We start from the raw sequence: 48,080 nt of genomic DNA, 5'->3' as shown, positions 1-48,080 counted from the left end.
AAATAACTGGGCTGATTTTTTAAACTTTTTTCGACCAATACACACATCCATGTTACCTTTAATTCGCATATAAAATGGGATGTTTTCTTCCACCAACCAGGCAATAAGCCTCTTATTAGGGAACTCACGGTCCGCCAGAACTCCTTGAATTTGCTGTTTGCCAAAGGTATTAACAAATTTTGATAGCAGAGCAACTTGCTCCTTGGCAGTGGTATTGCCTGCTTTATTTAACAGAGTCCAAAATAAAGGAATAGCAATGCCCTCATAACAGACTGATAGCATAAAAATATTGATTTTTGATTTTCCCCAGTACCAATTCGTTCTATCAATCGCTAGATAAACAGGCTGGGTTTCGGAAAAAAATAGATGATATATCCATCGCGAAATGCACGTAAAATCAAATTCAAAGCCCGAAAAAAACCGCTTCACACGTTTATAACGCGACTCAATCAAAGTCCCACCTTGCATGGCTACTGCAATTTCACTTAAATTAACACTTCGTACAGTGAATAAAGCCAATAACATCTGAGCAAAACAATCTATTCGGGACTTGTGCCAAAGGAGTTCTTCACCTAATATCTCTCGTAACTCGCTGATATATTTCATATTCACACCTTTTCTAGACAAAAAGATTATATGAAATTCTTTTGTTATCAGCGAGTTATTCCAACTCTATTCCTATATCTCAGTTTTTTTGTCCCGTACAAAGCTAAAATACCAGGAGATTGGAACGTTTAAAAATGAAAGCATTCACGATGATAAGCTAATTCGCCAAGATATAATTGATGAGGCAAAGGAAATTAATACCTCTAATACGTGTCGTACGACAGCGCGTTCCATTCTTAATTATACCTTACATTATACTGCAAATGTTCCTGCATTATTTGCTCTTGGATTTGATTACAAAGCAATATTGTTAAATGGAAATACGTTTCCGTCAAATGCATTTTATATTCTGCCTGAGCCACCAAATTGCTTTCAGCTAAATTCTACTCAAATGAAAGTGCTCGAGGAGCTGTATCAAAAGCTTGAAGATCTACCTAAAAAAGAGCCTGAGTCAGACGTCACAAGAAAAAAATTTAAAAAATTAAAAAAACTATATCTTGAGATAGCAGTTGAGCCTCAATTATCCCTGAGCTTGCTTTTAGATAAAATTACGGTGCATCGGGCAAATCATCAAAAATTATTTGATATCCGAAGGGGGCAAAGTTGTATTAGTAGCTTTGCTGAACTGCTTGGGATTCAAATTAAAACAGGGACTCAGCAAGCCTATGACCGAATGGAACACACTATAAGTAAAGAAATCGAAAGAGAGAGAAAAATTAAATCTGAAGCTAAAGAGGTCGATGAGAATGAGCAAGTCAGTAGAGTAAATATGATTCAATCAGTCTCTTATTGATTGCTTGGCAATATAGTTTAATATCTGGCCCATTTGCCAAATCGAACGCTGTGGCGCCCGGCGCAGCCGACCATCGGACCGCCTGCATACGCACGGCCGTGCCATGCGTATTAATGCAAAATCTAAAGAGATTCAACTCAATGTAATCATATCGTGACAGCGACAACTTATCCCCATTTTCTGTGGATAAGTCTGTGTATACACACTGGAATTCATTAGCAACTACCCTCGCTTGAGGACGTCGCTTTTTTATACGAGGGACTATGCAACAAATTTCATCTAAATTTAAATAATTAGAACCTTAGTCCCTGGATTGGCTTTTACCCAATTAGCCACATATTCAATGTGATTATTTTTGCCAACAGCAATGCATCCACGCGTTGAGCTTGGTAAGTTGTTTAACCAACCAAACAAATTTGATGACTGAGTTGGTCCATGGATCCCTACATCTCTGCCTGTATATCCTGCAGCTAACTGTTTTGTAGTCGGATAGAGAATTGGAATAAAAACTTTAAATTGATTCGATTTTCTTGGATGAGCTAAACCATATAAACCAATTGGAGTTTTATTATCACCAGCGTGTTTTTTACCGACGCCTTTGTATCCGAGAGCTACTTTAAAGGTCTTAATTACTGTACCGTTTTTACAAATATTTAAGATTCGCTTTTTGGTATGTACATTGATTCCGTTTGATAAAGGACAAGATACAGTACTCGCGAATAAAGCGACAGGAAAAAAAATAGAAATCATTAAAAAAACTGCTTTTATTTTCATACAATTAGACTAAATTTAATTAAATTGGCAAATAATTATCCCATAATATTGCCTTTATTCATAGGGGTTATCAGGTTAAATCGTAGACTTACTGTCATAGCGAGAATGCCTAATTGGAGCTAACTCTTTGATTTTAAATATGCTCCATAAGAAATCGCTTCCCTTAACTCCTCAGCTCAACATTTTTGCAACAACTTATTAGATTCGCTAGTTCATCTTGCTCGGTTTTTGTGCATAAAAATTGGCATGTGCTATGATTACATAATGAACCAAGTGAAATTTAATTGGTCATATTAATGGTCATGAGAAGAGCAAGATCCTTTGCATTGACATGTAACCTTGGTTTTCGAGCATCTGTAGCAAATCATCACTCTCGAACCGGTACGCTTTTTTCTAGCAAAAGATTTCGGTCTTGGTTTCAGACACAACCTAGAGAAATACTTATGTGAGGAGACCACTATGAGAAGAGGTTTCTTTGAAGTGGGCAAATTATCTGGACGAGGGGTTCCTTTTAGACGAGCAGTTTTAAGCCATGCAGCCCAATCCGGAGTATTACATTCAGCCAGAAACTATCCTATTAGATCCTCTGTGGAGCAGGATATTGGGCATGCTGAGTTATTGCACAGTTTACCAGTCGGAATGGATATTATTTATCGTGGTACAGCAGGCACAAGTGAAATAATGGAGATAATGCGGTCTGGTGAAATGGGCACAGGGAAATATGCTAAAAGAACAGAGACGTTACAAATTCCCGAGTTTATTGAGGTGAATGATAGTCGCTACCTTCTCTCTGCTTCGCCTTGCCGTCAAACAGTACAAGACTATGCTGAGGGCTTATCTGTGATACCTGCTAAAGGATATATTATTGTGATGGGTCTACCCAAAGTATTTATTCGTCCCCAATCAGTACTCCATCTCGATAGGGAGCTTTATGAAGAATACGCTCGGTCGAAAATTGCAAATGAGGAAGAGGGTATTCGGGGTGCATATAAGCCAATTGTTGCTACAGCTCAAGGAAATAATGAGGTGACCATCATTTTGGGGGCTGGCAAACGAGATAATTGGAGACCAGAAATTGGTACTGATGTTATGAAAATTGTTGAGATTACCGCTCCTGGTAAGATTCTAGGAAAGTATATGGCTGCTAAAAGGGTTCACAGCCAAACCTTCGATAATGAGGAGTTTGTACGACGTCCCTGGGCTATAGAAGTTGCAACTACTAGGCATTCGGTACTCCCTGAGTTTAAATCAGCTTATGAGCGAATGAATCATCGCGCCGATGAACTAGGTCTGATGACCCGCTCCGCATCTGAGAGAAGATTGCTGACTATTGATGATGCTGAGGCAATCATGAGATCAGGAATACTTGACGAGTTCGCACAAAATTATACTTCGGGGAAAACAATCGTATTTAAAGAGGTCCCAAAGGAAATTCCTATAGGTCACGCTGAGGCATTAGCTGAGTTCATAGTTTCTGAACTAAAATCTGAACCTACCCTGCGGGAAATGATGCGAACAGAAAACCCCTCACATTTTTAATAGGATGTACTATTTCTCCAGCCGTAGGCCTGCCCAAGGCTCGGCCTAGCCTGGATGAATGATTTACAGTCAGGAATTAAAAAATAAAAATAAAATACCCATCTTGATTATTTTAAGGTATTTTTGTTTAATAAAATCTTTATTACCCGGTAATAATCAATGGCTATTTATTTTTTATTTGGTAAAACTGGCTCAGGGAAAAGTTACATAGGAAGGCTACTCGAAAAACTAAACATCGTCCATATCGATGGCGATAAACACATCACCCCAAGGATGCTAGACTGTTTAATCGAAGATGAACAAATGACCCCGGAAATGATCGATGAATATGTCACTGTCTTGATTGATGTTATAAAGACACAAAAAGAAAAAAATCCTGAGCAGAGTTTTGTTATCTCACAAGCCATGTATCTCGACAAATACCGTCTTAAGTTATTAAATGCGATACCCGATCTTAAATTTGTAATGATTGATGTTGCCCCAAGAGTTCGAGAACATTTCATCTCCAGACGATTTCAAAATAAAGAGAGCAAAGTAAGTCCAAGGTATGCCAATGAGATGGATAAATTTTTTGAAAGTCCTACCCATGAAGTAATTCTATTTGAAAATAATAAAGAAGCAGATGACATTCTAATAGAGCAAATCCATGAAAAAATGCCAGCTCTTTTTAACATGGGAGCAAAAGAAAAATTAAGCTCATGCACAACTACACGTTGCCTAAGTCCAGCTCTGTAAGTGGGTTTGAACTAGATCTTTGCCATTGTATACTTCATGTATCAGTTAAACTGATAGTTCCGTTAAACAAAATAACTATATGAAGCACTAGTCTTGATAAAAAGACTCTATCTCTTGCTTATACATCAGTACTACGCACAAGAAGTACTGGTGTAGTGGCAATTCGAACAACATTCTCCGCCACGCTACCCAAAAACAGACGACTAAAGCCACGCCTGCCATGCGTGCCTATAACCAATAAATCAGCAGGCCATTCTTTTGCTGCTTCAACAATTACCTCGGCTATTCTCCCTTGCAATGGCTTTAATTCCAGGATTGATGTTTCAGGTTTAATGGATGATTGGCTAGCTATTTTTTGTGCAGCATTATTTAATAGCTTTTCACCATCTTCCTTACATGCAGCAATAAATGAAAGATAGTCAAAAGACGGCCCACCATAAATGACAAAATTCTCATCAATAACATGAATTATTCGCACATTAGCGTTTTGACCGTTAGTTAATTTTATTACTTCCCCAATTAAGGAGTCAGATATTTTACTCCCATCAAGTGCTAGCATAATATTTTTATACATTATAATGGCTCCTTGCTCGTATAATTAGTGACATCTGTGAGCTAAGTCCTGTAAGTATCGATCTGACCGCCGTAATTCATTAGATACTATTTAATTATGTCCATGCATATTCAAGAGCTGAGATAAATTAATTATCACTGATATTATTAATAATAAAAATGCAAACACTCGTTAAAGAAGATAGTGTTTGCATTTGAAAAAACTTTATTGACGTCATTTATTCAGCCTTTTCAATTTTTATTGATTTCGAGTTGCCTGTACCTAGAGCTTTTTTGGGAATAGTTACCCATAACATGCCTTTTTTGAAAGACGCCGTTGCTTTGTCAACATCAGCAGTTAAAGGCAATGAAACAGTTCGCTCATAGCGACCATAAGTAATTTCTCGACTTACAAAATTTTTCTTTTCATCTTTCTTGGATGTAGACTTTTCACCTTCAATTGTTAACTTATTATCATTGAAAGTCACTGTAATGTCTTTTTCACTCATGCCTGGCATCTCAGCTTCAATTTTAAAAAATTCTTGATCTTCAATTATATCCAGAGCAGGGGAAAGTTTAATATTTTCAAATTTTTTCAAATCGGTGCTCATGGGCTCAAATAAATCGTAAAAATCATTCATTGCATGATTTACTTCTTGCTGAAGTCTCAAGAAAGGACTGATAACATTTTCACTTTGATGATATTTCTTTAAACTAGCCATTGACTTATCTCCTTATCCATAAATTAAATATGAAAGCTTCTCTGGTAGAATAATAATGCCATAGGAGTTATCAATATAATTTTAGACCAAAAAGCAACATAACGCACAAAAATTAGCCATATTGGGACATTCCCTATAGATTACCTCAGTATATGCTGATGCAAAAATTCAGCTAACTCAGGTTCCGTTAAATTAAGTATGTCATTTTTTATATTATGAGTTACTAATTCTTTTACGTGCTTATTGAGGTGCTGAAATAAAAGCCCATTCATATGGGGTGGAGCTACAACAATCAGATTTTTGTAAGCCTCAATATTCCTGTCGTTATTCAGCTCTTTAGCCACTTGTCTTGAAAAATCATCGATTTGTATTTCTTTAGGATCTGAGGGTTGCGCGAATGTTCCGTGAGCTGGGTTATCAGTCTTATAGCGCCCGGGTTTGTCTGAAGTTAATTCGATATCCCTAAGTTTGCTTTCAGGGTGCAGGATTTCTTTAAGTAAAGCTAGTTGATAGGGTTTTGTACTTAATTCATATATTCGGCATTCATTCGAATTTAAGATAAGAACCCATGTTGCATGTTGATTGGATGACATTATAAGTACTCCATTACTTTCATACGATTAATTTATAATTGTAGTATATTTTGCCATATTCGCTGGATTTGGTATGGTTTTCCATGTCATATTGTCAAGATGTCCCAAGTTTTTGGCTCAAATTATGATGATTTGAGTAAGGCTATTTATTGACGGGTTAGGACTTATATTCTTAATTTAATCTATCAAGGATTGATTGATGCGTAATAAGATAATCAAAAAAGAAATAATTAAAAGTGATGAGTTATTACCGAATTTACAAGATTATCCTTTATTTTGTTCTTCATTCAGTTGGGAAAATATGGCAAAAGAACTGGATGGGTTGCCATATGAGAGGGGAATCAATATTGCCTATGAAGCAATCGATAGGCATAGCCTACAAGGCAAAGCAAACAAAATTGCTTTACGATTTATTGGGAAGAACAATAATGTAAAGGATCTTACATTTCAAAATTTAAAAGATTTAAGTAATCAATTCGCGAATGTTTTACACTCTCTTGGTATAAGCAAAAATGACCGGGTCTTTACACTCTGCGGTAGAGTACCGGAATTATATATCACTGCTCTTGGAACCTGGAAAAACAGAAGTGTATTTTGTCCTCTTTTTTCAGTTTTTGGACCAGAACCTATTTATTCAAGGCTCTCGATAGGTTCTGGAATAATTCTAATAACAACTGAAGAATTATACCGAAAAAAAATAAGTGATATCCGAGCGTCACTGCCTGAACTCAAGTACGTTCTTGTAATTGGAGATAACAGTAAATTTAAGAACACATTAAATTTTCACGAATTGTTATCTAAAGCTTCATCACAGTTTACGATTGAACCTACTGATCCTAATGATAATGCCTTACTCCATTTTACCAGCGGCACAACTGGTAAACCCAAAGGTGCTATGCATGTTCACCAAGCGATTCTTGCTCATCTGATGACTGGAAAATTCGCATTGGACTTTCATGAGGATGATATCTTTTGGTGCACTGCCGATCCAGGTTGGGTTACGGGTACTTCCTACGGTATTATTTCGCCCCTTGTTAATGGTATTACTAGCATCATCGATGAGTGTGATTTTGATATTGAGCGATGGTTTAATATTCTTGAAAAAGAAAAAGTAAGCGTATGGTATACAGCTCCAACAGCAATCCGCATGATGATGAAAACAGGAACTGAACAAGTCCGTCAATATCAATTACCCCAACTTCGGTTTATTGCAAGCGTTGGTGAACCTCTTAATCCTGAGGCAGTTTGGTGGGGAATGGATGCATTTAATCTCCCTATTCATGATAATTGGTGGCAAACAGAAACAGGCGGCATCATGATAGCTAACTATGCCAGTATGGATATTAAGCCTGGATCAATGGGGCGTCCTTTGCCTGGAATCGAAGCCGCTATTGTTAAGATTGATTCAACCGGAACCATACATTTCATTAAAGAAAGTGGTGTTAAAGGAGAACTTGCATTAAAAGCGGGATGGCCTTCTATGTTTCGAGGTTACATCCATGAAGAAGAGCGCTACAAAAAATGTTTTGTCGAAGGATATTATTTTAGTGGTGATTTAGTTACCCGTGATGAAGACGGCTATTATTGGTTCGTGGGACGAGCTGATGACATCATCAAATCATCAGGGCATCTCATCGGCCCATTTGAAGTTGAGAGCATTTTGATGGAGCATCCGGCTGTTGCTGAGGCGGCGGTTATTGGTAAACCAGATCCAGTGGCAATGGAACTTGTAAAAGCTTTTGTTTCTTTAAAGCCGGAATTTCAGGAAAGTGAGGAGTTAAAACTTGAAATCATGGGATTTGCTCGTAAGCGCCTCGGAGCTGCTATCGCCCCGAAAGAAATTGAGTTTTTATTGAGCATCCCCAAAACACGAAGTGGTAAGCTCATGCGTAGGCTTCTAAAAGCACGTGAATTAGGACTGCCAGAAGGTGATACATCAACTTTGGAAACTAACTTATGAACGATTTAGATTTGCTTTATCAAATGATCTTGATTCGTAGATTTGAAGAAAAAGCAGCGGAACTCTATACCGAAGGTAAAATCCGTGGTTTTTTGCATTTATATATTGGTGAAGAAGCCATAGCTGTAGGTTCAATGAGTGTTCTTAGTAAGGATGATAATATCATAGCCACCTATCGTGAACATGGCCATGCATTGGTGCGCGGTATCCCTGCAAGTTCAATTATGCTTGAAATGTTTGGAAAACAAGAGGGGTGTAGTCATGGCCGTGGTGGTTCAATGCATTTATTTGATATCACGAATAAATTTTATGGCGGGAATGCTATTGTTGGTGGGGGGATCCCCCTGGGGGTTGGTCTTGCCTTAGCTGATAAAATGCAAAATAAACCTGCATTAAGTGCTTGTTATATCGGTGATGGCTCTATAGCTGAGGGCGTATTTCATGAGTCGGCAAATATAGCTGCTTTATGGAAACTCCCTGTTTTATTCCTATGTGAAAATAATTTTTATGCAATGGGTACAAAACTATCTGAATACGAATCTCAGACCGATCTCGCCAAAAAAGCGAGAAGTTATAATATGCCTGCAGCAACAGTTGATGGAATGGATGTTATTGCCGTAAAAAAAGCAACAGAGAAAGCAGTTAATTACATCCGTAATGGAAAAGGACCTTATTTCATCGAATTTCAAACCTACCGATTTCGTGCACATTCTATGTATGATCCCGAACTTTATCGCGATAAAGCAGAAATTGAGGAATGGAAAAAACGTGATCCTATCGATAACTTTTTTTCAAAACTGATGACACTAGGCAAGGCAACTGCTCATGATTTGGATCAGATAGAAAAGAAAGCCCGGGCTGTTATTTCAGATGCAATTGCCACCGCTGAAAAGGGGACATGGGAACCTATCGAGCATTTAACTAATAATATCTACCATGAGGGTGATGCAATATGACGACCCAACTAATGACTTATCGAGAGGCATTGCAGACCGCACATCGAAGAGCCCTGCAACGTGACCCAAGGGTGTTTCTTATGGGAGAGGATGTTGGTGCCTATGGTGGAACTTATGCTGTGAGTAAGGGACTTTTACAAGAATTCGGCCCCCAAAGAATTCGTAATACTCCTCTGTCAGAAAATGCGTTTGTAGGGATAGGTATTGGAGCAGCACTTGGAGGCATGCGTCCTATTGTCGAGGTGATGACGATTAATTTTAGTTTATTAGCTCTGGATCAAATCGTTAATCATGCCGCTACTTTTTGTCATATGTCGGGAGGACAGCTATTTATGCCCTTGGTTATCCGAATGGCAACTGGCGCTGGTCGCCAGGTTGCTGCGCAACATTCTCATAGTTTTGAGGGATGGTATGCTCATATTCCTGGAATTAAAATTCTCACCCCTGCGACTGTTGAAGATGCGCTTGGTATGCTTCTTCCAGCACTCCAAGATCCCAACCCGGTTTTGATTTGTGAACATACAACTCTATACAATCTTGAAGAACAAGTGAATTCCGAGATTGAAGAGGTTTCTATTGATAAGGCTGTAATTCGAAGATCAGGGACTGATGTTACTATTATTGCTTATAGTGCTATGGTGCATAAAGCATTAAAAGCAGCTCAAGAATTATCAGAAGAGGGGATCAATGCGGAAGTCATTGATTTGCGTATACTTCGTCCACTTGATACAGAGACAATTATTGCATCAATAATTAAAACTCATCGAGTCGTTGTTGTTGATGAAGGATGGAAAAGTGTAAGTCTTTCTGCGGAAATAATAACAAGAGTTATTGAAAATGCATTTTATGATCTGGATGCTCCACCAATAAGGGTCTGTACCAAGGAAGTTCCTATTCCTTATCCTAAACATCTCGAAGATGCCGCAATCCCGCAAGTGCCATCCATTAAGGAAGCCTGTAAAAAAGTGGTAGGTCATCATGTATGAATTTAAAATGCCCTCATTAGGGGCGGAAATGACCTATGGAACGCTTCTTGAGTGGAGCATTGCAGTAGGAGATAAAGTAAAGCCTCATCAAATTATCGCTGTTGTCGATACCGATAAAGCAGCCATTGAAGTAGAATCTTTTGGGGAGGGCATTGTCGAACAATTGATAACAATGCCTGGTGAAAAAGTTCCTGTGGGTACTGTGATGGCATTAATCCGCGAAAGTACAGATAAAGTGGTTTCTCCTCTTGAGCCTAAATCCGTCCAAAAAATTAAAATAACTCCTTTAGCCAGAAAAGAAGCAAAGGAATTAAATATAGATATTTCTCAAATTCAAGGCACTGGTCCTGATGGCGTTATTACTGAAGAGGATATCCGAAAAAAATGCAAGCCAACTTTAGTTAAAGAAGACCATACTGAGTCTATGAAAAAAGTGATTGCAGCAGCTATGGCTAGATCAAAACGGGAAATACCCCATTATTATCTATCCAGTGAAATTGATTTAAAAAAGGCTTTGAATTGGCTTGAACAATACAATAATAATCATCCTGTCACTGAACGCATAGTCTATGCTGCGTTGCTTATCAAATCAGTAGCTCAAGCAATAAAGGAGTTTCCTGAGTTTAATGGGTTTTATATCAATAATGAGTACAAAGCAAGCGAATCAATACATATAGGTATGGCTGTTTCATTGCGTGGCGGAGGACTCATTACACCAGCTCTGTTAAATACGGATAAACTGGGTTTAGCTGAGGTAATGAATAATCTGACTGATCTGGTGAGTAGAGCCAGAGCAGGAAAACTCAAAAGTACTGAGCTTTCAGATTCTACTATCACCATTACCAATCTCGGAGAGCTAGGAGTAGACTCTGTATTTGGCGTGATTTATCCACCACAGGTTGCCCTAATTGGTTTTGGTAGGATAAAGCCGGAACAAACTATGATTATCACTCTTTCTGCAGATCATAGGGTTACAAATGGCCATGTAGGAAGTCGTTTTCTTTCACGTATTGCTAAAATTTTACAGGAACCTGACCAATTATGAGTAATGATTCTAAATCTATTGATGAAATTAGAATGGTATTTTTACAGTCACTGCATCAGATTGCCCCTGAAATTGATTTTCAAAATGTTAGTCCGGATACTATTTTACGCGAAGAATATGAGATTGATTCGATGGATTTTTTGCGCTTTATCGTTTTACTTCATGAAAAACTAAAAATAGATATTCCAGAAAAAGATTATCCGAAACTGGCCACACTAAAAAGCAGTTTGACCTACCTGAACGAAAAAATAAATCAGCATTGAAACTAATTTATTTGATTTTTTAGCTCTTCTAATACAGGAGCTAGTTTCTGCAATGTCTTTCATCTACGCAGCCATGCTTTGCGCAATTCTTCAAGCGCTAATAGGATTAAAGCGAACGGTAAAATAAATACCCATACTGATAATGGCAGAGGGGCTGTGTCCAGTAAATAATTACCTAATGGCGTATAGTTGATGACGATCAACACGATGATTTCCACCAGGACCCCCCAAGTGATCAGGGCATTACCGCCTAAGCCAATGGAAAATAAAGAACGTCTTGTACTGCGGCACAAATAGACATTAACAATTTGCATCACAATAATCGTACTTAAATATGCCGTCGTAGCCTGTAAATACAATGGGTTATTGTGAGCTAATACCTGTCCGTAATGCCAACCACCACGTATGAGTACATAAAAAAAAGCGCCCATAGCCACAATAGCTTCCATTAACCCTAAAAAACAATAGGCACGCATGGCTAGAAATGGATTCATTAAACGCTCGTTAATTGGTCTTGGAGGTTTGCGCATTAGCTCCGGATTAGGCGATTCGACACCTAAGCCCAATGCAGTGAGTGAGTCAGAGCCCATATCAATAGCCAGTATTTGTAAAGGGGTTAATGCGAGTGGAATTTTAAACAATACAAAACCAAGATAAGGCATCAGCTCAGGCACATTATGTGCAAGTACATATGTCAAAAATTTACGAATATTAGCAAATACGGCGCGCCCCTCTTCGATTCCATTGACAATACTGGCAAAGTTATCATCTAACAAGATCATATCAGCGGTTGACCGCGCTACATCAGTACCACTCATTCCCATTGCAATACCAATGTGCGCAGATTTTAATGCTGGCGCATCATTTACACCATCCCCAGTCACTGCCACAATATGGCCTTTCATTTTAAGGGCTTGTACAATAAGCATTTTTTGCTCGGCTTTAACACGTGCAAAAATTATCTGTGGATTATCAAGTGCTAACTGTAATTGTGTCATAGAAAAATGACGCAGTTGATCACCTGTAATCACTAGCGGATTATTGTCATGGAGCAAATTAATTTTTTGAGCAATAGTTACGGCAGTACGAGGATGATCACCCGTAATCATAATAATACGTACACCTGCCTCTAAACATCGCGTGATTGCCGCTGGTACTTCAGGGCGTGGTGGATCATCTAGTCCCACTAAACCACAACACGTTAATTCACTTTCGCTCGCATGATGAACCTTGGCAGCCTCTATATTTTTATAGGCAAAGGCTAGAACCCTTAGCCCTTTCTCCGCCATTTCAAGCTGCAACTGTATCAGCCTGTTTTTATGTTTTTCGTCCAAAGGCATTAATTTACCATTTATCAAAATGGACGTGCACAAAGGGAGGACACTTTCAGGTGCCCCCTTACAGAAAAGTCTAATCCCAGCATCATATTGTTGCACTACTGATAAACGCATACGATCCGAATCAAACGGTATCGTATGCAAACGCACAGCTGATTCAAGTGTTGGAAGACAATACTTGGCCATTTGTAATAACGCAACTTCCATTGGATCACCCAACCAGGTTTCATTCTGGGACCCATGCAAGTCGTGGCAATAAGCTGCACATTCAAAAAATAAATGGTTTGTTACTACTTCAGGTGATGCTTTATTGATATCAGCCCGATCAACGCATGTAATGCCAAAAACGAGTTGCTCAACAGTCATGCAATTTTGAGTCAGTGTACCGGTTTTATCGGTGCATATCACTGTGGTTGAACCAAGCGCCTCAATGGCTGGTAAATGACGAATTAATACATTACGTTTGACCATGCGTTGCGCCGCGAGCACCAGTGACAAAGTGAGTGTCGGCAAAAATCCTTCAGGAACCATAGCGATGAGAATACCAATGGCAAAAATAGCATCCTGCCATAAGGGTATTCCTAGAAAGTGCCCAACAATGAAAAAAGAAATGCCTAGAACAATAGCTATTGCTGCAATCAGATAGCTAACATAAGCCACTTCTTTGCGAAGGGGAGAAACTTCTTCATTACTATGTTGGGTTAAATGGGCAATTTTACCGAATTCCGATTGCATACCGGTTGCAAACACGATGGCCTTTCCTTCTCCGCTAACTACAACGGTACCCGCTAATAAGACATTATTCGCACTGAGGAGACTATCTTGCATACACACCTTGGCATTGCGTGTCTGTACATGTGATTCACCTGTAATTGTGGCATTATTAACCCGAAGTGTATTCGCTTCAATTACCCTTGCGTCCGCCGGCACGTTGTCACCTTGTTCGAGTAAAATCACATCGCCAGGAACTAATTGTTCCGCAGGAATGATGGTAATGAGGTTATTTCGAATTGTTTTAACTCGTGTAGGCAATAATTTTTGCAATGCTGCCAGAGTTTTTTCAATCCGATACTCCTGCCAAAAAGAGAATAACGCTGAAATGATAATCACTATCACTACCGCATATCCTACTTTAGCCATCCCCTTGCCTGGGTCGGCCCATTCGCTTAAAAATGAAAGTGCCGCCGCCACCCACAGAATTAACGAAAAAAAATGGGTTAACTCATAAAAAAATTGTAACCATAATGGGGTTTGGCGAACGACTGGAATGCAATTTTGACCATACTCTTTTAGACGACGATCTGCCTCAAGTGGCGACAATCCTTCAGGCCCACTATGCAGACTAGCGAAGACATCAGACATCTCAAGCTGATATATCTTCATATTGACTCACACAATCCGTTTTAAATAAGTTTAGATATAAACTTAAGCGATTGCACAGGGAGAGCATTGCAATATGATTAAAATTGACTAAAATCTTTTTGTACTCTATTGCAGAAGACTTTCGAAGGATATGGAACAGCATTACCTAGAATTTACTATAATGTTATTTGACATAGTGGAAGTGATAGAGCGGATAGGTTCAGTATCCTTGTAGTGCTTTAGGTATTTTGCGATGTGAAAATGGAATATGAATATGGCAAACAATTTAAACGAAAGAACAATTAATTCTTTTTTAATCGACCTTAAAGAAGAAAAGCGAATTTTTAACCTGGTCAAAAATGGCATAACGATTACTGATGCGAATTCTACAATTATTTATATTAATCCGGCATTTACAACTATTACAGGCTACAATAAAAGTGAAGCCATAGGAAATAATCCTGGAATGTTGCATTCAGGGTATCATGGCAAAGACTTTTATGAACAAATGTGGGCAGACATTACGAATAATGGGGCATGGGAAGGGGAAATTTGGAACCGAAGGAAGTCTGGACAAATTTATCCTGAATATTTGACCATCTCAAAAATTCATTTTGCAAACAGCGAACAACTGTTTTATTTAGCCATTTTCTCAGACATCACCTATCTGAAGAGCGACATCAAGAACAAGTATCATTTAGCATTTTATGATCCCCTAACCGAACTACCAAACCGTAACCTTTTTCGAGAACGGGTGAGCAAGATTTCAGATAATAAATTTGATGAAAAAACAGCTCTTTTATTTATGGATTTAAATAAATTTAAATACGTCAATGACACATTTGGACATTGTGTTGGCGATAAGTTATTGAAACTTGTTGGAAATCGGTTTTCTGCCATTACAAGGAAGGAAGATACGATTGCCAGAGTTGGTGGGGATGAGTTTGTAGCGATTGTTTCACTCAATGAAGAGCCGTGGCTCGAGAACTATGCTAATCGTATTGTTAATGCCATTGAGCAGCCTTTTGCAATTGATGGAAATAAAGTTAATGTATCCATCAGCATTGGAATTAGCATTTATCCCAAGGATACAGATAATATCGATCAGTTGATTGAATATGCTGATAAGGCAATGTACCATGCTAAAAAACACGACTTACGTATTCAATATTATTGTGATATTTAACTGGATGCCTCCTGAAAAATAACTGTTAAAAGTAGGGATTAAATCAGGATACACATATCCCTATGCAATTTGAGTAAAACGCTTGCTAAATCCATTTTTCATTTGCAGTAAAGGCGATGGTTAGCCAACGTTGAGGTGTGTCTTTTCCAATGGCCAATGCGATTTCATTACGAATTTCATCCAGGGTTTCAATGCTTGAAATGGGAAAACTCTTGGGCACTACTATATGTATTTCAATAAATTGTGCACGTCCTATTTTTGCAACGTAGCTTGTATAGGTTTTAAAATTACGCTGTTTGGTAAGCTCATCTAAAAAATCTCTTATCTTTTCATCAAGCTCCAAGGGTGCCATGCGAAATATGTCTCGCATTGCATCACGGATTGCGGCCATAGGCACAAAAATCAAACAAGCAGTAAGAATCGCTAAAATAAGGGGATCAATGTAGGGGGTAAAATATCCGTAAGCCCCACCATCAAGCAAGGTTGCGATACCAAATGCCAATAGAAGCGAAACGGAAATCAACGCAGACATTAACCAGCTTTGAATATCTAGTCGCAAGAATTCAGATTTAATTTTGCGATTTTTTTTTATCAAATAAAAATACATGCTGGTTGATAAAAAAAACACCAAAAGAGCAAATACAAATGCCCAATCAAAATTCAGCTCATGCCCGCCGGACATTAAACTACCTATTGCATTGATCATCGCATAAGTACAGAGAAGTATTAGAATACTTCCATTCAAAACAAGAACCATAGGTTCAATATGCCAGTAACCGTATTGAAATCTCCGATTCCCTTTTCTTGTTAAAAGGCGGGCAACAAAAAAGGCCAGGATTGACATAACAGTATCAACCATATTAAACATACCGTCAAAGACGATAGCCAATGAGCCCGACAATAGTCCAAATAATATACCTATCACGGCTAAGAGAAAGGTAACAGTTATTGATATTTTAAGAGCTCGTCGTTCATGAAGTCCCTCTTGTACGTTCATTTGAGTGATATCCTGATATTAAATAATGCAATATCTTTATATATTATTGCTTTAAAAGCTTTTAATAAATCCATAGACCTATATTATTAGGTCTTTTAAATAAGAACCCTTCTTTTTTTGTGGATTTTAGAACACTCAATTTATTTTACGCACATTAACTTTGCGTCCTTTTAATTTCCCACTTTGTAAATATTGGTACGCTTTATCAGCTTGGCTGTGGTGGATTGCAACATAGGAGTATATGGTTGTGATGTTAATTTTACCAATCGTGTTGCCGGCTAATCCTGCATCTTTGGTTAATGCCCCAAGGATGTCACCAGGGCGAATTTTATCTTTTTTACCGGAAGCAAGACAGAGTGTAACCATTTCTGGCATTAAGCGCGTGCTAGAGTTATTTTCTAACTCATGAATGTTCCCCCAATGAATGGGCTGTGGGAGGTTGTCTTCAATGATGCAAATTCGTTGTGCATCTGCTGGCGTTATAATGCTTAAGGCAATGCCTTTACTTCCGGCTCGTCCAGTTCGACCAATACGATGAATATGGACGTCATGATCATAAGCGAGATCAAAATTAATCACTGCAGAAAGTTCCTTTATATCAAGTCCTCGCGCCGCAACATCAGTGGCAACAAGAATAGAACAACTTTGGTTGGCAAAACGCAAGACAGCAAGATCACGATCGGCTTGTTCCATGTCTCCATTTAAAGCGACTGCACTGAATCCTTCGCAGATGAGTTGGTCTGTAACTTCTACAGTTTGTTGTTTGGTATTACAGAAGATTAATACTGAAGCGGGTCGATAGTGCAATAGTAATGCTTTTAATAGGGGAAATTTCTGAGCTTGTTTCTCGACTTCATAAAAATGTTGTTCAATATTAATTTCTTCAGGATGCGTCTCTACATAAATTTCTTTCGGGTTCTTCATGAATTGTTTTGATAGCTGTTTGATCTCTTCAGGGTAGGTTGCGGAAAAAAGTAAGGTTTGTCGTTGTTTCGGACAAATCGAAATAATGCTCTTAATGTCATCAAAAAATCCCATATCCAGCATTCTATCTGCCTCATCTAAGACTAAAGCTTTTACCTGAGATAAGTCTAAAGAGGCGTTTTTTAAATGCTTAAGAACTCTCCCCGGTGTTCCTACAATGATATGAGATCCATGCCGTAATGAATCTAGCTGAGGCTTCATCGGTATGCCACCAGATAAATTAATAATTTTGACATTGGGCATGAAACAAGCTAAGCGACGGATGGCTTGACTTACTTGTTCTGCCAGTTCCCGAGTAGGGCAAAGAACCAAGCTTTGTACTGCAAAAAAAGAAATTTTCAAATTATTTAATAAAGACAAAGAAAAAGCAGCGGTCTTTCCACTCCCTGTTTTTGCCTGAGCTATAATATCTTCATTTTTAAGAATGATGGGCAGACTTTGCATTTGAATCGGAGTCATACGTTCATAATTTAACGAAGCAAGGCTCTTTATTAATTCTTGACGAAGGGGGAATTGAGAAAATGATAGGTGTTGCTCAGTGTATTCTGATTGATTCATGAAGTTGCCTCCCCATTGTGCTTAATTTGCTATTGATTCGTATAAGACTTGGTTCGTCGGTTTGCACCGTAATTATGTTTGCAGCTCTTTTCCAATAATTTTCTGTTTTCTTAATCGATAAATGCCGCCAGTTCACTCTTTGTAAGTAAAATGGGTAGATATACATAGGTACAAATACATTAGGATAATCTGTGTGCTCGCCAAACTGTTTAATATATTAAAAATTAGTATAAATTATCGAGAACGCCTGCGGGAGGTGTAATTCTCTTGGGTTATAACTACTTATAATGTCCTCAAAGTAACCACTACAACTACAGTGAGATATAGTGGTAAAAAAATATTAGCTATTTCAATTAAAGAGCTATTATATTTTGTGCTTGAAGACCTTTAGCTCCTTGCGTCACAATGAATTGTACTCGCTGGCCCTCTGTGAGGGTTTTAAAGCCAGAACTTGAAATTTCTTTAAAGTGGGCAAATACATCCGGACCGCCTTCTTGCTCAATAAAACCAAATCCTTTCGCTTCGTTAAACCATTTAACGACTCCATTTACTGTTTTAGACATAGTTGTTCCTAATTGTTTATTATAATGCCTGTATAGGCGAATTTAGCCGGAAACCGGTCAAGAATTAAAAACTACCTAACGAGGGATTAAATGAATAAAACGACGATTTGGAGAGAATAAAATAGACATTTTTCTAGCTGAAGATAGGTTACTACTCTTTAAGGTTATAAGTCAATCTTATTAGTAGGAAGGCGTTGTTTAAACCCTTCAACTACTCCATTTAGGCCATTATAAATAAAGAATTGCATCAACATTTTATCTTCTTTTTCTTACTGCATTTATAATAAATTGACGACCTTCTGTTGTATTTTTATGAGCTTAAGCTTGCTGTTTTGGTATCGTTCACGATTTCTGTCGATTAAGGTGATATGTCCAACCTTGCGATTAGGGTAAGGACTTTTACCGTAATCATGATAATGAACTCCTGGTATCTTAAGGCAAGAATGGATGGGAAACATCTTGCCAAGACAGTTTACTAAAAGGCAATTACTAATCAATTCACAATTACCTAAGGGTAGAGAAAAAATTGCACGTAAATGATTTTCAAACTGACTGGTTACTGCCCCTTCAATAGTTAGATGTCCCGAGTTGTGAACCCTGGGAGCGATTTCATTGACCATTAAATTGCCGTCTTGGTGAAAAAACTCGATGGTCATGACACCAACATATTCCAAAGAATACATAATCTTTTTGGCAATAGTTTGGGCTTTTTGTTGCAATAGATTATTTTCTAATGGAGCTTCAGACCATTGGAGTATGCCATGAGCATGTTGATTTCTAATTAGAGGATAAAAATGTATTTCATCTCGCTGATTTCTTACAGCAATGAGAGATAGTTCATCCTGAAAAGGAACGAACTGCTCCAAAATTAAATCGCAAGACTGTAGCCTATCCCAGGCTTTTGCCAAGTCAGGCAGCTCATTAATAGCATATTGTCCTTTGCCGTCATAACCAAATCGTCTTGTTTTCAAAATGGCGCGCTTATTCCAACTTGTAAACGTATCATGCAGTTCATCCTGTGTTTCAATCGCGGCAAAACGCGCAGTTTTGATCCCTAATGATCTTAAAAATGATTTTTCCAATAAGCGATCTTGAGTAATTTTAAGTGCTTTTGTAGTGGGGTAAAATGGAACTTTTTCGGCAATCAATTCAGCGCAAGCAAAGGGTATATTTTCCGTTTCAAACGTGACGCAATCCACTTCATTACACAACTCGATGAGTGCCTTCTCGTCACAGAATGGCGCTGAAACCAGACGTGTTATATCACGGATACAGGGATTGGGATCGGGTGATAAGCAGACAGTGCGAATCCCTAACGAGTGTGCAGCAAGAACCAGCATTTTTGCTAATTGTCCACCACCTAAGATACCGAGTTTCATAATAACTCCAATTGGGGCTGATTGGTTTCAAGAACTTTTTGACTTTGTTGTGCCCGATATTGATTTAAGCGCTCACAAATCTCTGTATCGTTATTTGCAAGGATTGCTGCAGCCAAGAGTGCCGCATTAATCGCTCCGGCTTTACCAACAGCTAAAGTACCAACAGGTACGCCTGCTGGCATTTGAACTATAGAAAGCAGTGAGTCTAAACCATCAAGTAAAGCAGAAGGGATTGGTACACCTAAAACAGGAAGCCTCGTCATTGCTGCCATCATTCCTGGAAGGTGTGCTGCACCACCAGCGCCAGCAATAATAATCTGTATTCCCCGGTCTGCGGCACTTCGTGCATAGTCATAGAGTTTTTCTGGTGTTCTATGCGCTGATACAATTTCTGTTTCAAAAGAAATTTTTAAACTATCTAATGTTTTTGCTGTCTCACAAAGTATTTTCCAATCACTTTGAGAACCCATAACGATTCCAACCAAGGTTTTATTTTGCATCTGAATTCGCTCCTAAATTGGTTATATTTCTAAGGATTACAATTATTACAATATTGAGGATCTGCTGAATCTAAACCGTCTTTTCGAGCGCGTGTGTCGCGATAATCACATTGGATACAACCCCAGATTTCTTGCTGGTATAACGATGTTGCTGAGGTACATACTTTGCAAGGGAGATGGCCGGATGTTTCTTTAAACCCAAAGCCGGGAGTACAACAATGGGGACAACAACATTGAATTCGCTCGGCTAACTTTTGGGCGAGTACAGAAATCGCATGCATCCGCGTTGGATTCATCATGGCTCTCATATCCGTTGCAAGAAAGAGTTCTTTTTCTTGTTGGAATCCAAGATCCAAGGCCGTCTCGAGCGCCTTGATGTCTCTAATCCCTTTCGCAATGACCTTTTTGTCACTATTGGTTTGTAGGGTCAGTGCATGCTCGGGAAACCCCGCTTGTTCTAAAAAGTTCCTTAGCTCTGTTTGTGGGGTTAGGGTCATCATGCGGTAATTTGTTTTGGGTGTAGTATATTGCTCTGTAATAACCCAATTGTTTTTGCGATCTAAAAACACCATGATTTCATGGTCACTGGCAATAAAGGGAAATGCTGGATGAGGGCCAAAACTTCCCTCGCTTGCAATTGCTAACTCATACCCATAATGTTCTGCGGCACGTCTTGCCTTTAAAACACAGGTATCATAGGGACTTAATGTCCTTGCTATTTCACCAGTAAATGTACCAAATTGGTCGGTATCAAATTCGTGCACATCAAGTGTGCACGCGAGTTTTTCAAAAAATACATCGGCGATTGCTTTTTCTTTCTCATGTTTTGAGGCAAGTAAAACTGACTGATTCTGATAATGCATGATTAAGCCCCTGTGGTTGAATGAAAATAATCCATTCGCGCTACATCTACATCGGAGACAAACATAACGCCCGAATTCTGTTGAAATAAGGTTTTCATTCCTAAGGCAAGGGTTGCTATTACCTCCTCAGGAGCTACGGCAAGAAACATAATCAGTGAAGCCCTGTCGTTGAATAATATTTTTCCCTCATGAAATCCATTATGACCTTTGCCTGAGATGTTTCTTAATAATGTAAATCCAGTGACTTTTGCTTCCTCCATCATCGAGCTGATGAGCTGCTCGTGCTCGCCAGAGACTATGATTTCTATTTTTTTCATTGGATGTAGGTTAATCCCAATATCTTTACGTTCTTGAACTTTAATAACATTCATTTTTTTCTCCTTGTTTTAGTTCGCTAAAATCCAATTGCCTTTTTGATTCAGTTTGTAGGCTAAACCAGTACTCGGTTCAATGAGGACAAGGTGAACCCATTCATTGAAGAACAATGTTTTTAATACCGCTTGTCGTTCGATGATGTTTGATACAAGTGCCTGTGGTGCATAAACTACAGTCAGTAAACGTTGCGGCTGATGGTAGGGGCTTTCATCACTGCTCATCACCGATTGCAGGGGAAGACCATGCATTAAATCGCTGCCATTACCTTGCATGATGCCAATTTTACCCGTGACATTGTGAGTGATTTTGCTGCCACTTCCATAAGCAACGTTATCGAGGGTTGAAAACAAATATTGGGTATTAATCCATTGAGCAACTACCATGGGTGCAGTCAGAATCGTTTCAAGAAAACTCCCTTCAGGATCTTGTTCCCAATCATAAGAATGCAAAAAACATCGACCATCAAGATTGATGTTTTTTGTTAGAGTGCGAGGGGCAACAATAAAAGCGGCATTACGTGCAAGACCCCATTCAGGTCTTGTTTCAGACCAATCCTGACTTCTTCGCTTAATGTCCTTTGCTGCATCGGTTGAATTTAATTTTCGACCTCGCTCAAAATTATTGCTGGATTTTGCCTCCTCCAAATCAATAAGCAACTGATTTAGTAGGCTTGGATAAATGATTTTACTTGATTTCAGATTATAAATTTCAACGGAGTCGGTAGTGGTATTATGAAGTGCACCATAAAACACTGTGTCGAGAGGAATATGAATGCCTTTAACCTCTAAAGCGCTTCGCACTTCTGTTTTATTAAGTATTGCGGCTAATAATTGGGCATTGACTCCACCATGATTCCCACCACATGCACCACAATCTAAAGCGGAAGCATAGGGATTATTTTCTGTAGCACTTCCATGACCACAAAGAATAATGAGCTTTGCAAAATCTGAAGTAAGCCCCATGAGGTGTAATACGGTTTCGGCATAGTCAATCTGCTCGCTTAGGGCGATGCCATGTTCCAAATTGGCCTCATTTAATTCAAACGAAGGCTCTGTTTGGATTTTGGGGGCAATGTAATGGTGTAATGCTTGGCTCGATTGCTTGGTCAAACTTGGAGCCAGCGATTGAAACAACATCTTCAAACCACACCAAGCGCCAAGTGTTTCAACTAATGCAAAAGGAGTTGCAAAATTATATTTTAATTCTTGATACATCTTGCTAAGGTTGGACTTAATTGCTTTTCCCTGTTGGTGTTGTTCAATAAAACTTGCATTTGCAGCACTTGGCCTTTCATCGATACGATAACGTGGTTTTAATAATACAGGACAGCAGTCTTTTGTTTTACCACTCTCAAATTCCTGAACACGAATAGGTAAACCAAAAAAGCCAGCAAATCCCAGTGTTTCATAATTGCCCAACCTCTCTATAGCTCTGCGAATGGGTTCGGAGCGAACATCAATACAAAACACAAGTTGCGCATCAGCTCTTTGAGGCTTCTTTGCCAATTGATTGACTTGAAGCAAAAGTATTTTCATCAAATTTTGCTCATAGTGCTTTTCAGTGCTTTTTATTTCTTCAAGAGTTTGTTGAACCAAAGAACCATCTTCTTCGCTTTTTTTTTCCTGGGAAGCTTCTGGCCAGAGCAAACACGTAATCACGAGGCGTACTGCAAGAAAATCCATTAGGGTAATGGGTTGTTTGTCTACTGTCGTTGGATTGTGCCAGTGAGTTTTCCATTTCACAAAGCCAGCCCAACCTGGTAAATGAAGAAAGGTTTGGGTGATGAACTCTTCTTCTTTTTCCTTGGGCACCTGGAGTTTATTCAGACAAAGAATAATTGCCTCTTCAGCTTCTTCAGGTAATTCCATTAACCATTTTTTTGCCTCTTTTTTATTACGATGAAGCTTTTTATCAAAACAAGCTAGTTTTAAAAATCCGAAATAGAATCCTTTATCTTGATGCGGCATTTCGATAGCACCTTGTCCTGCATCAAAAAAGCCGCCACACCATTTAATCATGTGCAGGTTGACGTCTTCTAAAGCACGATTGCGTGTCATTTCCTTTCGTCTAAAACCACCCTTTGCTAAGGCTTCTTCAAAAGTTTGTGCTTCAAATCCTTGTAAGGGGTTGCACGCTATAAAGGTTTCAAGAGGCCAAACTGGGGCAATCCGTTTGGCAGCATTGTCCACTAATGCACGTACTTCAAGTTTCTTATTTTTGGTTTTGGCTGAAATATTTTTTTTTATAGATTGCTCATTTGTCTTTTCTTCGTTCGTTATTACTTTTGCTGTTCTCATGGTTACTCCTCAGGATAATTAGTATTTATAACTAGACCGCAGTGTGGTTACAGTTTTTGGCGAAGGTTGGCTTTGATTGAATAAATTCATGTAAAGCCAACACCAGAAATTGGTTTCTTTAATTTTTTTCAGTAATCCAAGATTAAACATAAGCCAGGGCAATACCAGAAGAACCAAGATTATCAGATGCAGTATCGAAAGCTTGGGTAAGTACAGCTGGGTCAAATTAGGAAGTAACATCTCAATCAGATGAATACTTCCACCATAAAGCAAACCAGCTAAGGAAGACATAAATAATCCAATCGTTATATTAGTGATGGCCAAGCGATTGTTCATCAGTGTCAACATCAGTTGAGTTCCTGCAATGAATGCAAATACCAGTAAAAAGGAGGTTGCTTGCAGAGATAAAATAGGCTTGTTAGTCATGAAGGCAAAGCCCAACATGCCGACGAGGCCGCCAATACTTGCAATGATTAATACAATTGGTTTGTATGCGTGGATTTTAGGTTCATTATTTTTTTGCGTCATGACCGATCCAGAGCTCAGGAACAGATAAGCTTTGAATAGACCATGCCAACATAAATGGGCAACAGCTGCTGCAAATAGTCCTAGACCGCATTGCATCATCATAAATCCCATTTGCGCCAAAGTTGAGCAGGCTAACATTCTCTTGATGTCATGCTGCATGAGCTTCCAAATGGTTCCCAAGAATGCTGAGACGCCACCAAGAATAAATACAATCATGAGTAAGCCAGTGGATACTGAAAATAGAGGTGCAAACTTTACGATGATGATACCGCCGCCATTGACAAGACCTGCATGCATCAGAGCAGAAACAGGAGTTGGTGAATTTAAAGAGCTAATAAGCCAGCGATGAAAGGGCCAAATGGCCGACTGAGTTAAAGCGGTGAGTGTGATAAGAGTCATCACAGCTGTAAAAATAGACGAATTTACAAACTGTTTCTCTGCTAAAGCTTGAATGGAAGCAGTGTCACCACTTAAAGTGATTAGAATAACGGCTGCTAACAAGCTGATGCTACCTGGTAATAGGGTACTTAGAGCGAGCCGTCCTGAGTTTTTGGCAGCAGTCCATTCTCTCTTATGAACCATTAAGAAAATTAAGAAAAGGTTACTTATCGACCAGGAAATCCAGAACAGAAAGAGGTTATCGGCAAGAACCATAACTATGGCACTCAGAGTAATGGCTGCCAAGCTACAAAAGTAACGAGAATAGAGTTTGTCGCCATCCATATACCTTAGGGAAAATCGATGAACGGTAAAGCTTACCAATAAAATTAAAGTGGACAGTAATAAACTTAAGGGATTAAAACTGATAAATGGGTACGTTTTAGCTGTTTCTGAAAAAGTGAAATGACCTAATAAAAAAAGGCCGCTTATAAAACCAAACCCTACAAAATAACTTGCCCAACGAGCAGCTAATACAGCTTTTTTCCTGCCGCTGCCACAGTTAATTAGCAGCGCAAGTGCTGGACATGCCAGAAGCGCACCATATAAAGAATTTATTATCGTATTCACAGCATTCCTCATTAGAAATTGTTTTGCTACAATGTAAATATATAAGATAAACTTATATAAGTTAAATTAATAATATTAATGTTTGTCATTAGGAATTCTAATGAGTCTTGATACAGTGACTTTGCAATGCTTCCTGGCGGTAGCAGAAACCCAAAGTTTTACAAAAGCCGCACTCCGAGTGGGGCGTACGCAATCGGCGATCAGCCAGCAAATTGCAAAACTCGAACAGTTAATTGAAAAACCATTAATTCTTCGAGGACGTGAGTTGTCTTTGACACCAGATGGAGAGCTTTTTTTAGGCTATGCAAAAAAGATTTATGAACTTCATCGTGAATCACTGGACCGTTTTAAAGCACCTGAGTTGCATGGAGAGATTCGTTTTGGTCTGCCTGAGGATTTTGCTTCAATGATTTTATCGGATGTACTGGTTGAGTTTTCACGACATCATCCCCGGGTGATGCTCAATGTTGAATGCGAACTCACTCTTAATTTAATCGAGCGTTTTAACCAAGGCGACTTTGATTTGATTTTAATTAAAACCAATCAAATAAATCATATTGCTGAGGGTGTCAATGTTTGGAATGAGCCAGTAGACTGGGCAGGCAAGAGAGAACTTCTTACTCAACTCAACAAAACCACACCAATTCCACTGGTGCTTTCACCAACACCTTGTATTTATCGTGGTAATGTGATTGATTCTCTAGACAAGAATCATTTGAATTGGCGCCTTGTGTTTAGTAGCCCAAGCTATGCGGTGAAAATGGCTGCTGTGCGCGCTGGCTTAGGAATTACTGCGATACAACGGAGCATGATTCCCAACGATCTTGATCGCCTTGATGAGGATTTTTTACCTAAGTTGAGTGATATTCATGTATCCTTGTTAAAAAGAAAGAAACAGAACAAGGCTATTGAATCGCTTGAGTATTTCATAATGAAAAAATTAAAACATTGATGTCTTTAAATAAATAAAAAGGATATTTAGGAAAAATGAATTCGATCAGGGATGTTTTAGATAAGCCAACACTCTTATCCATTGCACTCATTAGTTTGGTTGCAAGCCTATTAACTTTGAGTATTCCGATTGCAGCGCAGACATTAATTAATTTGATTGCCTTTGGAAAGTTACTGCAGCCTGTTGTTACCTTGAGCTTTATAGTTCTGATTCTGATGTTGGCACTAGGTGCATTAAATATATGGCAAACGGTAATCCTGGAAGTAGTGCAACAAAAATTGATGGTGAAGATAAGTTTAAATCTCACGAGACAATTCAACAACCTCTCTTTGGATAATTTTTCAACACACAATGGGCCAGAGCTGGTTAATCGTTTTTTTGAAGTAGTAACCATCAAGAAATCACTTTCAAGTCTTTTACTATATGGAGTTAACTTAGGGCTTCAACTTTTTTTTGGGTTATTACTGCTCCTATTTTACCATCCATTATTCCTGATCTTTGATGGATTTATCATTCTAAGCATCATATTGATTATTTTCATTCCCTATCGTAAAGGACTCGCCAGCGCAAAAGAAGAATGTGCTCAAAAGCATCAGGTAGGTTCCTGGCTCGAAGAGCTTTTAATCAATCGGTTTCTATTTCGGTTTAGCAAATGCAGCCATTATGCTACCTTACAATCGGATAAGCGATTAGTTTCCTTTTTACATGCAAGAAATACTCATTTTAGGCAGCTCATAAAACATCAAATTGGATTTTATGTGCTTTCTGCGCTTTCCAGCAGCCTCCTTCTGGGATTAGGGGGATATCTCGTTATTAAAAATCAACTCAGTTTGGGGCAGTTAGTGGCTGCTGAAATCGTACTTGGTGCATTGATTTATGCATTTAAGCGATTTGGCGTACTTCTAGAAAATTATTACGATTTAATTGCATCAGAAGGTAAGATTGATACAGTACTTAATTTATCAGTAGAAGAAATTAAAATGGACCTTAATGCTCTATTTCTACCGATGAAATCGATAGAAATTAAATTTCCACATAAAAGTCCGGCAGTTGCTGCTTTGGATAAACCACTCTTTATTTATTCTCAAGATGCAGAACGCTGCAAAACATTTTCCGAGTCGCTTTTAGGGTTTGGAAAAAAATATGACATGGCCATTTTAGTGAATCAAAATTTGTGTAATGAAGAACATCGATCAGCACTTCGTCAATTCAGTTTATTGCTGCGAAAACCCGAGTGGTTTGCCGGAAGTATCTATGACAATTTAGTACTTAACCATAAAAATACACCACTGAAAATAATTATGGAGCAATTAGAACACTTTGGACTATCTGAAAAAATAATGCGTCAGCCCGATGGCTTAAAAACGATTATTTATGATTGGCAAAATGAGTTTACACAATTTGAACTGATTGCTCTTATGATTATACGTGCTGTCTTACTTCAACCTCAGTTACTCATAATTGACAGAGTTTTTGATGGATTAGAAAAAGAAAAAAGTGAACTTCTTATCACACCATTGCTGAACTTAAAGAATACGATTTTGATGTTGGTCACCCAAAACCATGAATTTAAAAAAATGACAAATCACGTGGTGCTTTCATGAAATTACATGCCTATGCAATGATAAAAAAACTACCAAAGCCCCAAAAAATTGCCAAAATAATTTTTATTATTGCCCTGATTATCACCCTGTTTTTAGCGTTTACGCCATGGCAACAGTTTGCTCTTGGCAATGGCAAAGTGATTGCGTTTTCTCCCACCGAGAGGCTGCATGTAGTTAATTCACCAATCAATGGACGTATCAAAAAATGGTATGTCGATGAGGGTATGAGTGTAAAAGCAGGAGACCCCTTAGTGGATATTACTGACAATGATCCCAAATTATTAACACGATTAGAATTAGAAAAAAAAGCAATTGCTCTTCGGATAGAGGCAGCAGAACAATCAATTGTTGCAGGAAAAGCTAATCTCGAGCGCCAAAAAAAACTGTATCAACAAGGTATTAATTCAAAGCGCCAATATGAATTAGCACAAATTGAATACTCCAAATACCAAAGCGAGTTAGCGCAGGCAAATATTGACATGGTGGATATTGACGTACGTATCGCTCGTCAGCAATCACAACTTATAAAAGCGCATGTAGCAGGGGTAATATATAAACGATTGACAGGCCAAGAGAGTGTGGTTGTCAAAGCTGGAGATGTTTTGGCTCAAATCATTCCACAAACTGAATCACGAGCTGTGGAACTATGGATCGATGGTAATGATATTCCATTTGTTCGAATCCATCAAAAAGCTCGATTACAGTTTGAAGGATGGCCTGCGATCCAATTTAGAGGTTGGCCTGCAATTGCTGTGGGCACTTTTGGGGGGACTGTTTCTTTTATAGACCCTACAGACAATGGTACGGGATTATTTCGTGCAGTAATTGTTCCTGATGAGCCCTGGCCTCAGTCACAATTTTTAAGACAAGGCGTACGTGTACATGGTTGGGTTCAATTAGGGGAAGTGCCTTTATGGTATGAACTGTGGCGCCAGTTTAATGGTTTTCCGCCAGAGAGTACTCCAGAGAAGACTCAGCCATGAAAAGATACTATACTCATAGCGGATTTAAGAATCAGTTGATCTTAGGATTTTGTTATTTGCTCCTTTCCACGGTATGTATCGCAAATGAACCACACAAATTAACTTTGGATAAGGTACTGCAAAGCGTCACCCTATATTATCCAAAAATTAAAATCGCACGCTTGGAAATTACTAAAGCTCAAGGTGCTCATTTGAGTGCATTGGGAACGTTTGATCCTTCTCTTGATGCAAGCTCTCGATCTCAACCTGCTGGTGGCTATATTAACAATTATGGAGATACCCAGCTTACTGTTCCTACTTTTTATAATGGAGTCAAATTGTTTGCGGGTTACCGAAATGGGAATGGGAGCTGGCCGATTTATTATCAAAATTACTTAACCAATTCGGGTGGGGAATATCGAGCAGGACTTTCACTGCCTTTACTTCGAGATCGATTGATTGATAAGGAGCGAACGAATTTATTAACTACCGCGGAGTCGATTGAAATGAAAAAACACGACGCGGAAGCGATTAAAATTAAAATTTATCAGGAAACAATTAAGGCCTATTGGCAATGGGTTGAGGCTGGATTGCAATTAAAAACGTTTAGACAATTACTAAAATTGGCTCAAAAGAGACAACATGCTATTGAGCAACAGGCAAATCAAGGTGATCTTCCTAAACTTGCGATTACTGAAAATTTGCAACAAATAGTCCAGAGAGAACAATTACTCAACCAAGGGAAGATGATATTTGAACAGGCTGGAATTAATTTATCTCTATATTATCGAGATGAACAAGGAAATCCCAAAATTCCATCGGAAAACAGTCTGCCTTCGCAAGTGTTAACTAATCCAAGACAATTGACATCTGGCTTATCGCAGTTAGCGCACCATCCCTCCCTTAAGAAGCTAGAAAATTATTCAAGAATTATTAAGCTTAAACGTGATTTAGCGCAAAATGAGCTCCTGCCCAATTTGGATGCTACGGCATACACGTTTAAACAAAATGGTACTGGAGGATATCCGTTGTTACTACCAGAAGCAGCATTTATAGGAGTTTCTTTCAAATTTCCGGTACTCCAGAGAGAGGCAAAAGGTAAATTAATTCGCACCCAAAGTGAGCTATACCAAATCAGGGCGGAACAAAAATTTATGTATGAGCAGCTTAAGAATGAACTTACTAATCTTTATATTGGGATAAAAAGAATCCATCAGCAGGTAGCTTTCTTAAAAAAGGAGTATCATTTGGCATTTAAGGTGCAACAAGGAGAGACACAAAAATTCCATGAAGGGGATAGTACTTTGTTTCTCGTGAATCAACGAGAGCAGGCTACAACTCAAGTAAAGCTTAATTGGATTAATGCCCAGGTGCAACAGGAGGAGTTAAAAGATCTCGTCCGTTTTTTTTCCTCAGCGGACATAAATTTTCCTCTAAAAAAAGGCTTTGGTGCTCCAAAAAATTATGGACTTACCAAATGAACTTGTTTTAGTTGTAGAATTCAATAATAACTCATCTAATAGTAATCGCAGCGTCGGATTTTCAGTCATACAAAATATATAATACCCTTACTATCTAGTATCAAATATGGAGAGAAGAGTTTGAACAAAAAAAACGGGATGCAACTGGTTATTTGGATTTTATTTTTTGAACTAGTAGGGTTTTTCTTGGGCTTATTAACGCAAGCGAACATCTATTCTTGGTATGAGGAACTCCATAAATCAATTTTAACTCCCCCGGGTTGGGTATTTTCCGTTGTATGGTCAATCTTATATGCTTTTCTTGCGATTGCTGGATTTACATTATGGAAAAATCGAAACAATCCTGAAACTAAAACAATACTTAGTCTTTATTTAGTTCAATTAATGATGAATTGGATATGGACACCGCTTTTTTTTCAACTGCATTGGTTGGGTTTTAGTTTTTTATGGATAGTCATCATGGTGGGGTTGAATGCAGCCATTATTTTAATAACCATTAAAAGTAAAGAAAAAGGAATCCTTTTACTCATAATCCCTTACTCTTTGTGGCTTATTTTTGCGAGCTATCTCAATGGAATCATTTGGACTCTGAATATGCAGGCTTAAAGACTGCCTGAGTCTAAAGAAGATAAGATTTCTTGCGCCTTGGCATGAGTGGCTTCTTTTTTATCCAGGGTCATTTTTTGCCAATTCATATAAGCATAGTGAAGTCGAGGATTATCTTTAAGCTTTTCTTCATTTTGTTTCAGAAAATTCCAATATAATGCATTAAATGGGCAGGCTTTTTCTCCTAATAAATCATTTGGATTATAGGAGCACGATTCACAAAAATTACTCATGCGCTGAATGTATTTTCCACTGGCAGCATAGGGTTTGCTTGCCATTAAACCACCATCGGCATAAAGTGCCATGCCTAAGGTATTAGGGAGCTCTACCCACTCATAGGCATCAGCATAAACAGCAAGATACCATTCACAGACTTGTTTTGGATTTATGCCTGCAAGTAATGCAAAATTACCGGTTATCATTAATCGTTGGATATGATGCGAATAAGCTTCTACTGAAGTTTGGCGAACTACTTCCTTGATACAAAACATTTTAGTATCTGCTCCCCAGAAAAAAGCTGGCAAGTCTCTTTTAGCATGAAAGTGATTCATTTCTTTGTAGGCAGGCATAAAATGCCAATAAATCCCACGGATGAATTCTCGCCATCCCAGAATCTGACGTATGAATCCTTCTACTGAATTAAGAGGGGCTTTTCGTTCTAGGTAAGCTTGTTCTGCCATACGACATAACTCTATAGATAATAACAGTCCGGCATTAAGATAAAACGATAGTTTAGAATGATATAAAGTGGTTTCATTCGTTAACATAGCATCCTGATAGTCACCAAATGAGATAAGGCAATGATTAATAAAATAATTTGCCTCGGACAAAGCTTGAGCACGCGTCACTGCCAAGTCAAAGGGATGTAATTGACCGAAATGTTTTGAAAAATGTGCTGCCACCAATCTCAAAACTTCGACAGTAATCTCATCTTTGGGGTACTCCAAGCGTTTTGGAAATGAAGAAATGTGTTTTGCAGGATTACGATTTTGCGCATCATAATTCCAGGACCCCCCGATTGGATTTCCATTGCTATCAATTAAAATGCGATATTTTTGACGCATCATCCGGTAAAAAAATTCCATGCGTAGTTGTTTTTTTCCTTTGGCCCAATCGTTAAATTCATTTATGGTGCATAAAAAGCGATTGTCCTCATAAATCGTTAATGGGATCGGCAACTTACTTTTCAAATCATCAAACATTTTAAAAACTCGCCATTCCCCTGGCTCAGTAAGGCTTATGGCTGAAGGCTTTATTTCCTCAACGGCTCTTATCAGTTCTTTGACTAGGCTTCCTTGATTGTTAGGATCATCAAACTTTGTGTAGCGGACGCGATATCCTTTAATTTTTAGTGTTTGAGCAAAATGGCGCATTGCAGAGAACAAAAATGCGATTTTTTTAGGATGATGACTGACATAAGTTGCTTCCTCGGTAACTTCGCACATCAATACAACATCATCATGCATATTGATTTCACTAAGTGCAGACAAAGTTTCACTCAATTGATCGCCTAAAATAAAGCAGAGTTTTGTCATAAATTGATTTTTATTAGTGAGTTAAATTTTCAACTTGGGACGAACATGGCTTAAGCCCCCATCTACCGCAAGAACTTGCCCGGTTATCCAGCAATTTTCTGGACTAAGTAAAAATACAATCGCTTGAGCAATATCCTCTGGTGTCCCAATACGTCCTAAAGGATGCATCGCCTTGGATGCATTATGAGCTAACTGATTATTTAATAGAGGGGTGGTTAATGGACTATTGACCATTCCTGGCGCTACCACATTGACTCTTAAGTTATTGGCGGCATAAGTAGCTGCAGCTGCCTGAGCAAGACCTATAACTCCCGCTTTAGCTGCAGCAATGGCCTCATGATTTGCGAGTCCAACCAAGGCTGCTGCTGATGAAATCAATACTACTGAGCCGCCTTTTTTCATCATCAAACCCGCAGCACGAATTGTTGCAAATGCGGTAGTTAGCGAAGCATTAATGCAGGCTTGGAACTCTTCAAATGTTGTCGAATGGGCACTTTTCAAGAGTAATGAGCCTGCGCAATTAACAACACCATCAATGGCGCCAACCTTACGAAAAACGTCACTAACCGCATCAAAATCACAGGCATCAATTAAAAAATCCGGATTAATTTTATGATTATCCCTTGCAGTGGTAAATACCGTGTCGCCACGATTTCTCAACAAAGTTGTGACCGATTGTCCGATTGCACTACTTGCCGCAATAACCAAATAATTAGACATAGTACGATTCAGTAGAGAGGATTACGTTTAATATGATCGAAGTAAGTAAAAACTTCAATATTTTTGAATGAATTAACTCTTAATCCCTAGGTAGGTAACTGTATTCTCTAGGATAAATTTTGAAAGAACGAAGACCCATTAGTTGTTCTAATTAAGCTATAAGTAAGATTAATTTGATAATTTATTGTGCATATACGATACTTTGTCATTAGAGCAGTAATGCAGTCACTCTGCATTGTTAAATGCAGATAGACGCCATCGTGAATAAATTATTCTTCCTAATCTGGTTTTAGCGGCTGCATTACAAAACTCAGTTGGTTATGAGCGGAGTGATGAAATGCTTGTGGAAATTCTATCACGTATCCAGTTTGGTTTTAGCATTGGGTTTCACATTTTATTCCCAACATTGAATTTGGGTTTGGCCATTTTTTTGATCATTATGGAGTTATTTTGGCTAAAAACAAGAAAAACGGTTTATCTTGAAATCTGTAAACTTTGGACGAAGATTTTTGCTCTTACCTTTGGAATGGGGGTCGTTTCAGGCATTGTACTTGCCTATCAGATTGGAACAAATTTTGGTCCGTTTATCAACCAGTTTGGTAATATTTTGGGTGCATTATTTGCTTATGAAACACTAACCGCCTTTTTCCTTGAGGCTGGCTTTCTAGGTGTGATGCTCTTTGGTTGGAAAAGGGTACCGCCGCTACTGCATTTTATTGCAACTTTGCTTGTTGCTATCGGGACAACCATTTCTGCTTTTTGGATTATGTCGGCCAATTCATGGATGCAAACACCCAGTGGCTATGAGATGATTGATGGAAAGTACGTGGTCGCTAGCTGGTGGGCTGTAGTGATGAACCCATCGTTTATACCTCGCTTTATCCATATGATTTTAGCCTCTTATGTGACAACTTCTTTTGTCATCATGGGAGTGTCCTCCTATTATTTGCTTCGTAAAAAAGCAGTGGAGGCAGCAAAGAAAACCATGTCCTTTGCACTTTGGGCCGCTTTAATTCTTGTTCCTGTTCAAATTGGGGTAGGTGATGTTGTTGGGCTGATGGTTAAAGAGCATCAACCGCTTAAAACAGCGGCCATGGAGGGGCTTTGGCATACTCAAAACGGTGCTCCTTTGGTCTTATTTGCTTGGCCTTCTCAGGCAGAACAACAAAATAAGTATGCTATTGAGATACCCAAGCTGGCAAGTTTAATCAATACTCATGATTGGGATGGCAAAATGGTTGGTTTAGACTCGGTGACTGCTGACCAACAACCGAGAGTTGCCCCTGTTTTTTTCTCATTTAGAATAATGGTAGGCATCGGTCTTTTGATGTTCGCAACAACAATTTTAGGACTATTCCTCCGTTACAAAAGCAAAATTTATCAAGCAACATGGTTTCATTATTGGTGTTTTGCACTAACACCGCTCGGATTTATAGCTACTATTTCCGGATGGCTCACTGCCGAAATTGGACGACAGCCCTGGGTGGTTTATGGGTTATTAAAAACTCATGATGCAGTTTCAGCAATCAGTGCTGAAGATGTGATTATTTCTTCTGTTCTCCTCCTTCTTGCTTATGGAATTGTTTTTGGTTTTTATCTCTATTACCTATTGAAACTTATCCGTCTTGGCCCCGAGATTATTGAGCAAGACCAAGTTGAACATCATGCTTTTCAGTACATGACTGATTTAAACGTGGAGAAAAAATAATGCTTCCACTTATTTTTGCTGTATTACTTGCCTTCATTGTCATGATGTACGTCATTTTAGATGGTTTTGATCTTGGCATTGGAATTTTATTTCCTTTTACCAACAGCGAAAGTGAGCGGGATAAAATGATGAATTCAATTGCGCCTGTATGGGACGGTAATGAAACATGGTTAGTTTTTGGTGGAGCTATCCTTTATGGAGGGTTTCCCCAGGTTTATGGCGCTCTTCTTCCCGTTCTCTACATGCCTTTAATGTTCATGCTTATTGCTTTGATTTTTCGCGGCGTCAGCTTTGAATTTCGATTTAAAGCGGATCGTTCAAAACCGGTTTGGAATTGGTTATTCGCAATAGGTTCAGTTGCTGCAGCTTTTTTTCAAGGAGTTATTTTAGGATGTTTTGTTCAAGGGTTCTCAATGAATCCTCAAACAATGGAAATCAGTCAGGGTAGTTGGTTAACTCCTTTTAGCTTATTTACCGGTGTTGCCTTAATTAGTGGTTATGGGCTTCTTGGCGCAACATGGATGATTATCAAAAGCAGCGGTAAACTTCAACGAAAAATGGTTCATTATGCTCAGGGTTTATTAATTATTGTCAGTTTCTTTTTAGTCTTTGTCAGTATCTGGACTCCATTGCACAGTACTGAAGTTTTTCATCGCTGGTATCAATTTCCTAATTTTTTATTGTTAAGCCCACTTCCTTTAATTACCGTACTTGCAATTTATCTTACTTGGAGAAACTTATCTGTAAATTCTAATAACGAGCGTAAGCCGTTTATTTACAGCATTATCATTTTCTTGTGTTCTTATATAGGTATAGCAATCAGTGTTTATCCTTATTTGATACCACATCAGATTACGATTTGGGAAGCAGCCGCACCGTCTTCGACACTCACATTCATATTAGTTGGTGTCGTTATTATGTTGCCGATATTGCTTGCATATACCTTATATGCCTATTTTCTTTTTAGAGGTAAAACGGAGGAGCATTACCACTAGGTGCCTAAATGGCAGCTATAATTTATCTAATATAGTTTCATGAGGAATTGAATCATGGCAAATCAAACACGCGAAGGTTTAATTAATCAGGCTAAGAGTAGTTCTAAGTCAATCGCTTTGATTTACTCACCAATTGAGCTGCATGAATATATAGTTGAAATTATTGCTAAAGAATCCGATGAATTTATTCACAAAGGGAAAGAACTATTACATTTCAACTCTATTGACGATGCTATGTCCCGAGCCGCTGAATATGGGGCAGAGGAGTTTTTTCTGTGTGCAGATAATACCTACGATGAATGTGGCTCAGTAAGTGGCCCTCAAAATTTTGATTATATTCCTCTTCATTCAAAATATAAGCAAAATAAAAATAATTAGTTATTAATTGAATGGTGATATAAGCTAATAGTTGGAATTTAGTGAAGAATCAGGGATTAATTTGATGAAGTCTTTAGGATGTTTGATACGCAGTTGGATTGTAAGCGAAAATAATTACAGTCCTGATGAATCATTTGGCAATAAAATTGATTGGATTCGAGTGATTCCTTTCGTTATGATTAACCTTAGCTGCCTGTTGGTTTTTTATGTGCGCTTCAGTTGGATTGCCATAAGTACAGCAGTTATTCTATATTTTTTCCGTCTATTCACAATCGGTGCTTTTTATCATCGTTATTTCTCACACAAGGCATTTAAAACAAGTCGCTTTTGGCAATTCATTTTTGCAGCCCTTGCAGGAACCTCCGCTCAACGAGGTCCTCTCTGGTGGGCGGCACATCACAGGCAGCACCATATGGTTTCTGATACGCCAGAAGACGCACACTCCCCGGTACAACATGGATTTTGGTGGAGTCATGTAGGTTGGTTTTTAACAAAAAAACATTATCACTACAATCCGGAGCGAGTCAGGGATTTGGAGCAATATCCTGAGCTCGTTTTTCTAGAACGCTATGACATTTTGATGCCAACATTATTGCTTTTTTCTCTTTTCGTAATCGGCTGGGTGCTGCAGACTTATGCGCCTCAATGGAACACCGGAATTGGTGAAATGCTCGTCTGGGGCTTTAGTATTTCCTTGGTGGCATTGTTTAACACGACCGTTATTATCAATTCCCTGTGCCACGTGTATGGTACAAGATCTTATGAAACGTCAGATAACAGTAAAAACAATCTTTTCTTTGCCCTAATTACACTTGGCGAGGGTTGGCATAATAATCACCATCATTATCCTGCCTCAGCTCGCCAAGGTTTTCGATGGTGGGAAATTGACATTACTTATTACCTAATCAAACTTTTAGAATTAATGGGTATCGTCTGGGATGTTAAACCAGTGCCTAAATATGTATTAAAGCAAAACTTGACTCGAAAGTAATTGTTGATATTTATGGAGAACTATGATGAAACTTATAGGGCTTTTTTTCTTAACAATGATTTGTGTCTTTATACTGGATATGATTTGGTTGGGCTTCATTGCCAAAAATATTTATGCAGAACACATCGGCATGTTGTTACGTAAATCGGCTGAGGGGATGGCGCCTATTTGGTGGGCAGCGGCAGTTGTTTATGTTTGCATCACCTTAGGCATTCTTTATTTTGTTCTTCCGGGCGCACAAGGTAATTACCTGCAAGCACTAGCTGGAGGAGTAATGCTCGGTCTTGTGACTTATGGGATTTATGATTTTACCAATTACTCAATTCTAGCAAACTGGCCATGGAAGATAACCCTAATCGATTTTATTTGGGGAATGGTTTTATGTGGGTTGAGTAGTCTATTTGCGACCTTCATTCAGAATCGATTTTTTTCTTGAACCAAGGGAAAAACATTGAAGTTTGCTTTTGATATGCAATGTATTTTTGTCCCCTTGATTGTATGGAGCCTCTTTCGGTCAGGGGACCTGTTATATGGGTGAAAATAATGTAAAGCATTAATGGCGAAAGCAAGCTTAAGTACCCAATATTTGACTGTATCGCAAATAAGGCGAATCCCAGCCAACTTAACCAATCAAAAAAATAATTGGGGTGACGCGAATAATTCCATAAGCCTTCATTACATACCTTTCCTTTATGTCGAGTTTTGAAACGTTGTAGCTGTAAATCTGCCAAAGTCTCACCCATGATTCCTGCTAAAATAATGCAAAATGCAATGCTATCTAACAAGGTAATATGAGTCAGTCCTGATTTGCTAATAAGAAAAAATACACTTGAAATGATTAGAATCAATAGGCCTTGGAGTTGGAAGTTAATAAAAAAACCGAGAGAAGGGCTTATTTTCCAATTTGCACTCAGTTCGATATAACGCTTATCAACATGTCCTTTTCTTATTCGTGTGTACCATAGATAGAACGCAAGGCGCAAAGCCCATAGAATGAGAAGAGAAGCAATAATCAAAGTACGGGTACTTAAAGTAGTTAAGCTTAAATAAATTAAACCTGAAACCATTAACCCTAATGACCATGAAACATCAACAACTGAAGGATTTTTTAGAATGCGATACAATCCCCACATGAAACTCATTTGTAAAATAAGATAAATGACTACAATGCCAATAGCATACATTATTTATTCTCCTTTACTTTTTGGTAACAGTAGACGCAAAATGGCAATAAAAGTGACCAAATTAACCCAATCAAAAGGCAAGTTATATCGGTGCCATAAGGAAAAAAAGCAGCCCCCAAGCTTCCTCCAATGCGAAACGCTAAGGCAAAGCCTGCACATGACAAAAGCCCGAGCAAAAGTAGGTGATCAAATAGGCTACTTAATGTGGCATATAAAACAACCGTAAAACTTATCCATATAGTTATCATCCAAGGAGAGGTAAAATAGGGGGAAAAGGGGTTTGCTGAATAAATTACAATTCCTTTATAAACCAGAGTACTATCGATTAGAGTACTGATGGATACAACAATCGCTAATAAAATCCCTAGCCCTTGTAGCGGTTTTCTCGTTCGATGTTGCCAGTACAATTGCAGCAAAACACAAGCAGCTACGATAAGAGGGCTTATCCATGCATATCCCCGAGCAGCAAGCATAATGCATGCAAACCAAGCTACATAATAAGCAATTGTATGAATCAGGTAATGTAAGGTCTTCATCGTCTCTTTCGCCATAAGGCATGAATATCGCTAATGTAATTGGTCTGAAACCCTGCGGCACAATAAAAAAAATAGAATTCCCAGGTTCGAATAAAAGACTCAGTAAATCCTTGTGCAAGAATTTCTTGTTTGTTTTCTAATAATTTTTTATACCAATCATTTAAAGTAGAGACATAATGTTGCCCTATGTCTTGAAATGACAGCAATTGCAGGGTGGTTTTGCTGGCAATTGATTTATTTATGGAAAGCACTGAGGGCAAGCAGCCGCCAGGGAAAATATATTTTTTAATAAAATCAACCTCATCTTTTGCTGCATCATAGGCTTGATCATTAATTACGATTGCCTGTAAGAAAAATAAACCTTCAGGTTTAAGAAGCTGATTACATTGCTGAAAAAAGGTATCAAAATATTTATGTCCAACTGCCTCAATCATCTCGATTGACACTACTTTATCATATTGACCGGAAAGCTTTCTGTAGTCTTCTTTTAATAATTCAATCTGATTATCTAAGCCCAATTGATGGATTTTTTCTTTGACATAAAGGTATTGTTTCTCTGAAATGGTCGTTGTGGTTACTTTACATCCATACTCTTGCGCTGCATAACAGGCAAATCCACCCCATCCGGTGCCAATTTCCAATATATGATCACTGGGTTTTAGTTGCAGTGCACTACAAATAGCTTGAATTTTTTTCTTAGAAGCTTCCTCCAAACTGATATCCGATGGCTTATAAAGAGCACATGAATACATCATTGACGGGTCGAGAATTAATTTAAAGAACTCATTTCCTAAATCGTAATGGGCTAGAATATTCTCTTTAGCTCGATGAATTGAATTAATTTTTAATTTATAGTTTATTGTTCTTATCAAACTAGATAAACGGGCGATTGGACTTTCAATATTATTGAAGAGGGAATCATTTTTAATAAAAAGCGTGATTAATTTTTGTAGATCATCTGTATCCCAATCCCCATCGATGTAACTTTTCCCAGCACCAACAGACCCTCCTAGAAGGATTGCTTTATAAGCATTGGGATTATTTATATTGATGGTAGCAATTAAATCATTCTTTTCTTGTTCATGACCAAATCCATAGCTGCTTTCATGATCATTGACTTCGATGGCCCCATGTGTGATGCCATTTAATAACTTAAAAAAGATTTTCTTGCAGAATCTTGCACTCAGAGTGTATGAATAATTATTTTGGTCCATGCTATATCCTTTTATTTGATCTTGGATGGGCATGAAATGGAATACCCTTAATCCATAATTTTAATGCTTGCCAATAAATTGCAGTCGCAATTTTGTAGGTCATTAGCGGATGCTTCCAGAATACCTTTTTAATTGATGAGCTATCCTCAGCCTTTAAAACTAATGTCGCATCAAAATCCTTATTTCCCTCACTATAATTTTCCATATGAACAATTATTTTTTGTGTATTTAACTTTAAATTCATTCGATAGGTATAATTCATGGACATGAAAGGGGATACATGCAGTTCTTTTTGAAATTGATAAGAATAGATTTCATTTTTAGGTTTGGCCGAATGCCTGAGAATATAATTATGCCGATCTCCCCAAGGGGTGTTGGTGACCTCCAAAATTAAATACTCCAAATTTTGATTTGCTTCATCAAAGAGAAAATAAATACTGATGGGATTAAAGCAATACCCTAAACAACTGAGCTGGGTTAATAAATAGATTTTTCCTTTTGGGTAAGTTCCGTATCGACTCATTATTAAATGGCGAGCATATTCATCAAGAGGTATCGTCGATTCATTAAGATAATGTTTTCGTCTAAATGAAAACCAATTAAACTTCTCTATGGATACGTGTTTGATGTCTTTGAAGGTGGTACTTATGTTAGCTAGATCAAAACAGAACATAAATAATTTATATGAAAATTGATGCCGTTTTGGAAAAAAACGGCGATGTCGCACATGCCCTGTAAAAATTAGATGTTTCATCATCTAGGTTCCTAGTAGCTTACACGTATTTATCGCACTATTGACTCCATCTTCATGAAAGCCATAACCCCAATAACTTCCTACATAGTACGTATTATTCATTCCATTAATCAAATCAATTTGTTGTTGTGCTTTCAAGGAAGACACATTCAAACAGGGATGTGCGTATTTAAATGATTGGATTATCTGATTTTCAGCAATTTCATTGGCAAGATTGACCGATACAAAAAAATCATGGTTGGAATTAATTGACTGCAATCGATTCATGTAGTAGGTCAGTGTAGGTGCAGTGCTTTGGTTATCAAGGTAATTCCAACTTGCCCAAGCCCTTTTATTTTTTGGCATTATGCTTCTGTCTTGATGAAGTACTACCTCATTTTCATTATATTTGATTGCTGACAAAATGCGGGTTTCTTCATGAGTAGGTTTCTCAAGCATGGCTAGGGCTTGATCGCTATGAGTAGCGCATACAACGGCATCAAACAGGTGCTCTTGAGAGTTGGTTACTATCGTAATCTTATTATTTTCTCGTTTTATCAAATCTACTTTAGAGTTTAAGTAAATTTGCTCTTTAAGCCTCTCAAGCATGGGGGCGATATAGTTTTTCGAGCCCTTCTTAATAACATACCACATAGGTCGGTTGAATAAATCAAGAAGCCCATGGTTATTGTAAAATTTTAGTATAAAAGAAGCCGAACAATTTAGTGCATCTTCTTTATTTTTAGACCAAATAGCAGCCATCATTGGAATCAGATAAGATTCTCTAAATTGCTCCGAGTACTTGTTTTCGGTGATGAAGTCATTGATGGTTATTTCGAGATTATTAGTTTGAGCTAAGAATTTTTTTGCGTCGGAATTAAATAAAATAATGTCTTTGATGAGGCGATAAAAGTTTAATTTAATTAGGTTGCGGCGATCTGAAAAAAGTGTATTTAAATTATGACCATTATACTCAAGTCCCCGTCGATCAGAGCGATAACTAAAACTCATTTCACTAGGTTGAATTGGAACATTTAACTCTTCGAGCAATTTACAAAAGTTAGGGTATGTTCTTTTGTTAAAAACGATGAATCCGGTATCGATCGAGTATACTGCTTCTTCAGTTTCCACAGATAGGGTATTTGTATGACCACCAAGATAATTGTTCGCTTCAAATAATGAAACATCATAGTTTTTGCTTAAAATATAGGAGCTTGTTAAACCAGATATCCCCGAGCCAATCACTGCAATCCTTTTCTTCAAAAATAATCCTTTAATTATAAGTTTGGTTGTTAATTTATTTAAAATCAGTCACATTGTAAAGATGACGTCGCCAGAGTGTGGCGGTTTAGTAAATCAAATGAAATCACAGAAGGCTTCCATCGTAAAATCAAACTCATTCAGCGAAGAGCTTATGGTTTTAGAAATTTTGAAAATTACGGAGTGCGTGTTGATGCTCTAGTTTTAAATTCGTTATAAATCAATGCGTTGTAAGGCGTCAAATTCACCAGGAACTGCCTAAAACTGCCTATTACAGCGTAGTACCGCCACAGTTGAGACACGTTTTGGCCTCAGAAGAAAATTAATCATTATGTATTAAATATGCCCAAAATGAGGTTTTTAATTATAAGCTATAATGATAGATAATGAATCAAAAAAAGGAGTAAGTTATGAATATAAAAATACAGCAAGCATTAAAAGAGCATAACTATAACGATTTAAAGCAGCTAATTGAAAACGTAGATGATTTCACATCGGCTGTGGGTTCTTTCCAAGATTATGAAGCATCATTGGTGGAATTCTTATCCGAGCCTGATGTGTTCAACCGGTTGATCAAAGACCACAAGGACTTCATGATGATCACGCGTTATTTGCCGTCACATAAGGAAGCGCTGATAACGATGAGCCGGGTGCTATCCGATCCCGAGGCGTTCGACCGGTTGATTAAAGACAACAAGGAGTTTAGAGAAACCGCTAAGCAATATGCACCATATAAGCCAGATCTGATAAGGATGAGTCGGGTGCTATCCAATATCGAGGCGTTCGACCGGTTGATTAAAGACAAACATGATTTCGAATTAATAAAGGAAGCATTTAAAAACCAAAACGTATTCAAAGAAGACAACTTCGAATCGCAGCGCCTTCAAGTAGTACAAACTGTCTCCTCCGCTAAAGCATTTACAAGAGGAGCAACCGTAGGTGCTTTAGCTGGCGGAGAACTTTCCCAAAAATTGCCACCGGAAGTATCAAGCTATATTGGTTCTTTTCTTGGGCGCAAGGATGGAGCTAATTTAGCCCAAACACGAAAAGAGGCAAATGAGCTGGCTAAAGAAGAAGAAGAGCGTCAGAATACGCTTAAACCTGGGAAGTAGGGGTTCTAGCGACCGAAGGTTTCCATCGAAAGATGAAACAGCGCCTTCATCGGTTACTAATGAAAAAGCATCGCACCGCAAAGCAGTTAAATGGCGCGCTCGGAGGGACTCGAACCCCCGACACCTTGGTTCGAAGCCAAGTTAATCAAATATAAATCATAATAAAATCAGTAACTTGCGATGTAACGAATTTAGCTATTACTGCCTAGAACTGCCTGAAACAACAGGGGTTATATTACACTTTGTTACAAATCTGCTACAAGGTTATTTTAGCATTTAATCTTTGGGGCCTTGAATTTTTCCTCTTAACATCTCAATGTCTTTCATGTGCTCTTTTAATTCTGTTTTAAGCTCTTTTACTTTTCCTAAGTCTCCATTGTTTTGTTCAACATGAATTTTTGTCTGAAAGATCAGGGTTTGTTTTTCAAATTTACTAATTAACTTTTCAATTCTAGCCCTATCTTTCCTTATTGAGATTTGAGTTTCAGAGGCTAATCGCAATGTGGAGATATTCCATTTTCCACGAAATGTTATTCCGTACCAAGCGAAATTACTTTTATCTATATGCTTCTCAAAATCTTCTACTCTGGGGTTTAAAATTATTTTTTTTAATAAATTATCCCAAATTGAACTTGGCCAATAATCGCTTTTATATCCATTACAAGCTCTACAAGCATAAATAAGATTTTCATAATTATTTATTAAGTCTGGAAATTTACTTTTAGGTTTATAATGATCTATTTGAAAAGAATTTTTTGAACCACCTATCTCAGGCTCTCTTGTTTGGCAATATCCACAAGAATAATTAAAATTTTTTCTAAGCTCTGGTTTATATGTCTTGTAATTAGCCATTGTAATTATAATTTGTTGGCATTATGTATTATATTTTCTGAAAATATCTTAGTTCTCTCTTCTAATCTTTTCTCAAATTGAAGTAAAGTTTCATTAAGATCCAATCCATTATTTTTATCTAAAGTTTCAAGCTTATAGATTTCCAATTCTATTCTATCAAGTTCAGCATCAAGTTCTTTTAATTTTTTCTTATAACTGGGTAAAAATAATTTGATTGGATTTTGTAAAATTTTAGATCTTTCTTGTATAAGAGGGGTCTTTAATGAAAATAAACGTTCTATCTTCGATGCTTTATTCTCTTCTAATGTTATTGTAGCAATTAAAGTTTCTATTTTTCTTTGTAAAATTTCTTTGCTAATTGCTTCAGCACTATAATCTTCATAAATAGGATTGATTCTAGTTAACTTACTAGAGGAGTTTAGTCTCCACGGAGATTTTAAGGTTACTGAAGAGCTACTCATTTATAACTTCCAAAAGTGACCGAGTCTTATTAGTAATTATACTCTCAAAAAACTCTTCCAATATATCGTGAGATTCTTTAGCTAAAGATATAATTTGTATAATCTCACTTTCAAATTGATTTGAAATATAACAATCTAAATCTAAAATAAACCTTCCCCCCACCTCTCCTGGTCTTAGAGAGTCAGTCAAGAATCTTGTTTGTACAATAAATTTAATGTTATTTATATTTGATACTTCATTCAAAAAAGTTAATTCTAATGCTTTAAAGTTTTTTAAGTGATTGGGGATTTGGATATCTAAATTAAAATAATCAGAAACATTTAAATTTTCTTCAGCAATATGAATATTATTAATATATCGAGTTCCAATACGACTAACATATATGGGTTTCGCTACATCTATATATGCTGATAGAATTTTATTTATCGTAGGTACGAAAGAATCCCATCCTTCATATTTTAAATTATTTGCGATCGCTATTCCTGGGCCAAATTGTAGAATTCCAGAACCATCATTTTTAGAAGCCCGAATCAAAGGGGCTTGTATAAATGGAGGTTGAGCATTGGCAGGATTTTCTAATAAATATGGTAAGGAGAAATGTTTTATATCTTGCTTTAAAGGATAGTCATTTTTTATAAATTCAAAAATTTGACCGGGCATGGCTGTATCAAAATTTTCAAAATCAAACTTGGCCTCAAAAATTGCTTCTTGAAGTTGAGGTTTATTATATTTTCTTTTTTTCATTAGTTGGCCAAGTTAGCGTTAATAAACAATAAAAGCATTTATTCTATTTTTATAGATTGTACATTTAAAAAATATTTCTAAATAGTCATTAGCATTAGCTTTAAATAAAATATTCTAAACTAAAAATACACTATATATATTTTATTTTAAAAGTGGCTATTTAATTTTTCTAGTTAATTGAATGGCACAAGCTACGATTTTACCTTTACTATTTTCATCAATATGAATATTTGCCCAATCTTCATTCAATGTTACTAACTCATATTTTGGTTGTGTAGTGGATGTAGATAGTTGTTTATATTTGCGAATAATCACTTCCATTTCATTTCCAATTTGGACCGCAACAATATCTCCTGGGTTAAGTTGTGCGTTCGGGTCAAAAATTAAAATATCATTTATTCTAAATTCTGGTTCCATGCTGTTATCTTTAATTTCTAGTGCGAAAGCATCTCCACTAATTTTTTTTGCAATATCAGTGCTAATAGGGACAAAATTTATTTTATTATGAGTCAGTTCGTTTTTTATTTTGTGGATATTAATGTTTGGTTCACAAGCTTGGCTGTAGTCTAGTAACGGTATTAAAGTGCCAATTCCAGAGTTCCTGCTAAACTCACCATCTCGGTCATCGGATAATCCCATCAAAAAAGCTGGGGATACCTCTAAAGCTTTTGCTAACTGAGTAATTTCATCTGGACCAGGAGTTCTTTCTCCACGCTCATAATTGTTGATTCGAGAAATATTTAAATTCTCGGTCAATTCAGCCAATGCTTTCCTTGTTAACCCTTTTGTTGTGCGTTCGTGTTTTATCCGTAGTCCAATTTTTTCTTTGACGTTCATATCGTTACTGAGCCTTCCAATTTCTGAGAAATAAAGAGTTAGCAGATATTGACACAAGCTCAATACGTGCTAAATTATACTCTTTATGAGTTAAATTGCTCGATTAGAGTATTTATATGTAATCCATCGTTTAAAAGATAACACAATAAGAACTTTATGACGATAGGAGGAAGGAGCGAAGTGAGTAAATGGATTTTAAAATTAATCATCAGGAATTAGATGCGTTAAGTGGCTTGCCACATATCCAGCGCCTGGCTTATCTAATGGGAATTAGACCTTATATGGATGGTAAAACTGGATTAGTCGGAATTAAACGACGGATTAGTCACCAATCAATATCAGAACAATTATATGTTGAGCCTCATCAAGGGATTAAAAGTCAGAATTTTTCAAGAGATCAGGTTCGACGAGCGCTATATGGTTTAGTCCGTGCGGGTGTAATTACTATTCAGTCAGAAGGAATGCAGTTAATTTTAAAATGTGAATTAGCAACAATGCATTATTCTGTCCAAAAAAAAGCCGCCATAAACCCGCCACAGAAAGCCACCATAAACCCGCACGATGTAAGTCTTGTAGAGACTGGGTTATCTCATGTTGATTCACAAAAAGGCGACATAGCAGAGTCATCAAAAGCCGCCATACCTCTAAAAGAAGATAATTATTTTGTTTTATTATCGCAATTCGAAAAATTTTGGTCGCTTTATCCAGAGAAAAAATCTAAAGCCAAAGCACAAGCAGCATTTGAACAACTTAACCCAAGTGCCTTGGTATTTCAGCAACTCATGAGTGCCTTACAAAACCAAATCCATCATGTTGAAACCATGAAACTTAATGGCACATGGGTTGCGCATTGGAAATATCCTGCCAATTGGTTGGCGCATCGCTGTTGGGAAGACGAAATCACTGAAATGAAGCAGGAGAGTCATCATGAAACACATTGGAAGCCTCATCAACATCAATCCACAAGAGACCCATTTTGGAACCCCAGTGAAGAAGACCATGAACCCGAAAGAACCAACATCGTCCATTTCCCGAGAGGTTAATCCCAGAAGCAAACTGATTGAAACCTTGTTTTCAAAGTTTGCAGCTTTTTATGGCCACATTTGGCGAAGCCAGTTTAAGAGTGAAGGATTTTTGGAGTATGCCAAAAAAGAATGGCAGGACGGTTTGAATGGGTTTAGCGAAAACACGATTAATAAAGCCATTATTCAATGTCGGGATTTTTATGAGTTGCCGCCTTCTTTACCACAAATGATTGCGTGCTGTCGTGAGATTAAAAAGCGTACTCAGTTTTATGTGGTTAAGAAGAATCATGTGCCTGCAAAGCAAGAGGTTGTTGTCACTCATTTAAACAAGTGTAAAGAAATTTTAACCAGAAAATAAAGGAAGAACATCATGGTGGTATTAAGCAGAAAAATTGGAGAAAAAGTGTTGGTTGATGATGGAGAGATCGAGGTTAAGGTTTTGTGCTCCAAAGGAAATAAGATCTTATTGGGATTCAAAGTACCAGCGAATATGGAGGTTGAACGAGAGGAAGACTATCTAAGAAAAATATTACAAGTTCCGGAGTTTTTAAAAGTTAATCAATGAGCCATAAGGAGAGTGAAATGCACAAACAAAATACACTCATGAAGACTGTTAAAGGAGGAATCAGTTCTTTATGTGTTTTTCTTTTTTCATCAAGTCTATGGGCTAACGATCTGTTATCCAAAGCATTGGAAGGTGATGTCAAGGATTCATTAGGAAGTGGTTC

49 protein-coding genes and 1 pseudogene are annotated in these 48,080 nt (G+C 37.8%); 24 read left to right on the top strand and 26 right to left on the bottom strand.

Going from position 1 to position 48,080, the window contains the following annotated elements; genetic code table 11:
- The coding region (locus DGG96_RS17655) for a transposase family protein (protein ID WP_476737565.1) at positions 1 to 606 on the bottom strand (606 nt) is incomplete at its 3' end.
- 88 nt (positions 607 to 694) lie between these two features.
- On the opposite strand from DGG96_RS17655, the gene DGG96_RS17650 reads away from it, so the two are divergent.
- The gene (locus tag DGG96_RS17650; protein WP_110143862.1) at positions 695 to 1,399 is read left to right on the top strand and encodes a hypothetical protein; all 705 of its coding nucleotides are present in this window, start codon (positions 695 to 697) and stop codon (positions 1,397 to 1,399) included.
- A 285-nt stretch (positions 1,400 to 1,684) separates the two neighbouring features.
- Here the strand turns inward: DGG96_RS17650 and DGG96_RS17645 are convergent, their stop codons facing one another.
- Positions 1,685 to 2,173, bottom strand: coding sequence for a L,D-transpeptidase family protein (locus DGG96_RS17645; protein WP_110143861.1), 489 nt, complete (start codon positions 2,171 to 2,173; stop codon positions 1,685 to 1,687).
- Positions 2,174 to 2,632: 459 nt separating this feature from the next.
- Here DGG96_RS17645 and DGG96_RS17640 point away from each other — a divergent pair, with 459 nt between their 5' ends.
- Together DGG96_RS17640 and DGG96_RS17635 are read left to right on the top strand one after the other, a co-directional pair.
- A complete protein-coding gene (locus DGG96_RS17640) occupies positions 2,633 to 3,712 on the top strand; it encodes a hypothetical protein (protein ID WP_110143860.1) in 1,080 nt (359 codons plus the stop codon).
- Positions 3,713 to 3,871: 159 nt separating this feature from the next.
- On the top strand, positions 3,872 to 4,447 hold the full coding sequence (locus tag DGG96_RS17635) for a zeta toxin family protein (protein ID WP_110143859.1): 576 nt from the start codon (positions 3,872 to 3,874) through the stop codon (positions 4,445 to 4,447).
- 118 nt (positions 4,448 to 4,565) lie between these two features.
- Here the strand turns inward: DGG96_RS17635 and DGG96_RS17630 are convergent, their stop codons facing one another.
- From DGG96_RS17630 to DGG96_RS17620, 3 genes are all read right to left on the bottom strand, one after another.
- Complete coding sequence (locus DGG96_RS17630) at positions 4,566 to 5,021, bottom strand: universal stress protein (RefSeq protein WP_110143858.1); 456 nt, start codon at positions 5,019 to 5,021, stop codon at positions 4,566 to 4,568.
- Between the two features lie 217 nt (positions 5,022 to 5,238).
- Positions 5,239 to 5,721 carry an Hsp20/alpha crystallin family protein gene (locus DGG96_RS17625; RefSeq protein ID WP_110143857.1) on the bottom strand — a complete coding sequence of 161 codons (483 nt, stop codon included), beginning with the start codon at positions 5,719 to 5,721 and terminating at the stop codon, positions 5,239 to 5,241.
- A 140-nt stretch (positions 5,722 to 5,861) separates the two neighbouring features.
- Positions 5,862 to 6,314 (bottom strand): host attachment protein, encoded by a 453-nt coding sequence (locus DGG96_RS17620; protein WP_110143856.1) that lies wholly within the window; start codon positions 6,312 to 6,314, stop codon positions 5,862 to 5,864.
- A 199-nt stretch (positions 6,315 to 6,513) separates the two neighbouring features.
- On the opposite strand from DGG96_RS17620, the gene acsA reads away from it, so the two are divergent.
- From acsA to DGG96_RS17595, 5 genes are read left to right on the top strand one after another with little or no spacing between them, the layout of a single operon-like run.
- Positions 6,514 to 8,274 carry an acetate--CoA ligase gene (gene acsA, locus DGG96_RS17615; RefSeq protein ID WP_110143855.1) on the top strand — a complete coding sequence of 587 codons (1,761 nt, stop codon included), beginning with the start codon at positions 6,514 to 6,516 and terminating at the stop codon, positions 8,272 to 8,274.
- The gene (pdhA, locus tag DGG96_RS17610) at positions 8,271 to 9,230 is read left to right on the top strand and encodes a pyruvate dehydrogenase (acetyl-transferring) E1 component subunit alpha (RefSeq protein WP_110143854.1); all 960 of its coding nucleotides are present in this window, start codon (positions 8,271 to 8,273) and stop codon (positions 9,228 to 9,230) included. The genes acsA and pdhA overlap by 4 nt, the downstream gene beginning before the upstream one ends.
- Positions 9,227 to 10,216 carry an alpha-ketoacid dehydrogenase subunit beta gene (locus DGG96_RS17605; protein ID WP_110143853.1) on the top strand — a complete coding sequence of 330 codons (990 nt, stop codon included), beginning with the start codon at positions 9,227 to 9,229 and terminating at the stop codon, positions 10,214 to 10,216. Before pdhA ends, DGG96_RS17605 begins: the two co-directional genes overlap by 4 nt.
- On the top strand, positions 10,209 to 11,261 hold the full coding sequence (locus tag DGG96_RS17600; RefSeq protein WP_110143852.1) for a dihydrolipoamide acetyltransferase family protein: 1,053 nt from the start codon (positions 10,209 to 10,211) through the stop codon (positions 11,259 to 11,261). The genes DGG96_RS17605 and DGG96_RS17600 overlap by 8 nt, the downstream gene beginning before the upstream one ends.
- On the top strand, positions 11,258 to 11,524 hold the full coding sequence (locus DGG96_RS17595; RefSeq protein ID WP_110143851.1) for an acyl carrier protein: 267 nt from the start codon (positions 11,258 to 11,260) through the stop codon (positions 11,522 to 11,524). The genes DGG96_RS17600 and DGG96_RS17595 overlap by 4 nt, the downstream gene beginning before the upstream one ends.
- A gap of 59 nt (positions 11,525 to 11,583) precedes the next feature.
- On the opposite strand, the gene DGG96_RS17590 is transcribed toward DGG96_RS17595, so the two are convergent.
- Entirely contained in the window at positions 11,584 to 14,244 is a 2,661-nt protein-coding gene (locus DGG96_RS17590; RefSeq protein WP_110143850.1) for a cation-translocating P-type ATPase, read from the bottom strand.
- A 253-nt stretch (positions 14,245 to 14,497) separates the two neighbouring features.
- On the opposite strand from DGG96_RS17590, the gene DGG96_RS17585 reads away from it, so the two are divergent.
- On the top strand, positions 14,498 to 15,409 hold the full coding sequence (locus tag DGG96_RS17585) for a GGDEF domain-containing protein (RefSeq protein WP_158618865.1): 912 nt from the start codon (positions 14,498 to 14,500) through the stop codon (positions 15,407 to 15,409).
- 85 nt (positions 15,410 to 15,494) lie between these two features.
- Here the strand turns inward: DGG96_RS17585 and DGG96_RS17580 are convergent, their stop codons facing one another.
- The 9 genes from DGG96_RS17580 to DGG96_RS17540 form a co-directional block, all read right to left on the bottom strand.
- Positions 15,495 to 16,406 (bottom strand): cation diffusion facilitator family transporter, encoded by a 912-nt coding sequence (locus tag DGG96_RS17580; protein ID WP_110143848.1) that lies wholly within the window; start codon positions 16,404 to 16,406, stop codon positions 15,495 to 15,497.
- Positions 16,407 to 16,541: 135 nt separating this feature from the next.
- Positions 16,542 to 17,948: an ATP-dependent RNA helicase DbpA gene (dbpA, locus tag DGG96_RS17575; RefSeq protein ID WP_110143847.1), complete on the bottom strand. Its 1,407-nt coding sequence runs from the start codon at positions 17,946 to 17,948 to the stop codon at positions 16,542 to 16,544.
- Between the two features lie 353 nt (positions 17,949 to 18,301).
- Positions 18,302 to 18,511, bottom strand: a complete 210-nt coding sequence (locus tag DGG96_RS17570) for a cold-shock protein (protein ID WP_110143846.1) — start codon at positions 18,509 to 18,511, stop codon at positions 18,302 to 18,304.
- Positions 18,512 to 18,789: 278 nt separating this feature from the next.
- The gene (locus tag DGG96_RS17565) at positions 18,790 to 19,890 is read right to left on the bottom strand and encodes a 5-(carboxyamino)imidazole ribonucleotide synthase (protein WP_110143845.1); all 1,101 of its coding nucleotides are present in this window, start codon (positions 19,888 to 19,890) and stop codon (positions 18,790 to 18,792) included.
- The gene (gene purE / locus DGG96_RS17560) at positions 19,887 to 20,390 is read right to left on the bottom strand and encodes a 5-(carboxyamino)imidazole ribonucleotide mutase (RefSeq protein ID WP_110143844.1); all 504 of its coding nucleotides are present in this window, start codon (positions 20,388 to 20,390) and stop codon (positions 19,887 to 19,889) included. Before purE ends, DGG96_RS17565 begins: the two co-directional genes overlap by 4 nt.
- 29 nt (positions 20,391 to 20,419) lie before the next feature.
- The gene (locus DGG96_RS17555) at positions 20,420 to 21,253 is read right to left on the bottom strand and encodes a DUF6671 family protein (RefSeq protein WP_110143843.1); all 834 of its coding nucleotides are present in this window, start codon (positions 21,251 to 21,253) and stop codon (positions 20,420 to 20,422) included.
- 2 nt (positions 21,254 to 21,255) lie between these two features.
- On the bottom strand, positions 21,256 to 21,624 hold the full coding sequence (locus DGG96_RS17550; RefSeq protein ID WP_110143842.1) for a P-II family nitrogen regulator: 369 nt from the start codon (positions 21,622 to 21,624) through the stop codon (positions 21,256 to 21,258).
- Positions 21,625 to 21,639: 15 nt separating this feature from the next.
- Positions 21,640 to 23,925 carry a DUF2309 domain-containing protein gene (locus DGG96_RS17545; protein ID WP_110143841.1) on the bottom strand — a complete coding sequence of 762 codons (2,286 nt, stop codon included), beginning with the start codon at positions 23,923 to 23,925 and terminating at the stop codon, positions 21,640 to 21,642.
- An 18-nt stretch (positions 23,926 to 23,943) separates the two neighbouring features.
- The gene (locus tag DGG96_RS17540; RefSeq protein WP_199739242.1) at positions 23,944 to 25,461 is read right to left on the bottom strand and encodes a proton-conducting transporter transmembrane domain-containing protein; all 1,518 of its coding nucleotides are present in this window, start codon (positions 25,459 to 25,461) and stop codon (positions 23,944 to 23,946) included.
- 100 nt (positions 25,462 to 25,561) lie between these two features.
- On the opposite strand from DGG96_RS17540, the gene DGG96_RS17535 reads away from it, so the two are divergent.
- The 5 genes from DGG96_RS17535 (at position 25,562) to DGG96_RS17515 (ending at position 31,066) form a co-directional block, all read left to right on the top strand.
- A complete protein-coding gene (locus DGG96_RS17535; protein ID WP_110143839.1) occupies positions 25,562 to 26,413 on the top strand; it encodes a LysR substrate-binding domain-containing protein in 852 nt (283 codons plus the stop codon).
- Between the two features lie 35 nt (positions 26,414 to 26,448).
- A complete protein-coding gene (locus DGG96_RS17530; RefSeq protein WP_110143838.1) occupies positions 26,449 to 28,017 on the top strand; it encodes an ABC transporter transmembrane domain-containing protein in 1,569 nt (522 codons plus the stop codon).
- The gene (locus DGG96_RS17525) at positions 28,014 to 29,000 is read left to right on the top strand and encodes an efflux RND transporter periplasmic adaptor subunit (RefSeq protein WP_110143837.1); all 987 of its coding nucleotides are present in this window, start codon (positions 28,014 to 28,016) and stop codon (positions 28,998 to 29,000) included. Before DGG96_RS17530 ends, DGG96_RS17525 begins: the two co-directional genes overlap by 4 nt.
- Positions 28,997 to 30,460 carry a TolC family protein gene (locus DGG96_RS17520; RefSeq protein ID WP_110143836.1) on the top strand — a complete coding sequence of 488 codons (1,464 nt, stop codon included), beginning with the start codon at positions 28,997 to 28,999 and terminating at the stop codon, positions 30,458 to 30,460. The genes DGG96_RS17525 and DGG96_RS17520 overlap by 4 nt, the downstream gene beginning before the upstream one ends.
- Positions 30,461 to 30,580: 120 nt before the next feature.
- On the top strand, positions 30,581 to 31,066 hold the full coding sequence (locus tag DGG96_RS17515) for a TspO/MBR family protein (protein WP_110143835.1): 486 nt from the start codon (positions 30,581 to 30,583) through the stop codon (positions 31,064 to 31,066).
- On the opposite strand, the gene DGG96_RS17510 is transcribed toward DGG96_RS17515, so the two are convergent.
- Both DGG96_RS17510 and DGG96_RS17505 read right to left on the bottom strand, forming a co-directional pair.
- Positions 31,063 to 32,601 carry a cryptochrome/photolyase family protein gene (locus DGG96_RS17510; RefSeq protein WP_110143834.1) on the bottom strand — a complete coding sequence of 513 codons (1,539 nt, stop codon included), beginning with the start codon at positions 32,599 to 32,601 and terminating at the stop codon, positions 31,063 to 31,065. The genes DGG96_RS17515 and DGG96_RS17510 overlap by 4 nt on opposite strands.
- 21 nt (positions 32,602 to 32,622) lie before the next feature.
- Positions 32,623 to 33,321 (bottom strand): SDR family oxidoreductase, encoded by a 699-nt coding sequence (locus DGG96_RS17505; protein WP_110143833.1) that lies wholly within the window; start codon positions 33,319 to 33,321, stop codon positions 32,623 to 32,625.
- Positions 33,322 to 33,658: 337 nt separating this feature from the next.
- On the opposite strand from DGG96_RS17505, the gene DGG96_RS17500 reads away from it, so the two are divergent.
- The 5 genes from DGG96_RS17500 to DGG96_RS17480 all read left to right on the top strand — a co-directional run bounded on the left by DGG96_RS17500 (position 33,659) and on the right by DGG96_RS17480 (position 37,829).
- Positions 33,659 to 35,029, top strand: a complete 1,371-nt coding sequence (locus DGG96_RS17500) for a cytochrome ubiquinol oxidase subunit I (protein WP_110143832.1) — start codon at positions 33,659 to 33,661, stop codon at positions 35,027 to 35,029.
- Positions 35,029 to 36,024, top strand: a complete 996-nt coding sequence (cydB, locus tag DGG96_RS17495) for a cytochrome d ubiquinol oxidase subunit II (RefSeq protein ID WP_110143831.1) — start codon at positions 35,029 to 35,031, stop codon at positions 36,022 to 36,024. Before DGG96_RS17500 ends, cydB begins: the two co-directional genes overlap by 1 nt.
- Positions 36,025 to 36,078: 54 nt before the next feature.
- Entirely contained in the window at positions 36,079 to 36,402 is a 324-nt protein-coding gene (locus tag DGG96_RS17490) for a DUF6482 family protein (protein WP_110143830.1), read from the top strand.
- Between the two features lie 64 nt (positions 36,403 to 36,466).
- Positions 36,467 to 37,393 carry an acyl-CoA desaturase gene (locus DGG96_RS17485; protein WP_110143829.1) on the top strand — a complete coding sequence of 309 codons (927 nt, stop codon included), beginning with the start codon at positions 36,467 to 36,469 and terminating at the stop codon, positions 37,391 to 37,393.
- Between the two features lie 22 nt (positions 37,394 to 37,415).
- A complete protein-coding gene (locus tag DGG96_RS17480; RefSeq protein ID WP_233590509.1) occupies positions 37,416 to 37,829 on the top strand; it encodes a DUF2177 family protein in 414 nt (137 codons plus the stop codon).
- Here the strand turns inward: DGG96_RS17480 and DGG96_RS17475 are convergent.
- Genes DGG96_RS17475 through DGG96_RS17455 form a run of 5 tightly spaced genes read right to left on the bottom strand, consistent with a single transcriptional unit; the run spans position 37,804 to position 42,323 of the window.
- A complete protein-coding gene (locus DGG96_RS17475) occupies positions 37,804 to 38,577 on the bottom strand; it encodes a DUF1295 domain-containing protein (protein ID WP_110143827.1) in 774 nt (257 codons plus the stop codon). The genes DGG96_RS17480 and DGG96_RS17475 overlap by 26 nt on opposite strands.
- Positions 38,577 to 39,113: a DUF2878 domain-containing protein gene (locus DGG96_RS17470; RefSeq protein ID WP_110143826.1), complete on the bottom strand. Its 537-nt coding sequence runs from the start codon at positions 39,111 to 39,113 to the stop codon at positions 38,577 to 38,579. The genes DGG96_RS17475 and DGG96_RS17470 overlap by 1 nt, the downstream gene beginning before the upstream one ends.
- Entirely contained in the window at positions 39,110 to 40,327 is a 1,218-nt protein-coding gene (locus tag DGG96_RS17465) for an SAM-dependent methyltransferase (RefSeq protein WP_110143825.1), read from the bottom strand. Before DGG96_RS17465 ends, DGG96_RS17470 begins: the two co-directional genes overlap by 4 nt.
- Position 40,328: 1 nt before the next feature.
- Positions 40,329 to 41,084 (bottom strand): DUF1365 domain-containing protein, encoded by a 756-nt coding sequence (locus DGG96_RS17460; RefSeq protein ID WP_165831642.1) that lies wholly within the window; start codon positions 41,082 to 41,084, stop codon positions 40,329 to 40,331.
- Positions 41,085 to 42,323 carry an NAD(P)/FAD-dependent oxidoreductase gene (locus DGG96_RS17455; RefSeq protein WP_110143824.1) on the bottom strand — a complete coding sequence of 413 codons (1,239 nt, stop codon included), beginning with the start codon at positions 42,321 to 42,323 and terminating at the stop codon, positions 41,085 to 41,087.
- Positions 42,324 to 42,389: 66 nt separating this feature from the next.
- Here DGG96_RS17455 and DGG96_RS17450 point away from each other — a divergent pair.
- Both DGG96_RS17450 and DGG96_RS17445 read left to right on the top strand, forming a co-directional pair.
- A pseudogene (locus tag DGG96_RS17450) lies at positions 42,390 to 42,539 on the top strand (transposase); the annotation flags it as partial.
- A gap of 191 nt (positions 42,540 to 42,730) precedes the next feature.
- The gene (locus tag DGG96_RS17445) at positions 42,731 to 43,432 is read left to right on the top strand and encodes a hypothetical protein (protein ID WP_110143823.1); all 702 of its coding nucleotides are present in this window, start codon (positions 42,731 to 42,733) and stop codon (positions 43,430 to 43,432) included.
- Between the two features lie 276 nt (positions 43,433 to 43,708).
- Here the strand turns inward: DGG96_RS17445 and DGG96_RS17440 are convergent, their stop codons facing one another.
- The 4 genes from DGG96_RS17440 to DGG96_RS17425 form a co-directional block, all read right to left on the bottom strand.
- Positions 43,709 to 44,284 carry an HNH endonuclease gene (locus tag DGG96_RS17440; RefSeq protein WP_110143822.1) on the bottom strand — a complete coding sequence of 192 codons (576 nt, stop codon included), beginning with the start codon at positions 44,282 to 44,284 and terminating at the stop codon, positions 43,709 to 43,711.
- Between the two features lie 5 nt (positions 44,285 to 44,289).
- Positions 44,290 to 44,745 (bottom strand): hypothetical protein, encoded by a 456-nt coding sequence (locus DGG96_RS17435; protein WP_110143821.1) that lies wholly within the window; start codon positions 44,743 to 44,745, stop codon positions 44,290 to 44,292.
- Positions 44,738 to 45,490, bottom strand: coding sequence for a TIGR04255 family protein (locus DGG96_RS17430; RefSeq protein WP_110143820.1), 753 nt, complete (start codon positions 45,488 to 45,490; stop codon positions 44,738 to 44,740). The genes DGG96_RS17435 and DGG96_RS17430 overlap by 8 nt, the downstream gene beginning before the upstream one ends.
- 156 nt (positions 45,491 to 45,646) lie before the next feature.
- Positions 45,647 to 46,327, bottom strand: coding sequence for a helix-turn-helix domain-containing protein (locus DGG96_RS17425; protein WP_110143819.1), 681 nt, complete (start codon positions 46,325 to 46,327; stop codon positions 45,647 to 45,649).
- 188 nt (positions 46,328 to 46,515) lie between these two features.
- Between DGG96_RS17425 and DGG96_RS17420 the strand changes: the two genes are divergently transcribed.
- From DGG96_RS17420 to DGG96_RS17410, 3 genes are read left to right on the top strand one after another with little or no spacing between them, the layout of a single operon-like run.
- Complete coding sequence (locus DGG96_RS17420; protein WP_110143818.1) at positions 46,516 to 47,370, top strand: hypothetical protein; 855 nt, start codon at positions 46,516 to 46,518, stop codon at positions 47,368 to 47,370.
- On the top strand, positions 47,327 to 47,710 hold the full coding sequence (locus tag DGG96_RS17415; protein ID WP_110143817.1) for a Vir protein: 384 nt from the start codon (positions 47,327 to 47,329) through the stop codon (positions 47,708 to 47,710). The genes DGG96_RS17420 and DGG96_RS17415 overlap by 44 nt, the downstream gene beginning before the upstream one ends.
- Positions 47,711 to 47,722: 12 nt before the next feature.
- Complete coding sequence (locus DGG96_RS17410; protein WP_110143816.1) at positions 47,723 to 47,917, top strand: carbon storage regulator; 195 nt, start codon at positions 47,723 to 47,725, stop codon at positions 47,915 to 47,917.
- Positions 47,918 to 48,080 lie beyond the last annotated feature (163 nt).

Source organism: Legionella qingyii, from assembly GCF_003184185.1.
Note: the sequence above shows the minus strand (reverse complement) of the source record. Positions and strands in the feature narration are given on the sequence as shown.

Bases quoted from the DNA above. Each gene is read 5' to 3' on its own strand.
- DGG96_RS17425 (WP_110143819.1), bottom strand. From the start codon at position 46,327: ATGAACGTCAAAGAAAAAATTGGACTACGGATAAAACACGAACGCACA.
- DGG96_RS17420 (WP_110143818.1), top strand. From the start codon at position 46,516: ATGGATTTTAAAATTAATCATCAGGAATTAGATGCGTTAAGTGGCTTG.
- DGG96_RS17415 (WP_110143817.1), top strand. From the start codon at position 47,327: ATGAACCCGAAAGAACCAACATCGTCCATTTCCCGAGAGGTTAATCCC.
- DGG96_RS17500 (WP_110143832.1), top strand. From the start codon at position 33,659: ATGCTTGTGGAAATTCTATCACGTATCCAGTTTGGTTTTAGCATTGGG.
- DGG96_RS17545 (WP_110143841.1), bottom strand. From the start codon at position 23,925: ATGAGAACAGCAAAAGTAATAACGAACGAAGAAAAGACAAATGAGCAA.
- acsA (WP_110143855.1), top strand. From the start codon at position 6,514: ATGCGTAATAAGATAATCAAAAAAGAAATAATTAAAAGTGATGAGTTA.
- DGG96_RS17440 (WP_110143822.1), bottom strand. From the start codon at position 44,284: ATGGCTAATTACAAGACATATAAACCAGAGCTTAGAAAAAATTTTAAT.
- DGG96_RS17480 (WP_233590509.1), top strand. From the start codon at position 37,416: ATGATGAAACTTATAGGGCTTTTTTTCTTAACAATGATTTGTGTCTTT.
- DGG96_RS17570 (WP_110143846.1), bottom strand. From the start codon at position 18,511: ATGTCTAAAACAGTAAATGGAGTCGTTAAATGGTTTAACGAAGCGAAA.
- DGG96_RS17430 (WP_110143820.1), bottom strand. From the start codon at position 45,490: ATGAAAAAAAGAAAATATAATAAACCTCAACTTCAAGAAGCAATTTTT.
- DGG96_RS17490 (WP_110143830.1), top strand. From the start codon at position 36,079: ATGGCAAATCAAACACGCGAAGGTTTAATTAATCAGGCTAAGAGTAGT.
- DGG96_RS17605 (WP_110143853.1), top strand. From the start codon at position 9,227: ATGACGACCCAACTAATGACTTATCGAGAGGCATTGCAGACCGCACAT.
- DGG96_RS17530 (WP_110143838.1), top strand. From the start codon at position 26,449: ATGAATTCGATCAGGGATGTTTTAGATAAGCCAACACTCTTATCCATT.
- DGG96_RS17640 (WP_110143860.1), top strand. From the start codon at position 2,633: ATGAGAAGAGGTTTCTTTGAAGTGGGCAAATTATCTGGACGAGGGGTT.
- DGG96_RS17465 (WP_110143825.1), bottom strand. From the start codon at position 40,327: ATGGACCAAAATAATTATTCATACACTCTGAGTGCAAGATTCTGCAAG.
- DGG96_RS17585 (WP_158618865.1), top strand. From the start codon at position 14,498: ATGGCAAACAATTTAAACGAAAGAACAATTAATTCTTTTTTAATCGAC.
- DGG96_RS17590 (WP_110143850.1), bottom strand. From the start codon at position 14,244: ATGAAGATATATCAGCTTGAGATGTCTGATGTCTTCGCTAGTCTGCAT.
- DGG96_RS17410 (WP_110143816.1), top strand. From the start codon at position 47,723: ATGGTGGTATTAAGCAGAAAAATTGGAGAAAAAGTGTTGGTTGATGAT.
- DGG96_RS17595 (WP_110143851.1), top strand. From the start codon at position 11,258: ATGAGTAATGATTCTAAATCTATTGATGAAATTAGAATGGTATTTTTA.
- cydB (WP_110143831.1), top strand. From the start codon at position 35,029: ATGCTTCCACTTATTTTTGCTGTATTACTTGCCTTCATTGTCATGATG.
- DGG96_RS17445 (WP_110143823.1), top strand. From the start codon at position 42,731: ATGAATATAAAAATACAGCAAGCATTAAAAGAGCATAACTATAACGAT.
- DGG96_RS17620 (WP_110143856.1), bottom strand. From the start codon at position 6,314: ATGTCATCCAATCAACATGCAACATGGGTTCTTATCTTAAATTCGAAT.
- DGG96_RS17510 (WP_110143834.1), bottom strand. From the start codon at position 32,601: ATGACAAAACTCTGCTTTATTTTAGGCGATCAATTGAGTGAAACTTTG.
- DGG96_RS17470 (WP_110143826.1), bottom strand. From the start codon at position 39,113: ATGAAGACCTTACATTACCTGATTCATACAATTGCTTATTATGTAGCT.
- DGG96_RS17600 (WP_110143852.1), top strand. From the start codon at position 10,209: ATGTATGAATTTAAAATGCCCTCATTAGGGGCGGAAATGACCTATGGA.
- DGG96_RS17565 (WP_110143845.1), bottom strand. From the start codon at position 19,890: ATGAAACTCGGTATCTTAGGTGGTGGACAATTAGCAAAAATGCTGGTT.
- DGG96_RS17630 (WP_110143858.1), bottom strand. From the start codon at position 5,021: ATGTATAAAAATATTATGCTAGCACTTGATGGGAGTAAAATATCTGAC.
- DGG96_RS17645 (WP_110143861.1), bottom strand. From the start codon at position 2,173: ATGAAAATAAAAGCAGTTTTTTTAATGATTTCTATTTTTTTTCCTGTC.
- DGG96_RS17505 (WP_110143833.1), bottom strand. From the start codon at position 33,321: ATGTCTAATTATTTGGTTATTGCGGCAAGTAGTGCAATCGGACAATCG.
- dbpA (WP_110143847.1), bottom strand. From the start codon at position 17,948: ATGAATCAATCAGAATACACTGAGCAACACCTATCATTTTCTCAATTC.
- DGG96_RS17475 (WP_110143827.1), bottom strand. From the start codon at position 38,577: ATGTATGCTATTGGCATTGTAGTCATTTATCTTATTTTACAAATGAGT.
- DGG96_RS17460 (WP_165831642.1), bottom strand. From the start codon at position 41,084: ATGATGAAACATCTAATTTTTACAGGGCATGTGCGACATCGCCGTTTT.
- DGG96_RS17550 (WP_110143842.1), bottom strand. From the start codon at position 21,624: ATGAATGTTATTAAAGTTCAAGAACGTAAAGATATTGGGATTAACCTA.
- pdhA (WP_110143854.1), top strand. From the start codon at position 8,271: ATGAACGATTTAGATTTGCTTTATCAAATGATCTTGATTCGTAGATTT.
- DGG96_RS17635 (WP_110143859.1), top strand. From the start codon at position 3,872: ATGGCTATTTATTTTTTATTTGGTAAAACTGGCTCAGGGAAAAGTTAC.
- DGG96_RS17520 (WP_110143836.1), top strand. From the start codon at position 28,997: ATGAAAAGATACTATACTCATAGCGGATTTAAGAATCAGTTGATCTTA.
- purE (WP_110143844.1), bottom strand. From the start codon at position 20,390: ATGCAAAATAAAACCTTGGTTGGAATCGTTATGGGTTCTCAAAGTGAT.
- DGG96_RS17525 (WP_110143837.1), top strand. From the start codon at position 28,014: ATGAAATTACATGCCTATGCAATGATAAAAAAACTACCAAAGCCCCAA.
- DGG96_RS17555 (WP_110143843.1), bottom strand. From the start codon at position 21,253: ATGCATTATCAGAATCAGTCAGTTTTACTTGCCTCAAAACATGAGAAA.
- DGG96_RS17435 (WP_110143821.1), bottom strand. From the start codon at position 44,745: ATGAGTAGCTCTTCAGTAACCTTAAAATCTCCGTGGAGACTAAACTCC.
- DGG96_RS17580 (WP_110143848.1), bottom strand. From the start codon at position 16,406: ATGAACGTACAAGAGGGACTTCATGAACGACGAGCTCTTAAAATATCA.
- DGG96_RS17485 (WP_110143829.1), top strand. From the start codon at position 36,467: ATGAAGTCTTTAGGATGTTTGATACGCAGTTGGATTGTAAGCGAAAAT.
- DGG96_RS17625 (WP_110143857.1), bottom strand. From the start codon at position 5,721: ATGGCTAGTTTAAAGAAATATCATCAAAGTGAAAATGTTATCAGTCCT.
- DGG96_RS17535 (WP_110143839.1), top strand. From the start codon at position 25,562: ATGAGTCTTGATACAGTGACTTTGCAATGCTTCCTGGCGGTAGCAGAA.